Origin of the sequence: Poseidonocella sedimentorum, from assembly GCF_900116005.1 — a bacterium.
Taxonomy (GTDB): Bacteria; Pseudomonadota; Alphaproteobacteria; order Rhodobacterales; family Rhodobacteraceae; genus Poseidonocella; species Poseidonocella sedimentorum.
In genome coordinates this window covers 57,672-114,325 of the sequence record NZ_FOYI01000010.1, presented here as the reverse complement: position 1 = coordinate 114,325, position 56,654 = coordinate 57,672, and the positions used below count along the sequence as shown (strand labels likewise).

At 67.1% G+C, this 56,654-nt stretch carries 54 protein-coding genes (1 of these 54 only partly in view); 38 read left to right on the top strand and 16 right to left on the bottom strand.

Annotated elements, in window-relative coordinates; genetic code table 11:
- Positions 1-182 precede the first annotated feature (182 nt).
- The 13 genes from glpD (at position 183) to BM353_RS13355 (ending at position 13,787) form a co-directional block, all read left to right on the top strand.
- Positions 183-1,781, top strand: coding sequence for a glycerol-3-phosphate dehydrogenase (gene glpD / locus BM353_RS13415; RefSeq protein WP_092081737.1), 1,599 nt, complete (start codon positions 183-185; stop codon positions 1,779-1,781).
- 15 nt (positions 1,782-1,796) lie between these two features.
- Entirely contained in the window at positions 1,797-2,885 is a 1,089-nt protein-coding gene (locus tag BM353_RS13410; protein WP_092081735.1) for an ABC transporter ATP-binding protein, read from the top strand.
- Between the two features lie 12 nt (positions 2,886-2,897).
- Positions 2,898-3,974, top strand: a complete 1,077-nt coding sequence (locus BM353_RS13405; RefSeq protein ID WP_092081733.1) for an ABC transporter ATP-binding protein — start codon at positions 2,898-2,900, stop codon at positions 3,972-3,974.
- A complete protein-coding gene (locus BM353_RS13400) occupies positions 3,974-4,843 on the top strand; it encodes a carbohydrate ABC transporter permease (RefSeq protein ID WP_092081731.1) in 870 nt (289 codons plus the stop codon). The genes BM353_RS13405 and BM353_RS13400 overlap by 1 nt, the downstream gene beginning before the upstream one ends.
- Positions 4,844-4,847: 4 nt before the next feature.
- Entirely contained in the window at positions 4,848-5,699 is an 852-nt protein-coding gene (locus tag BM353_RS13395; RefSeq protein WP_092081729.1) for a carbohydrate ABC transporter permease, read from the top strand.
- A gap of 13 nt (positions 5,700-5,712) precedes the next feature.
- Positions 5,713-5,985 carry a DUF2160 domain-containing protein gene (locus BM353_RS13390; protein ID WP_092081727.1) on the top strand — a complete coding sequence of 91 codons (273 nt, stop codon included), beginning with the start codon at positions 5,713-5,715 and terminating at the stop codon, positions 5,983-5,985.
- Positions 5,986-6,070: 85 nt separating this feature from the next.
- Positions 6,071-7,792, top strand: coding sequence for an ABC transporter substrate-binding protein (locus tag BM353_RS13385; protein ID WP_092081725.1), 1,722 nt, complete (start codon positions 6,071-6,073; stop codon positions 7,790-7,792).
- 124 nt (positions 7,793-7,916) lie between these two features.
- Positions 7,917-8,099: a hypothetical protein gene (locus tag BM353_RS13380; RefSeq protein ID WP_092081723.1), complete on the top strand. Its 183-nt coding sequence runs from the start codon at positions 7,917-7,919 to the stop codon at positions 8,097-8,099.
- Between the two features lie 388 nt (positions 8,100-8,487).
- The gene (locus BM353_RS13375) at positions 8,488-9,561 is read left to right on the top strand and encodes an extracellular solute-binding protein (RefSeq protein ID WP_092081721.1); all 1,074 of its coding nucleotides are present in this window, start codon (positions 8,488-8,490) and stop codon (positions 9,559-9,561) included.
- Positions 9,562-9,638: 77 nt separating this feature from the next.
- Positions 9,639-10,748, top strand: coding sequence for an ABC transporter ATP-binding protein (locus tag BM353_RS13370; protein WP_092081719.1), 1,110 nt, complete (start codon positions 9,639-9,641; stop codon positions 10,746-10,748).
- Entirely contained in the window at positions 10,745-11,611 is an 867-nt protein-coding gene (locus BM353_RS13365) for an ABC transporter permease (protein ID WP_092081717.1), read from the top strand. The genes BM353_RS13370 and BM353_RS13365 overlap by 4 nt, the downstream gene beginning before the upstream one ends.
- 11 nt (positions 11,612-11,622) lie before the next feature.
- A complete protein-coding gene (locus BM353_RS13360; RefSeq protein WP_092081755.1) occupies positions 11,623-12,471 on the top strand; it encodes an ABC transporter permease in 849 nt (282 codons plus the stop codon).
- Positions 12,472-12,476: 5 nt separating this feature from the next.
- On the top strand, positions 12,477-13,787 hold the full coding sequence (locus BM353_RS13355) for an NAD(P)/FAD-dependent oxidoreductase (protein ID WP_092081715.1): 1,311 nt from the start codon (positions 12,477-12,479) through the stop codon (positions 13,785-13,787).
- A gap of 6 nt (positions 13,788-13,793) precedes the next feature.
- On the opposite strand, the gene BM353_RS13350 is transcribed toward BM353_RS13355, so the two are convergent.
- Positions 13,794-15,158 (bottom strand): FAD-dependent oxidoreductase, encoded by a 1,365-nt coding sequence (locus BM353_RS13350; RefSeq protein WP_092081713.1) that lies wholly within the window; start codon positions 15,156-15,158, stop codon positions 13,794-13,796.
- Positions 15,159-15,370: 212 nt separating this feature from the next.
- Here BM353_RS13350 and BM353_RS13345 point away from each other — a divergent pair, with 212 nt between their 5' ends.
- Both BM353_RS13345 and scpB read left to right on the top strand, forming a co-directional pair.
- Complete coding sequence (locus BM353_RS13345) at positions 15,371-16,267, top strand: DUF1403 family protein (protein ID WP_092081711.1); 897 nt, start codon at positions 15,371-15,373, stop codon at positions 16,265-16,267.
- A 3-nt stretch (positions 16,268-16,270) separates the two neighbouring features.
- Positions 16,271-16,888 carry an SMC-Scp complex subunit ScpB gene (gene scpB / locus BM353_RS13340; protein ID WP_092081709.1) on the top strand — a complete coding sequence of 206 codons (618 nt, stop codon included), beginning with the start codon at positions 16,271-16,273 and terminating at the stop codon, positions 16,886-16,888.
- On the opposite strand, the gene BM353_RS16675 is transcribed toward scpB, so the two are convergent.
- Positions 16,885-17,484, bottom strand: a complete 600-nt coding sequence (locus tag BM353_RS16675) for a response regulator (protein WP_177220556.1) — start codon at positions 17,482-17,484, stop codon at positions 16,885-16,887. The two genes, scpB and BM353_RS16675, sit on opposite strands and share 4 nt — an antisense overlap.
- Before the next feature lie 109 nt (positions 17,485-17,593).
- On the opposite strand from BM353_RS16675, the gene BM353_RS13330 reads away from it, so the two are divergent.
- The 6 genes from BM353_RS13330 to BM353_RS13305 all read left to right on the top strand — a co-directional run bounded on the left by BM353_RS13330 (position 17,594) and on the right by BM353_RS13305 (position 25,356).
- Positions 17,594-19,516 (top strand): sensor histidine kinase, encoded by a 1,923-nt coding sequence (locus tag BM353_RS13330; protein ID WP_218155485.1) that lies wholly within the window; start codon positions 17,594-17,596, stop codon positions 19,514-19,516.
- Between the two features lie 150 nt (positions 19,517-19,666).
- Positions 19,667-20,380 (top strand): hypothetical protein, encoded by a 714-nt coding sequence (locus BM353_RS13325; protein WP_143104165.1) that lies wholly within the window; start codon positions 19,667-19,669, stop codon positions 20,378-20,380.
- 117 nt (positions 20,381-20,497) lie between these two features.
- Entirely contained in the window at positions 20,498-21,460 is a 963-nt protein-coding gene (locus BM353_RS13320) for a hypothetical protein (protein ID WP_092081703.1), read from the top strand.
- Positions 21,461-21,470: 10 nt separating this feature from the next.
- Entirely contained in the window at positions 21,471-22,262 is a 792-nt protein-coding gene (locus BM353_RS13315; RefSeq protein ID WP_092081701.1) for a hypothetical protein, read from the top strand.
- On the top strand, positions 22,259-23,599 hold the full coding sequence (locus tag BM353_RS13310) for a hypothetical protein (protein WP_092081700.1): 1,341 nt from the start codon (positions 22,259-22,261) through the stop codon (positions 23,597-23,599). The genes BM353_RS13315 and BM353_RS13310 overlap by 4 nt, the downstream gene beginning before the upstream one ends.
- Positions 23,596-25,356: a DUF4403 family protein gene (locus BM353_RS13305; protein ID WP_092081698.1), complete on the top strand. Its 1,761-nt coding sequence runs from the start codon at positions 23,596-23,598 to the stop codon at positions 25,354-25,356. Before BM353_RS13310 ends, BM353_RS13305 begins: the two co-directional genes overlap by 4 nt.
- A 10-nt stretch (positions 25,357-25,366) precedes the next feature.
- Here the strand turns inward: BM353_RS13305 and kdsA are convergent, their stop codons facing one another.
- Together kdsA and BM353_RS13295 are read right to left on the bottom strand one after the other, a co-directional pair.
- Complete coding sequence (kdsA, locus tag BM353_RS13300) at positions 25,367-26,206, bottom strand: 3-deoxy-8-phosphooctulonate synthase (protein ID WP_092081696.1); 840 nt, start codon at positions 26,204-26,206, stop codon at positions 25,367-25,369.
- Positions 26,207-26,226: 20 nt separating this feature from the next.
- Positions 26,227-27,024 (bottom strand): 3-deoxy-manno-octulosonate cytidylyltransferase, encoded by a 798-nt coding sequence (locus tag BM353_RS13295; RefSeq protein WP_092081694.1) that lies wholly within the window; start codon positions 27,022-27,024, stop codon positions 26,227-26,229.
- On the opposite strand from BM353_RS13295, the gene BM353_RS17175 reads away from it, so the two are divergent.
- From BM353_RS17175 to BM353_RS13275, 5 genes are all read left to right on the top strand, one after another.
- Positions 27,023-27,148 (top strand): hypothetical protein, encoded by a 126-nt coding sequence (locus BM353_RS17175; protein ID WP_281248125.1) that lies wholly within the window; start codon positions 27,023-27,025, stop codon positions 27,146-27,148. The genes BM353_RS13295 and BM353_RS17175 overlap by 2 nt on opposite strands.
- A 105-nt stretch (positions 27,149-27,253) precedes the next feature.
- Positions 27,254-28,090 (top strand): glycosyltransferase family A protein, encoded by an 837-nt coding sequence (locus tag BM353_RS13290; protein ID WP_143104164.1) that lies wholly within the window; start codon positions 27,254-27,256, stop codon positions 28,088-28,090.
- A gap of 93 nt (positions 28,091-28,183) precedes the next feature.
- Positions 28,184-28,840 carry a sulfotransferase family 2 domain-containing protein gene (locus tag BM353_RS13285; protein ID WP_177220554.1) on the top strand — a complete coding sequence of 219 codons (657 nt, stop codon included), beginning with the start codon at positions 28,184-28,186 and terminating at the stop codon, positions 28,838-28,840.
- Between the two features lie 137 nt (positions 28,841-28,977).
- Positions 28,978-29,712 (top strand): sulfotransferase family protein, encoded by a 735-nt coding sequence (locus tag BM353_RS13280; protein WP_092081688.1) that lies wholly within the window; start codon positions 28,978-28,980, stop codon positions 29,710-29,712.
- A 40-nt stretch (positions 29,713-29,752) separates the two neighbouring features.
- Positions 29,753-30,469, top strand: a complete 717-nt coding sequence (locus BM353_RS13275) for a methyltransferase domain-containing protein (RefSeq protein ID WP_092081686.1) — start codon at positions 29,753-29,755, stop codon at positions 30,467-30,469.
- 24 nt (positions 30,470-30,493) lie between these two features.
- Here BM353_RS13275 and BM353_RS13270 read toward each other — a convergent pair whose 3' ends face one another.
- The 4 genes from BM353_RS13270 to BM353_RS16670 form a co-directional block, all read right to left on the bottom strand.
- Positions 30,494-32,560 (bottom strand): glycosyltransferase, encoded by a 2,067-nt coding sequence (locus BM353_RS13270; RefSeq protein WP_143104163.1) that lies wholly within the window; start codon positions 32,558-32,560, stop codon positions 30,494-30,496.
- 27 nt (positions 32,561-32,587) lie between these two features.
- A complete protein-coding gene (locus tag BM353_RS13265) occupies positions 32,588-33,745 on the bottom strand; it encodes a tetratricopeptide repeat protein (protein ID WP_092081682.1) in 1,158 nt (385 codons plus the stop codon).
- 132 nt (positions 33,746-33,877) lie between these two features.
- Complete coding sequence (locus BM353_RS13260) at positions 33,878-34,945, bottom strand: DUF6716 putative glycosyltransferase (RefSeq protein ID WP_092081680.1); 1,068 nt, start codon at positions 34,943-34,945, stop codon at positions 33,878-33,880.
- Positions 34,942-35,181: a hypothetical protein gene (locus BM353_RS16670; protein ID WP_143104162.1), complete on the bottom strand. Its 240-nt coding sequence runs from the start codon at positions 35,179-35,181 to the stop codon at positions 34,942-34,944. Before BM353_RS16670 ends, BM353_RS13260 begins: the two co-directional genes overlap by 4 nt.
- Before the next feature lie 115 nt (positions 35,182-35,296).
- Here BM353_RS16670 and BM353_RS13255 point away from each other — a divergent pair, with 115 nt between their 5' ends.
- The 3 genes from BM353_RS13255 to BM353_RS13245 are packed head-to-tail and all read left to right on the top strand — an operon-like array spanning position 35,297 to position 38,433.
- Positions 35,297-36,490: an acylneuraminate cytidylyltransferase gene (locus tag BM353_RS13255; RefSeq protein ID WP_092081678.1), complete on the top strand. Its 1,194-nt coding sequence runs from the start codon at positions 35,297-35,299 to the stop codon at positions 36,488-36,490.
- Positions 36,487-37,296: a hypothetical protein gene (locus BM353_RS13250; protein WP_092081676.1), complete on the top strand. Its 810-nt coding sequence runs from the start codon at positions 36,487-36,489 to the stop codon at positions 37,294-37,296. Before BM353_RS13255 ends, BM353_RS13250 begins: the two co-directional genes overlap by 4 nt.
- Before the next feature lie 27 nt (positions 37,297-37,323).
- The gene (locus tag BM353_RS13245; protein ID WP_092081674.1) at positions 37,324-38,433 is read left to right on the top strand and encodes an AGE family epimerase/isomerase; all 1,110 of its coding nucleotides are present in this window, start codon (positions 37,324-37,326) and stop codon (positions 38,431-38,433) included.
- Here BM353_RS13245 and BM353_RS13240 read toward each other — a convergent pair whose 3' ends face one another.
- Complete coding sequence (locus BM353_RS13240; RefSeq protein ID WP_245759652.1) at positions 38,434-39,210, bottom strand: glycosyltransferase family 2 protein; 777 nt, start codon at positions 39,208-39,210, stop codon at positions 38,434-38,436. It abuts the gene before it with no gap.
- A 152-nt stretch (positions 39,211-39,362) separates the two neighbouring features.
- On the opposite strand from BM353_RS13240, the gene BM353_RS13235 reads away from it, so the two are divergent.
- On the top strand, positions 39,363-40,232 hold the full coding sequence (locus BM353_RS13235; protein WP_245759651.1) for an N-acetylneuraminate synthase family protein: 870 nt from the start codon (positions 39,363-39,365) through the stop codon (positions 40,230-40,232).
- Positions 40,233-40,286: 54 nt separating this feature from the next.
- On the opposite strand, the gene BM353_RS13230 is transcribed toward BM353_RS13235, so the two are convergent.
- Complete coding sequence (locus BM353_RS13230; protein ID WP_092081670.1) at positions 40,287-41,108, bottom strand: ABC transporter permease; 822 nt, start codon at positions 41,106-41,108, stop codon at positions 40,287-40,289.
- Positions 41,109-41,178: 70 nt separating this feature from the next.
- Between BM353_RS13230 and BM353_RS13225 the strand changes: the two genes are divergently transcribed.
- Both BM353_RS13225 and BM353_RS13220 read left to right on the top strand, forming a co-directional pair.
- On the top strand, positions 41,179-42,549 hold the full coding sequence (locus tag BM353_RS13225) for a KpsE/RkpR family capsule polysaccharide export protein (protein ID WP_177220553.1): 1,371 nt from the start codon (positions 41,179-41,181) through the stop codon (positions 42,547-42,549).
- Between the two features lie 3 nt (positions 42,550-42,552).
- Positions 42,553-43,221 carry an ABC transporter ATP-binding protein gene (locus BM353_RS13220; RefSeq protein ID WP_092081668.1) on the top strand — a complete coding sequence of 223 codons (669 nt, stop codon included), beginning with the start codon at positions 42,553-42,555 and terminating at the stop codon, positions 43,219-43,221.
- 7 nt (positions 43,222-43,228) lie between these two features.
- Here the strand turns inward: BM353_RS13220 and BM353_RS13215 are convergent, their stop codons facing one another.
- From BM353_RS13215 to BM353_RS13200, 4 genes are read right to left on the bottom strand one after another with little or no spacing between them, the layout of a single operon-like run.
- Complete coding sequence (locus BM353_RS13215) at positions 43,229-44,080, bottom strand: isocitrate lyase/PEP mutase family protein (protein WP_092081666.1); 852 nt, start codon at positions 44,078-44,080, stop codon at positions 43,229-43,231.
- Complete coding sequence (gene tcuB, locus BM353_RS13210) at positions 44,073-45,185, bottom strand: tricarballylate utilization 4Fe-4S protein TcuB (protein WP_092081664.1); 1,113 nt, start codon at positions 45,183-45,185, stop codon at positions 44,073-44,075. Before tcuB ends, BM353_RS13215 begins: the two co-directional genes overlap by 8 nt.
- Positions 45,175-46,584, bottom strand: coding sequence for an FAD-dependent tricarballylate dehydrogenase TcuA (tcuA, locus tag BM353_RS13205; protein ID WP_092081662.1), 1,410 nt, complete (start codon positions 46,582-46,584; stop codon positions 45,175-45,177). Before tcuA ends, tcuB begins: the two co-directional genes overlap by 11 nt.
- Positions 46,581-47,282 carry a GntR family transcriptional regulator gene (locus BM353_RS13200; protein WP_092081660.1) on the bottom strand — a complete coding sequence of 234 codons (702 nt, stop codon included), beginning with the start codon at positions 47,280-47,282 and terminating at the stop codon, positions 46,581-46,583. The genes tcuA and BM353_RS13200 overlap by 4 nt, the downstream gene beginning before the upstream one ends.
- 28 nt (positions 47,283-47,310) lie before the next feature.
- On the opposite strand from BM353_RS13200, the gene BM353_RS13195 reads away from it, so the two are divergent.
- The 6 genes from BM353_RS13195 to BM353_RS13170 all read left to right on the top strand — a co-directional run bounded on the left by BM353_RS13195 (position 47,311) and on the right by BM353_RS13170 (position 55,565).
- Positions 47,311-48,381, top strand: a complete 1,071-nt coding sequence (locus tag BM353_RS13195) for an AbrB family transcriptional regulator (protein ID WP_092081658.1) — start codon at positions 47,311-47,313, stop codon at positions 48,379-48,381.
- 162 nt (positions 48,382-48,543) lie between these two features.
- Positions 48,544-49,629 (top strand): tricarboxylate transporter, encoded by a 1,086-nt coding sequence (locus tag BM353_RS13190; RefSeq protein WP_092081657.1) that lies wholly within the window; start codon positions 48,544-48,546, stop codon positions 49,627-49,629.
- A 74-nt stretch (positions 49,630-49,703) separates the two neighbouring features.
- Positions 49,704-51,710: a tripartite tricarboxylate transporter permease gene (locus BM353_RS13185; RefSeq protein ID WP_092081655.1), complete on the top strand. Its 2,007-nt coding sequence runs from the start codon at positions 49,704-49,706 to the stop codon at positions 51,708-51,710.
- 26 nt (positions 51,711-51,736) lie between these two features.
- Positions 51,737-52,834: a 4-oxalomesaconate tautomerase gene (locus tag BM353_RS13180; protein ID WP_092081653.1), complete on the top strand. Its 1,098-nt coding sequence runs from the start codon at positions 51,737-51,739 to the stop codon at positions 52,832-52,834.
- Positions 52,835-52,890: 56 nt separating this feature from the next.
- Positions 52,891-54,579 carry a thiamine pyrophosphate-binding protein gene (locus BM353_RS13175; RefSeq protein WP_092081651.1) on the top strand — a complete coding sequence of 563 codons (1,689 nt, stop codon included), beginning with the start codon at positions 52,891-52,893 and terminating at the stop codon, positions 54,577-54,579.
- On the top strand, positions 54,576-55,565 hold the full coding sequence (locus tag BM353_RS13170; protein ID WP_092081650.1) for a D-2-hydroxyacid dehydrogenase family protein: 990 nt from the start codon (positions 54,576-54,578) through the stop codon (positions 55,563-55,565). Before BM353_RS13175 ends, BM353_RS13170 begins: the two co-directional genes overlap by 4 nt.
- Here the strand turns inward: BM353_RS13170 and BM353_RS13165 are convergent.
- Both BM353_RS13165 and BM353_RS13160 read right to left on the bottom strand, forming a co-directional pair.
- Positions 55,531-56,475 carry a LysR family transcriptional regulator gene (locus BM353_RS13165; RefSeq protein ID WP_092081648.1) on the bottom strand — a complete coding sequence of 315 codons (945 nt, stop codon included), beginning with the start codon at positions 56,473-56,475 and terminating at the stop codon, positions 55,531-55,533. The two genes, BM353_RS13170 and BM353_RS13165, sit on opposite strands and share 35 nt — an antisense overlap.
- Before the next feature lie 90 nt (positions 56,476-56,565).
- Positions 56,566-56,654 carry the 3' portion of a SapC family protein gene (locus tag BM353_RS13160; protein ID WP_092081646.1) on the bottom strand. 691 nt of this gene lie beyond the right edge of the window, so the window shows 89 of its 780 coding nt (coding positions 692-780); its start codon lies beyond the right edge, outside the window; its stop codon occupies positions 56,566-56,568.

Here is a 56,654-nt window from a genome sequence, read left to right as displayed (position 1 = left end):
AAAAGCCACACGATTTCAATCGAAAAACCCCGGTAAACCTCCAATAACGAACATTTACGCCGCAGTGCAGCGGCGATTTTCCCAAGATAACACTCAATAACGAACAGAAACGAACACTTCCCGGTTGCCAAAGCATCAGCGCGGGGGCATACCTTTGACATGCGCGTAAGGAGGAGCCCCGCGTGACATCGTTTGACAGCAGCGACACGACCGATCTCTTCGTCATCGGTGGCGGGATCAACGGGTGCGGCATCGCGCGCGATGCGGTGGGGCGGGGCTATTCCGTCGCATTGGCCGAGATGGGCGATCTAGCGTCCGCGACCTCCTCGGCCTCCACCAAGCTCTTTCATGGCGGGTTGCGCTATCTCGAATATTTCGAGGTCCGGCTGGTGCGCGAGGCACTGATCGAGCGCGAGGTGCTCTTGCGCGCAATGCCCCACATCAGCTGGCCGATGCGCTTTGTCCTTCCGGTCCACAAGGAGATGCGCTTCGAGAGCGACACGCCGACCTCGCGCCTCCTGAGCTATGTCATGCCTTGGCTGAAGGGGCGGCGCCCGGACTGGCTCATCCGGCTGGGGCTGCTGATGTATGACACATTGGGCGGGCGCAAGATCCTGCCCGGAACGCAGGTCCTCGCACTCAAGGGCACGCCGGAAGGCGCTCCGCTGGAGCCGCGGTTCGAACATGCCTTCGAATATTCCGACTGCTGGATCGAAGACGCCAAACTCGTTTCGCTCAACGCGCGCGATGCGGCGCTGCGGGGCGCGCGGATTCATGTCCGGACCAAGGTCCTGCGGGCCGAGCGGGTGGGCGATCTGTGGGAAGTCGAGACCGAGAACACGCAGACCGGCGCCCGCGCCACGCACCGCGCGCGGATGCTGGTCAACGCGGCGGGGCCCTGGGTTGGCGACGTGATCCAGTCGCGGATTGGGGTCAACTCCCGCGAGGGGGTCCGGCTGGTGCGCGGCTCACACATCGTGGTGCCGCGGCTCTACGATCACGAGAAATGCTATTTCTTCCAGGGATCGGACGGGCGCATCATCTTTGCCATCCCATATGAGAGCGAATTCACCCTGATCGGCACGACCGACGCCGAGCATGAGGACCCTCAGACGCCGCCCGTCTGCACCGAGGAGGAGAAGCGCTATCTGATCGACTTCGCCAACCGGTATTTCGCGCAGGACATCGCGCCCGAGGATGTGGTCTGGACCTATTCCGGCGTGCGCCCGCTCTATGATGACGGCAGCAGCAGCGCCACCGCCGCGACGCGGGATTACACGCTCAAGCTCGATGCCACGACCGGCGCGCCGCTGCTCAATATCTTCGGCGGCAAGATCACGACCTATCGCCGGCTGGCCGAAAGCGCGCTGGAGAAGATCGGCGAGGCGCTCGGGGGGCGCGGCGCGGCCTGGACCGCGGGGGTGCCGCTTCCGGGCGGCGATTTCCCGGTGGACGGGGTCGCGGATCTGGTGGCCGATTTGCGCGCGCGGTACACCTTCCTGACGCCCGCCTGGGCGCTGCGGCTGGTGCGGGCTTATGGGACTGAAGCGCGTGAGATTCTGGGCGCGGCCCGAAGCGCCGAGGCGCTTGGCCAGAGTTTCGGCGCAACGTTGACGGAAGCGGAGCTGCGCTGGCTCATGGACAAGGAATTCGCCCGGACGGCCGAAGACGTGGTCTGGCGCCGGACCAAGCTCGGGCTGCGGATGACGGCGGAAGAGATCGCGGCGGTCGATGACTGGATGGCCGCCAATGCCGGCGCCCGGACCGATGCCGCGGAATGATGGGGGGAGACAGGGATGACGCTTGAACTCAGAGGCGTGTCGAAGCAGGTCGAGGGGCAGACCCATATTCACCCGACCGATCTGGTGCTCGAAAACGGCACGATGAACGTGCTCCTTGGGCCGACCTCGTCGGGCAAGACCTCGCTCATGCGGCTGATGGCGGGGCTCGATGTGCCCACGCGCGGCCAGGTGCTCTGGCAGGGCGAGGACGTGACCGGGCAGCGGGTGCAGGATCGCAAGGTCGCGATGGTCTACCAGCAGTTCATCAATTACCCCTCGATGAGCGTTTACGACAACATCGCCTCGCCGATGAAGCTCATGGGCGTGGACCGCGCCGAGCTTGACCGGCGGGTTCGTGAGACGGCCGATCTGATGCAGCTCACGCCGATGCTGGAGCGCAAGCCGTTGGAGCTTTCGGGCGGCCAGCAGCAGCGTTGCGCCCTCGCCCGGGCGCTGGTCAAGAACGCCGGGCTCGTGTTGCTCGATGAGCCGCTTGCCAACCTCGACTACAAGCTCCGCGAGGAGCTGCGGGCCGAGATCCCCAAGATCTTCGAAGCTTCCGGCGCGATCTTCGTTTATGCCACGACCGAACCCGAGGAGGCGCTCCTGCTTGGCGGGCAGACGGCCACGCTCTGGGAAGGCCGGGTGACGCAATTCGGCCAGACGCCGGATGTCTATCGCCGCCCTGTCGATGCGACCACCGCCCGCGTCTTCAGCGACCCGCCGATGAACTTCCTGCGGATTTCCAAGACCGGCGCGAAGATCATGTTCGGCGACGGGCAGAGCACCGGGGCGACGGGCGCGCTCGTCGATCTGCCCGATGGGCGCTACACCGCCGGGTTCCGGCCCAACCACCTTGAGATCGCGCAGCATTCGCCCGACGCGATGGCGTTCGACACCACGCTGACCGTCACCGAACTCACCGGCTCCGAGACCTTTGTCCACCTCGATCACCACGGCGAGCGGTGGGTCGGGCTTGTCCACGGGCTGCATGATCTGACGATCGGCGCGGGGCTGACCGTCTGGCTCGATCCGCGCCACGTCTACATTTTCGCCGAGAACGGCAGTCTGGTCGCCCCGGCGGCCTATGCGCTCGCGGCCTGAGGGGGAACAGAGATGGCCAAGATCACGCTCGACAATCTCGCGCACTCCTACCTCGCCAACCCGGCCTCGGAGGATGATTTCGCGCTCAAGGAGCTCAACCACGACTGGGACGACGGCGCGGCCTACGCGCTGCTCGGCGCCTCGGGGTGCGGCAAGTCCACGCTCCTCAACATCATCTCGGGGCTCTTGCGCCCGAGCCAGGGGCGGATCCTCTTCGACGGTCAGGACGTGACCGACGCGCCCACCGCCGAGCGCAACATCGCGCAGGTGTTCCAGTTCCCGGTGGTCTACGACACCATGACCGTGCACGACAATCTCGCCTTCCCGCTGCGCAATCGCGGCCGGGACGAGAGCTACGTCGCCGAGCGGGTGCAGGAAATCGCGCGGATGATCGGCATGGAGGAGATGCTCCACAAGAAGGCGCGCGGCCTCACCGCCGACGCCAAGCAGAAGATCAGCCTCGGGCGCGGGATGGTGCGCAAGGACGTCAACGCGCTGCTCTTCGACGAGCCGCTGACGGTCATTGACCCGCATATGAAATGGGAGCTGCGGACCCAGCTCAAGAAGCTGCACCACGATTTCGGCCACACGATGATCTACGTCACCCACGATCAGACCGAAGCGCTCACCTTCGCCGACAAGGTTGTGGTCATGTATGACGGGCGGGTGGTGCAGATCGGCACGCCCGAAGAGCTCTTCGAGCGGCCCGAGCATACGTTTGTCGGCTATTTCATCGGCTCGCCGGGGATGAACGTCATCCCGGCGCGTGTCGAGGGCGACCGGGCCTATGTCAACGGCGCGCAAATCCCGCTCACCCGCGGCTATCGCGGGCTCGGCGGCAAGGTCGAGATCGGGGTGCGCCCCGAATTCGCGCGGCTCTCCAAGGGCGAGGGCCTGCCGGTCAAGGTGCTCCGGGTCGAGGACGTGGGCCGCCACAAGATCATTCGGGCGGAGTTCTTCGGCAAGACCATCAACATCTTCGCCGGGGAGGACGACGCCGTCGGCGCGGATATGAACCGGGTCGTGTTCGACCCCGCCCATGTCAATGTCTATGCCGATGACTGGCGCGTCGAAGGGGAGGTCGCGTGATGGAAAAGACGATCAACCAAAAAGCCTGGTTCCTCGTGCTGCCGGTGCTTCTGCTGGTGGCGTTCTCGGCGGTGATCCCGCTGATGACGGTGGTCAACTACTCGGTGCAGGACACGTTCGGCAACAACCAGTTCTTCTGGGCCGGGCTCGAATGGTTCGAGGAAATGCTGGCCTCCGAGCGGATGTGGAATGCGCTCGGGCGTCAGCTGATGTTCTCGGCGATCATCCTCGCGATCGAGATTCCGCTGGGGATTTTCGTCGCGCTCAACATGCCCAAGGGCGGGTTCTGGGCCTCCTTCTGCCTCGTCGTCATGTCGCTGCCGCTGTTGATTCCGTGGAACGTGGTCGGCACGATCTGGCAGATTTTCGGCCGGGTCGACATCGGCCTTCTGGGCTACACGCTCGACGCGCTCGGGGTCGATTACAACTATACGCAGGACGTGTTCGCCGCCTGGATCACCATCGTGGTGATGGATGTCTGGCACTGGACCTCGCTCGTGGCGCTGCTGGCTTTCGCTGGGCTGAAGTCGATCCCCGACGCCTACTATCAGGCCGCCAAGATCGATCAGGCCTCGCGCTGGAAAGTGTTCCGCTTCATCGAGCTGCCCAAGATGGCGGGCGTGCTGATGATCGCCGTGCTCTTGCGCTTCATGGACAGTTTCATGATCTATACCGAGCCCTTCGTGGTGACCGGGGGCGGCCCCGGCAACGCCACCACGCTGCTCTCCATCGACCTCGTGAAGATGGCGCTCGGGCAGTTCGACCTCGGCCCGGCGGCGGCCTTCTCGATCATGTATTTCCTCGTGATCCTGCTCATCTCGTGGGTGTTCTACACGGTGATGACCAACCTCGACAAAGCGGAGGGCTGAGCCGATGACCGACGCAACCGTAACCCGCTCCGCCCCCCGTGCCCGACGCCTGCCGCGGGTGAAATCCAGCGCGCTGGTGATGGGCCTCTACCTGCTCTTCCTGATGCTGCCGATCTACTGGCTGCTGAACATGAGCCTGAAGACCAACACCGAGATCCTCAACGAATTCACCCTCTGGCCGCGCGATCTGACCCTCGCCAACTACGCCACGATCCTCACCGATCCGGCGTGGTACATGGGCTACGTGAACTCGCTGATCTACGTGCTGATGAACACGGTCATCAGCCTCGCCGTCGCGCTGCCCGCCGCCTATGCCTTCTCGCGCTATCGGTTCATGGGCGACAAGCATCTGTTCTTCTGGCTGCTGACCAATCGCATGGCGCCGCCGGCGGTCTTCGCGCTGCCCTTCTTCCAGCTGTATTCCTCGGTCGGCCTCTTCGACACGCATATCGCCGTGGCGCTGGCGCATTGCCTGTTCAACGTGCCGCTCGCGGTCTGGATCCTCGAAGGGTTCATGCGCGGCGTGCCCAAGGAAATCGACGAGACGGCCTATATCGACGGCTATTCCTTCCCGAAATTCTTCGTGAAGATCTTCATGCCGCTGATCGCTTCGGGCATCGGCGTCGCGGCCTTCTTCTGCTTCATGTTCTCATGGGTCGAGCTGCTGCTGAGCCGGACGCTCACCACCGTCGACGCCAAGCCCATCGCCGCGATCATGACCCGGACCCAAGGGGCCTCGGGCATCGACTGGGGCGTGCTGGCGGCGGCAGGCATCCTCACGATCGTGCCCGGCGCGCTCGTGATCTATTTCGTCCGCAACTACATCGCCAAGGGCTTTGCCCTGGGCCGCGTCTGAGGGAGGCGACATCATGGACTGGATGGCATGGACATGGCCGACCGCGATTTTCTTCATGGTCATCGCGGCGCTCCTGATCACCTTCACGCTGCTTGCGATCCGCTTCCCCGAGACGCCGCGCACCGGCATTCTGCGGATCGAGACCACCCGCGGCGACCGGCTCTTCATCACGCTTCTGGGAAGCGCCTTCATCAATCTCGCCTGGCTCGGTCTGGTCGGCGCACATCAACCCTACGCCCTGATTGTCTGTCTGGTTTACGCGGTGGCCGTGTTTCGCTGGGTGTAGCCCGCTCCGTGGCCGGAGCACCGAGGAGGTCCGGCCGCGTCTGATTTCGTCCTCGAATTCGGTTTCAATAAATGGGAGGAGACCAATGAACCTGAGTTTGAAATCAACCACTGCCCTTGCGCTTGCGCTCGCAGTGGCGTCCGGCCCGGCCTTTGCCGGCATGGACGAGGCCCGCGCCTTTCTGGACGCGGAAATCGGCGACATGTCGTCGCTCACACGCGCGGAGCAGGAAGCGGAGATGCAATTCTTCGTCGATGCCGCCGCGCCCTATCAGGATATGGAAATCAAGGTCGTCTCCGAGACGATCACGACCCATGAATACGAGGCCCAGGTGCTCGCACCGGCCTTCACCGCCATCACCGGCATCAAGGTCACCCATGACCTGATCGGCGAAGGCGACGTCGTCGAGAAGCTCCAGACCCAGATGCAGTCCGGCGAGAACATCTACGACGGCTACATCAACGACAGTGACCTGATCGGCACCCACTGGCGCTATCAGCAGGTCCGCAACCTGACCGACTGGATCGAGGGCGAAGGCGCAGGCGTCACCCTGCCGACGCTTGACCTCGACGATTTCATCGGGCTGAGTTTCACCACCGGCCCCGATGGCAAGGTCTACCAGCTGCCGACGCAGCAATTCGCGAACCTCTACTGGTTCCGCTATGACTGGTTCAACGACGAGAAGAACAAGGCCGATTTCCAGGAGAAATACGGCTACGAGCTCGGCGTTCCGGTCAACTGGTCGGCCTATGAGGACATCGCCGAATTCTTCACCGGTCGTGACCTGAGCCACATGGGCGTCGATGGCGAAGTCTTCGGCAACATGGACTACGGCAAGAAAGACCCCTCGCTCGGCTGGCGCTACACCGATGCGTGGATGTCCATGGCCGGAATGGGCGACGTTGGCGAGCCCAACGGCCTTCCGGTTGATGAGTGGGGCATTCGTGTGAACGAAAACTCCCAGCCGACCGGGTCCTGCGTGGCACGCGGCGGCGCGACCAACGCGCCCGCGGCGGTCTATGCCGTGACCAAGGCGATCGAGTGGCTGGAGAAATACACGCCCCCCGCAGCGGCGGGCATGACCTTCTCCGAAGCAGGTCCCATCCCGGCACAGGGCAACATCGCCCAGCAGATGTTCTGGTACACCGCCTTCACCGCCGACACGGTGAAACCCGGTCTGCCGGTCATGAACGAGGATGGCACGCCGAAATGGCGCATGGCGCCCTCGCCGCATGGCGTCTACTGGAAAGAGGGCCAGAAGGTCGGCTATCAGGACGCAGGTTCCTGGACGCTGATGAAATCGACCCCGGTGGATCGCGCGCAGGCGGCCTGGCTCTATGCCCAGTTCGTCACCTCCAAGACCGTGGATGTGAAGAAGTCCCACGTGGGCCTGACCTTCATCCGCGAGAGCACGGTGCAGCATGACAGCTTCACCGAACGGGCCGACAAGCTCGGCGGTCTGGTCGAGTTCTACCGCTCGCCGGCGCGGGTGCAGTGGTCGCCGACCGGGACCAACGTGCCGGATTACCCGAAACTGGCCCAGCTCTGGTGGCAGAACATCGGCGACGCGATGTCCGGCGCCAAGACCCCGCAGGAAGCGCTCGACGCGCTTTGCGCGGATCAGGAGCGGGTTCTGGAGCGTCTCGAACGCGCCGGGGTTCAGGGCGATATCGGTCCCAAGCTCAACGACGAGATGGACGCCGAGCACTGGTTCGCCCAACCGGGTGCGCCCTATGCCAAGCTCGACAACGAAGACGAAGAGCCGAAGACCGTCAGCTATGACGAGCTGATTGCCTCCTGGCAGTAAGCCCTTCGGCACAGGGTCGGGGCCTCAGGGCCCCGACCACCCCACGCGATCCCCGGCAACTGAAGCAGTCTCGCCCGCCAAGGGGGGCTCGTCGGTCTCGATCCATGCGGACTATCTGAACCAGATGGGTGTGCCCGAGGAAGATCTGCCGCGTCCGCTCTGGCTGGGTGATCCGGTCGTTGACCTCAAGCCGATCGTTTTCGCGCTCAACAACCCAGCCTGGTGCGATCCGGGCAAGGCAGGGCTCCTGTCGGACCTGTGCGCGCCGACCGGCTCCGGTGAGCCGACGACGGTCTCGCCCGACTGATCGCGGGGCAACCGAGCCGGGGCGTCGCGCCGCTCGCCAAAACCTGCGCCCCCGGCGAGACATCGCGGGGGCCCATTGCGTTTCGCTCCTCCGCCCGATCCGCACGCGCCGGGCCACTGAAATTCTCCTCATGCGGCGCAAAAGACTTGCTTTTCCGCACAGCGTCCCGATCAATGCGGGGCGGGGCCGATGGCCCTGCATCGGGCCTCGCGGCCGGGCGCGCAGGCGCCGCACGCGGGCCGTTGGATCAACGAGGCCGAACAGGGCCAGAACGGGGACCAACCCCGGGGGACAAGAAAATGATACATTCACCTGTTCAGGTCCCGCAATTCGGGCCGGGATGTCCCGGCACCGAGGACGCTTAACCACCATGGGGAGTTTGACAGAGATGAAATCACACGCATTGGCCGCCGCCGTTGCGCTGACCGCGACGGGCCTGGCCACCGCAGGCAGCGCCGAGACGCTGCGCCTGCTCACTTGGGGCTCCTATGCGCCCGACGCGCTGATCGAGAAATTCGAGGAGATGTATCCCGATATCGAGGTCGAGGTGACCTATTCCAACAACGAGGAAATGATCGCCAAGCTGCGCGCCACCGGCGGCGCGGGGTTCGATCTCGCCCAGCCGAGCCATGACCGCATCTATGCGCCCCAGATCGAGTATGAGATCTACAAGCCGCTCGACCTGACCAAGATCAACACCGGTGCGATGTCCAAGGTCCACCTCGACGCGGTGCTGGAAAACACCACGATCGACGGCGAGGTCTATGCCGTGCCGCACCAGTGGGGCACCTCGGGGCTGATGGCCAACACCAGCCTTGCGCCGGACGTCTCGGGCTGGGGCGATCTGTGCGACAGCCAGTACGCGGGCAAGACCTCGATGCGGCTGCGGCGCACGATCCTTCTCGGCACCGCCTTCGCCATGGGCGAGGATCCTTTCGCGGCCTATGCCGATCTCGACGCCTATCAGGACCTTCTGGACCGGGTCGCCGACGAGCTGATCGAGTGCAAGGCCAACATCAAGGCCTACTGGCAGGGCGGCGACGACCTCTCGGCGATGATGCTCTCGGGCGAGATTGTGGCCTCCGAGACCTGGGATTCGACAGCTTACAAGCTCTACAATGAGAACCCTGATATCGTCTTCATCCCGCCGGAAACCGGCGCGCTGACCTGGATCGACACTTTCGTGATCCCCGCCAAGGGCCAGGCCGACGATGCCGCCTACAAGTGGATCAACTTCGTGCTCGACCCCGAGAACATCAAGATCATGTCGGCCAGCACCGGCGCGATCGCGGCGGTTCCGGGCGGGACGGAGCTTCTGCCCGAAGACAAGAGAGCGGCCGTCAGCGCGGCGTTTTCGGATGAGGATATCGAGAACCTGAAGTTCTTCGCCAACATCCCCCCGGGTGTCGAAGACATGGAAGGCAAGACGCTTGAGAAAATCAAGGCGGCGACCGGCGGCTAAGCCCCGGACCCGACCGACCGGACCGGGGGCGGCCGCGCGCCGCCCCCGACACACGAGACCAAGAATTGCAGGCCCCCATGACTGATCAGACCACCGCCGCCTTCGACCTCGATTGCGAAGGCGTGACCAAGAATTTCGGCACGTTCCGCGCGGTGGACGGGGTCAGTTTCAGCATTCCCACCGGCACGTTTTTCTCCATCCTCGGCCCCTCGGGCTGTGGCAAGACCACCCTGATGCGCATGATCGCGGGTTTTGAGGAGCCAAGCGCGGGCGACATCCGGATCAAGGGCAAATCTGTGCTTTCCGTCCCGCCCAACAAGCGCAACGTCAAGATGGTGTTCCAGCATCTTGCGCTGTTCCCGATGATGGATGTGCATGACAACATCGCCTACGGGCTGCGCTGCGCCGGTGTGCCCAAGGCTGAGATCGGCGCGCGGGTGGCCGATGTGCTGGAGCGGGTCGCCCTGCCGGACCTTGCCCGGCGCCAGATCCACCAGCTTTCCGGCGGCCAGAAACAACGCATCGCCATCGCTCGCTGCATGGCGCTCAACCCCGATGTGCTGCTCCTCGACGAGCCGCTCGGCGCGCTTGACCTCAAGCTCCGCGAGGCGATGAAGATCGAGCTGAAGCTGCTGCAACACCAGTTCGACACCACGTTCGTCTACATCACCCACGACCAGTCCGAAGCGCTGGTCATGTCCGATTACGTCGCGGTGATGAACGCCGGGCGCTTCGAGCAGATCGGCCGCCCCGAAGAGCTCTACCACGCGCCCGCCACCGCCTTCGTCGCCGGCTTCGTCGGCGATTCCAACCGCTGGTCCGGGACCGCGCGGGGCACCGAGGGCGAGACCGTTCACATCGAGACCGAGACCGGCCTCGCGCTCGGCGGCTCGCCCCGAGGCACCGCGCCGATCGCCGCCGGAACTGCGGTCGAGGTTTTCGTCCGGCCCGAATTCATCACCGTGACCCGCGCCACCGAACCCGCCCCCGAGGCGGCCAACCACCACGACGGGACCATCGACAGCGTCCTCTTCAACGGCGCCAACAGCCGCGTCCTCGTCCGGCCCCCCGCGGGCGGGCTCATCGAGGCCGACGTGACGCTTACCGGCGGGACATCGGACTTGCGCGCGGGCGATGCGGTGCGCCTGTCGTGGGACGCCGCGCAAACCATGGTCTTCGCCGCATGAGCCGCGATGCCCGCCGCCTGTCGCTGATCCTGCTCTTCGCGCCCTTCGCGCTCTGGATCCTGCTGCTCATCGCCCTGCCGCATCTCGGCATCCTCGCGCTCTCGATGCGCGAGAAGGTGGCGCCGCGCGTCTATGAATTCGGCTTCGGCAACTACGCCGAATTCATCACCGAGCCGATCTACTGGAACACGCTCCTGCGCACCGGCTCCATGTCGCTGCTGGTGACTTTCCTCGCGCTGATCATCGGCTTTCCCATCGCCTATTACATCGCCAAGATCGCCGGCAAACGCGCCCGCGGCGCGCTGTTCCTGATGTGCCTCATCCCGCTGTGGGTCTCCGATCTGATCCGCGCCTTCGGCTGGATCCTGCTGCTGCGCGAAAGCGGCGTCATCTCGCGTTCGCTGCAATGGATGGGCCTCACCCAATCGGGCATCGAATTCCTCTACAACGACGCCGCCGTGATCGTCGGGCTCGTCTACACCGTCATCCTCTTCATGATCGTGCCGCTGGTCTCGACGCTCGACGGCATGGGCGATGACATGATCGAGGCGGGCTACAACCTCGGCGGCAATTCCCTGACCGTGCTGCGCCGGATCATCGTGCCCTATGCAATGCCGGGGATCGTCGCGGGCTGCATCGTGGTCTTCATGATGACGGCCGGCAGCTACCTGACCCCGATCCTGCTGGGCGGCAAGAATTCCAGCTGGTTCACCGAGCAGATCTACAACCAGTTCATCTCGCGCTTCAACTGGGAGGGCGGCGCGGCCTTCGGCGTGCTGCTGCTGCTGTTTACCTCGGGGGTGGTCTGGATCGGGCTGCGGCTTTCGGGCCAGTCGCTCGCCAACACGGTGGCGCGGTCCTGATGGCGCGCTCGATGACATCCCCCGCCCTGTTGCTCGGCTACCGGCTTTACGTCGGGGCCTTCTTCGTCTTCCTCGCCGCCCCGCTCTTCGCCGCCGGCATCTTCGCCTTCAACGACTCGCTGTTCCCCGCCCTCCCGTGGCAGGGGTTCACGCTGGACTGGTTCTTCAACGACACCGAGCCCAAGCTCGGCATGTTCCATGACCGGCGGCTCCTCAGCGGGCTCTACTATTCCTTCGTCATCGCGCTGCTCGTCAGCCTCCTGTCGGTCTTCGTTGGCACGACCAACGCCTTCCTCTTCGTCCGGCGGGAGTTCCCCTTCAAGAACGCGCTCTACATCGTGATGATCGTCCCGCTGGTCATCCCCGGTGTGATCCTCGGCATCTCGATCCTTGTCTTCGCCAGCAACATCGCCAACGCGGTCTGGGATGCCTGGGAGGTCGAAATTTCGCTGCTGCGGCCCGGGATCGTGCTGGTTGTCCTCGGCCAGTTCTCCTTCATCGCGACGATCACATCGCTGGTGATCACCGCCCGGCTGCGCAAGTTCGACACCTCGCTGGAGGAGGCCGCGCTCAACCTCGGGGCCTCGCGCGCGCGGGTGCTCTTCACCATCACCCTGCCGTTCCTGCGCCCGGCGATGATCGCGGCGGGGATCGTGGCCTTCCTTGTCTCTTTCGAGAACTTCAACACCACGCTCTTCCTCGTCGGCTCCGAAAGCCCGCTGACGATCACCATGTATGACCGCATGGCCAAGATCGGCTCGACGCCGGTGCTCAATGCCGTCTCCTTCTTCCTCATGGTGGGCTCGGGGCTTCTCGCGCTCCTCTCGGTCGTGGCCCAGCGGCCGGGCCAGCCGGACTGACGCAGGTGCGGGGCGGCGCCGTCTCGGAAGAGTTCACCGCGGAGTTCCGCCCCCACCCCTATTGGTGGGAGGCCGTCCCGCCAGAGGAGGGCGCGCCGCCGGAGCTTCCCTCCGAGGCCGATGTCGTTGTCATCGGCTCGGGCTACACCGGGCTGCATGCGGCGCTCGTGACCGCGCGGGCAGGGCTCTCGACCGTGGTGCTGGAGGCCGAGGCGCTCGGCCATGGCTGCTCGACACGCAACGGCGGCCAGATGTCCACCAGCGTGAAACCCGGCTACGCCACACTCGCCCGCCGCTACGGGGCGGAGCTCGCCGAAGCGATCCTGCGGGAGGGGGAGGCGTCGCGCGATTTCACCGCGGCCTTCATCACGCGCGAGGGGATCGAGGCCGATTTGCGCCCCGTGGGCCGGTTTCACGGCGCGCATCATCCCCGCGCGCTCGCCCGGCTCAAACGCGACATCGCCGCACCGAACCCCGCGTTCCAGAGCGGCGCCTACATGGTCGCGCCCGGGGACATGCCCGCCGAAATCGGCAGCGCGCGGTATATCGGCGGCGCGGTCTTTCCCGGCCACTGGAGCCTCGACCCCGCGCGCTACCACGCCGGGCTCCTGCGCCTGACCCGCGCCGCCGGGGCCCAGCTCATCCCCCACACCCGCGCGACCGAGCTTGAGCGCCACCGCACCGGTTTCGAAATCCGCACCGCGCGGGGCCGCATCCGGGCGGGGAAGGTGGTCCTCGCCACCAACGGCTACTCCGGCCCGCTGTCGCCCTGGCATCGCCGCCGCGTGATCCCCATCGGTTCCTACATGATCGCGACCGAGCCGCTCGCGCCCGCGCTCATGGACCGGCTCCTGCCGACCGACCGCGTGCTCTCGGACACGCGCCGCCTCGTGACCTACTACCGCCCCGCGCCGGACCGCAGCCGCATCCTCTTCGGCGGGCGCGTTTCGCTTGCCGAAAGCGATCCGCGCGTGACCGGCCCGCGCCTCATGGCCGATTTGCGCCGCATCTTCCCCGAACTTTCGGACACCCGGATCAGCCATTCCTGGTGCGGCACGGTGGGCTTCAGCTTCGATACGCTCATGCACGCGGGCGAGGATCGGGGGCTGCTCCATGCCATGGGCTATTGCGGCTCGGGGACGGGCATGGCCGGCTATCTGGGCATGAAACTGGGGCGCCGGGCCGCGGGGCTTGAGGGCAGCGAAACCGCCTTCGCGCGCATCCCCTGCCGCAGCCGGCCGCTCTACACCGGCGCGCCGTGGTTCCTCGCGCCCTCGGTCATGGTCTACCGCATCCGCGACCGGTTCGGCTGGTAGCCCGGCTCAGGTGTAGCGCACGCCCTGCCGCGCCAATTCCGCCTGCACCGCGCCGATATCGGCCTCGGAGACCTCGCGCCCGGCCTTGATCGCAAGCGCCGCGGCCACCCCGGCTCCCTGTCCCAGAACCGCGCAACAGGACATGTTCCGCGTCGCCGCATGGGCGATCCGGTCCCCGCCGCTGGAGCGCCCCGCGACCAGCAGGTTCTTGACTTTCTTCGGCAGGATCGAGCGATAGGGCAGCTGCATGTAGCGCCCCGTGGTCGGCAGGATAAGGATCCCGTAGCCATCGATGAACTCGGGATAAATCCCGATCGAATCCTCGAAACGGCCCTGCTCGCGGACATCGCGCTCGGTCATGTCATACGCCGCGTCGATCTTGCGCGTGTCGCGGATGCCGATGGTCATCCCGAGGTTGCGCAGCCGCGCGTTTTCACAGCCGGGCATGTATTGGCGCAGCGCCTCGATCGCGTGGCCGATCTGGCGCCGCCCCTCGATCTCGCCGCGGGTGAGCGATGCCGGATCCGTCCCGTCGATCTCCTCAAGCTGGATGAGATTCATGTAGGTCAGCTCGCCGGTGTCGTGCATCGCGCCCCAGGTGCCCGCGATGGTGGTCAGATGCGCGGGGATCACCCCGTCGCGGATCGCCTGATCGAAGGGCTTCTTGATGAAGGGCGAAAACATGTCGTCCTCCTTGCCGCTGGTCTCGATCTTCCACTCGCCGCCGCCGTCCCAGTCCTTGTAGCTCTGCGGATCGTTGCGGATCCCCTCCATGAACGCCCGCTTGTCGACGCCCGCGAGGTGAAACATCACCGAGGCCGCCATCATCTTCTCGACAGGGGTCTTGTGCGTCGGCGCCCCGGCGCGATGGGCCACATCCGCGTCGCCGGTGGCATCGATCACGACCTTGCCGAGGATCGCCTCGCGCCCGGCCTTGGAATCGGTGATCACGCCGCGGATCGTATCGCCATCCATCACCGGCGCCGAGAACTGGCGGTGTAGCATCGGGTAGACGCCGGCCTCCTCTACCAGCCGGTCGGCCACGATCTTGAACCCCTCGCTATCGAGCTCATAGCTCAGCGATTGGCTCTCAGGCACCGCCGCGCCCATCTCCTTGGCGCGGTCCTCGAACTCACGCCCCAGCCCGCCGGCCTCTATGGTCTGTTCATGGCGATACCAGGCGAATCCCTCGACGCCGACCGCGGTGATGTTGCCGCCCATGCAGCCGAACCGCTCCACCAGCGCGACATCCACGCCCGCCCGCGCCGCCGCGATCGCCGCCGCGAGCCCGGCCGGGCCGGAGCCCACCACCACGACATCGGTTTCGCGAATGACATCGATCTGTCTTGCCGGTTCGGTGATCCGCGTCATGGCTCTGCCCCTTCTTGCGTTCCGCTTCGCCGCAGCTAAAGCCAGCCGCGCGGCGAAAGAAAGTCCAATCGCGCCGCCCCGCGCCAAAAAAGTCATGCGCGCGCGGAGGGCTGCCATCCGCCGCTCGGGCGGGCGCCGTATTGCGCCCTTGCACGCGGCGGTTTTCCCGCAACCTTCTGGCCAAAAGCGCCGAGCGAAAGTAAGCTCAGTTTATGAATATCGACACCGCCCCGCAGGGGCAGACCCCGCTGACAGACCCGTTCCCGCCCGTGCCCCGATGGGCGCGGCTGGATCGGGCCGAAACCGTTGAAGATGCGGCGTTTTCAAGCGGTGCGGCGCTTGCGCATCTCGGTCCCGCGCTGGCGCATCCCGGGGTTCCGGCGGAGCTGCTCCGGGCGCGTTTCGCGCTGCGGGCAGCGGAGGCGGGCGTGGGGCTCGGCGGGCGGCCGGTGCGCGCGGCGGAGCTGCGCGATACGGTGGCGTTTCTTCATGCCGGAGACAGCCCCGGCCCGGCGGGGGAGATCTACCTGGCCTGGCGCAAGGCGGTGGCTCGGGGGCCCGGAGCGGTGGCGCTTCAGCGGGCCTTGCCGGGGTTCGATGTGCCTGAACTTTCGGCGTTGTGTGACCCGGGGGAGGGTTCTCCGATCCGCCACGCGGCCGCGGTTTTGCGGGCGGTTCTGGCGGCGCACCCGCGGCAGGAGTGGGCGGCGCTGCTTCTGGCCGACGCGGCGCTCGCGCGCGGGTTGGGCTGGCCGCAGCTCCTGCCGCTGCTGTCGCTCGGGCTGCGGCGAGCGGATCTGAGGCTGGACGAGGCGGCGCAAACCCTGGCCTGCCACCGCGCGATCATTCGGCAGGTCCCCGGCGTGCTCGGCGAGGCGGGAACGCTCTTGCGCCGCGCGGCGCGGCTTGAAACCGTGGCGCCCAAGCTCCGGGCGAAGGGGGCGGGCGAGGCCGTCGCGCTCATCCTGCGGGAGGAGGCGATCAGCCCGGCCGCGCTGACCATGCTGCGCTCCGACCGGGCCGCGCGGCGGTTTTGCGACCGGCTCGTCAGCCTCGACGCGCTCCGCGAACTCACCGGGCGGGACACGTTCCGCCTCTATGGGCTCTGAGCCATGGCGCGGGATCGCGACGACGAGCCGCTGGACCGGGAGCTGGCGGAGCTGCCCCCCGAGCTGCGCTGGCGCGAGTGGATGCGGCGGATCGAGGCGGTCCTGTTCGCGAGCGCCGCGCCGGTAGGGCGCGAGGATCTGGCCCGCGTGGTCGGCCCGCAAGCGCCGGTTGATCTTCTGATCGAGGACCTTGCCGCCGAGCTGGAGGGCCGCGCCTTCGAGCTGGCGCGGGTCGGGGCCGGGTGGGTGTTGCGCACGCGGACGGCCTACGCTTCGGCGATCCGGGCGGCTCAGGCGCGCCGGGATGCCCCGCCTGAATTGCGGATGGACGATGCGGCCGTCCTCGCCGCGATCGCCTATCATCAGCCGATCACCCGCGATGAGCTGGGCGAGATTTTCGGCCGGGACATCAGCCGCGAGCTCATCGGCCGGCTGCACGACCGGGGCTTCATCGGGACGGGCCCGCGCGCGCCGCGGCGGGGCGCGCCCTACACCTATGTGACGACGGAGGCCTTCCTGCTCGCCTTCGACCTCGTCTCGTTGCAGGATCTGCCGGACGTCGAAGCCCTGCGCGATGCGGGGTTTGCCGATCCCGGCATGATGGGGCAGGGCGGGGCCTAGATCTCGATCAGCCCGGCCTTGGCGGCGCGCAGCATGAGCGTCGCGGTGCTGTTGACATCGAGCTTGCGCATCAGGCTGGAGCGATGGCTCTCGACCGTCTTGGGCGAAAGCGCGAGGTCCTCTGCGATGCGCGGGTTGGACATGCCGCGCGCGATCCGCAACAGCACTTCGCGCTCGCGCGGGGTGAGCTGAATTGCGGCGGGCTCGGGCGGCGCATCGAAGGGCGGATCGAAGACGGCTCCACCCCGGGCCACGACCGCCAACGCATCGCAGACATGGGCCGGATCGGCCCCCTTGGTCAGCAGGCCCGAGGCGCCGGCGTCGATCAGCGGCGGGGCGATGGCGGCGTCGAGCTGGCCAGTGAGGATCACCACGCGGGTCTGCGGCGACCAGCGGCGGATCTCCAGCAGCACCTCAAGCCCGGTCGCGTCCGGCATCACGTAGTCGAGCACCGCAAGATCGGGCCGATGCTTGCGCGCCAGACGGATCGCATCGACCCCGCCGGAGGCCACCGCGACCACCTCGAACCGGGCATCCCGCGCAAGCTTTTGTTGCATGCCTTCGAGCGTGAAGGCATGGTCATCGGCGATTAACACCGTCGCGCGCGCGGCAGTCTGCGGATTTTCCCCCAAAGGTCCTTGCATGGCCCGATTGTGTCTACTCTTGCTGAGCGGTCTTCTCTGGGCGCATCTTTTGGGCCAACCCGTGGCGGCGCAAGAAAATTCGCGGGGTGCGGCGGAAAATCGGCTGGTTCTGACGGGGCAGACGCTCTCCTGGCGCGAGATTGCCCCGCATGTGCGCGCGCTGCGCGATCCGGGGCGGGGGCTCGATCTCGCGGGGGCCCGTGCCGCACCGGCATTCGCGCCGCTGGAGGGCGAGAGCGCCGATTTCGGCTATACCCGCGATGTGATCTGGCTGCGCCTCGGGCTGGTGAACGGGCGCGAAACGACAGAGTGGCGGCTGGCCTTCCGCGAGAATTTCCTGCAGCTCTTCGAAGTCTGGCTGGTGCAGGAGGGCGGCGCTGTCACCCAGCTTGAGGCGCTGGACGACCGCGCGCCGTTTCGCGCCCGCGCGGTGGCCTACCCTGAACTTGTCGCCGCCTTTTCGCTTGCCCCCGGCGCGGGCGGCGAGGTCTTCGTGCGCTACTGGTCGGGCGGCTCGTCGGAGCTGTCCTGGAGCCTGATGACCGAGGCGGCCTTCGCCGACTGGGCCGCGCGCAAGACGGCGAAGAACTTCATCTACTACGGCATGCTTTTGTTGCTCATGACCGGCGCGCTGGTGGCCTTCGTCTTTACCGGCCAGCGGGTGTTCGGGGCCTACAGCCTCTATGCGCTCTTCGGGTTGCTCTTCATCATGCACGCCGATGGCAACACGTTCCGCTATCTCTGGCCCGAGGGGCCGCGGTTCAACGGGTTCGCGTCGGTGTTGCTCGGCGCCGGGATGATCATTTCGGGCGCGAATTTCGCGCGGATCTTCCTGCAGACACGGCGCTATCATCCGCGGGTCGATGTGGTGCTCATGGGGCTTGTCGCGGGGGCGTTGGGGCTTGTGCTCTCGACGGTGGTGGTCGACGCGCAGCCGGTCAAGAAACTGCTGGTGATCCTGTCGTTCGCGGCCACGCTGGCGTTCACCGGCGCGGGGCTCGTCGCGGCGCGGACGCGGTTTCGCGAGGTGCGGTTCTACGTCATCGCCTGGACCGGCGCGGTGCTGTCGAGCGGGATCATGACCATGCGCCACTGGTTCGGGATCGAGATTTCCGAGGAGCTGCAATTCGACTCGATCCGCATCGTGCTGGTGGTGGATGCGGCGCTGATGGGGCTGGCGATCGTGGATCGGTTCAACCAGCTCAAGCAGACCCGGCAGGAGGCGCTCGAACGCTCGCTCCGGCAGGCGCGCAAGTCAATCGAGCTGAGCCGGCGGATGGAGGATCTCGAACGGCAGGTCTCGCTCGCCGAGCGGCTCTCGCAGGCGCAGCGCCGGAGCATGACCGAGACGGTCCACGACCTGCGCCAGCCGCTCAACGCGCTTCGGCTCAACATCCGCAACGCCGCCGAACGGACCGAGGATCCCGCCGTCGCCGCCGAGGCCGAACGCACCGTGGCCTATCTCGAAGAGCTGGTGGCGACCGAGCTGACCCGCGCGCTTGAGGCGGGGGACGAGGGCGCGCCGGAGACGCCGACGGACCGCGCGGCACCCGCCGCGGAATTGACCCCGGTGGGCGATGTGCTGGTGTCGGTGCAGGACATGTTCGCGTCCGACGCGACCGAGAAGGGCTTGCGGCTGTCGATGGTCCCGAGCGGGCTCGCGGCCCCCGTCCCGCCACTGGCGTTGATGCGGATGCTGAGCAACCTCGTGGCCAATGCGATCCGCGCGACCGAGGCGGGCGGCGTGCTCATCGGGGTGCGCCACGCGGGCGGGGCGCGGATCGAGGTGCATGACACCGGGCCGGGCCTTGATCCGGTGCGGTTCGCCGCGGCCCGGGCGGGCGCGGCCGCCAGCGCCGCGCCGCCCGGCGAGGGGACGGGGCTCGGCCTCGCCATCGTCGCCGACCTCGCCGCGCGCCACGGATTGCGCTTCACCCATTCCCCGCGCCCGGGCGGCGGGACATGCCTGCAACTCTGGCTCTGAGGGCCCGGCCGGCGGGCGCATGGCAAATGGGGTGATCACCTGATTGCCACGTCGCGCCGCGCCCGGTTAACCTTGGGTCAACGGTCGGGCAGGAGGTCCGGGCCGCATGACCGCGCCATATTCAGGCGCAGACGTCAGGATTGGATAGATATGCGTTTTATGCCCGGGTTTTTCCCCGCCACCCTTGCCGCCACCCTTGCCATCGCGGCGCCCGCCAGAGGCGCGGTGGTCAACGGGGATTTCAGCGCCGGGCTCACCGGCTTCACCGCCGAGGCCTGCGCCTTCGTCTGCACGCTGGACCCGGCCAACTGGATCTCGATCGCAGATGCGGGCGGCAACCCCTACCTGGAGATCTCGACCGGCAGCACGCTGGAAGGCATGACCTATGCCGGGGTGACGACACCGATCACCATCAGCGCCACGGCCCGGACCTTGAGCTTCGATGCGCGGCTCATCAGCGATCTGACTGACCCGGGCTCCTCGGGGACGAGCCCCTTCGTGGATTCACTCTCGGTCTTTCTCTTCGACAGCGCGCTGAATTACACGTGGATTTTCGACATTGAAAGCAGCGGGGCAACGGTGGATCCCTTCGCCAATCCCGCCCTCTCCGGCGCCTCGCTTGCCGCCCCCGCCGATCCTCTCTTCGACTGGCACGCGGAGGTCGACCTCGGCGGGTTCATGGGCCAGGCGGTCTCGCTCGGGATCGCCGCCTTTTCCGCAAACGACGGCCGTTCGTTGCGCGGCGGCTTCGACAATTTCACCCTGACCGGCGAGCCGGCCACCGTGCCCCTGCCGGCCGGCTTACCCCTGCTTCTGGGCGCGCTCGGGCTCACCGGCCTGCTGCGCGCGCGGCTCCGAAGATAGCCCTGCTTTTCCCGGCCCTCTCAATTTTCCAAGCCACCACTTCAAGAACGACCCCATAGAAAGGTCGCCCCGACCGGACGGCCCGAGACCCTGCACATCTTGACCAAGGAGAGACCCATGACAGAGATGACCATGGACAGAAGATCTGCGTCCGATGACGCGGAAAGCGAGATCCCGCAGATCGATCCCATCGGCACGCGCGACGAGATCGAAGCGGCGGAAGACGACGCGCTCGAAGCCAAGTTCGACGAATACGCCGCCGCCGCCCCGACGCTTGCCGCAGCCCATGACGCGGCGAAGGAGGCCTATGACGACGTCTACGCCGACTACATTCGGATCTTCACCAAGCTCGAAACCCTCAATGAGATCGCCCAGTCGGCGGCGGTGATCGCGCCGGGGTTCGAGCTTCTGGAGGAGTTCTCGTTCTTTCAGTTGCAGGGCGGCGCGGCGGAAGTGGTTGCCAATGTGGCGAAATATTCGATCTATGCCGGCGGGCTGACCGCGCTTTACGGCTTCGGCAAGGCGGCCGGTGCGGCGCGCGGGGCGAGCGCGCTGGCCAAGGGCGCGCTGGCGGTGGAGAAGGCGCAATTTGCGCCCGGCGGGCCGCTGGCCAAGAACCTCAAGTCGATCAAGGCGGCGCGGAATTTCAAGATGCTCGGCGCGGCGGGGGCGCTTGTCTCCGTGGCTTCCGCCGGGGTCGGGATCTGGGCCTCCATCGAAAACGCGCGGAAACGGCGGACCTATCTGGAAGACGCGATCGAGAGCTATCAGGGCTGGTACGCCTCGACCTGCGACAGCCACGACGCGATGGTCGCGGGCACCGGGCAGATGACCGGCGAGATCACCGAGCTGATGAAGCTGCTGGGCTTTGGCACGCCCGATGAACTTGCCGCCTATCTCGGCGGTGCGGTCCAGACTGCGGGCGAGGTTCAGGGCGCGCTCCAGTCGGCGACGCGGATGCTCTGCGCCAACCCGCCGCTGTCGGCCGCGGACGTCGCGCTCTACACGGGCCTGCCCGGGCCGGTGGTCTCGCGCCGCAAGGCTCTGATCGACGCCGATCCGTCGATCTGCAGCATCTGAGGGCGGGGCTATGGGCATTTTCAAATCCATCGGCCGCTTTGCCCGGGAGAAGATCGCCCGGCCCATCGATCGCGCCGTGATCAAACCCATCGACAAGGCGGTCCTGCAGCCGCTGCGGATGGTGACGGACAAGGATGTCGCGCTGAAGGACGACCGGCGCGCGTTGCAGCAGGCCTCGGACGGCTACGAGGGCGCGCGCGTCGCGCTGGTGGCCGAGCAGGTCGCCTATGAGACCGCGCGAATCGAGTACGAGCGGATCACCGAAATTTTCCGCGATCATCCCGGTGCGGCCCCGCCGAGGCGGCTCGACATCGCCGATCCGGACTGGGACGCCGCGCCCGAAACCGGCATCGGCAAGGTCGGGCAGGCGGCCGAGGACGGGGCGCGCTTCGTGCTGAAGACCCTGACGCTCAACCTCACGGAGGCGGCGTGGAACGTGCGCGACGTCCCCGCCGAGCGGAAATATCTGGAGCGGGAGACCCGGTGCGCGCAGGATGCGACGCGGCGGCTCCGGGCGGCGGGCGGAACGCTATCCCGCGCCCGCCAGGCTCTGGAGCGCGAGACCGCCGCCGCGCGCCAGCGGCTTGCGGCGCTCGGGGCCGAGGCCAGCGCCTCCGATCTGCGGGTCGCCCAAGCCTCCGACGCGGCGCGCCTGCGGATCGTGGCGCGGCTTCTGACCGAGGGCCATGACGCCGCCGCAATCGCGCGGATCACCGGCTTCACCCCCGCCCTCATCGCCCGCGCCGCGGCGCCGCAGGAGGCCCCGCCGCACAAGACCGGCAAGCTGGGAGAACCCGCATGACCTTCGATTTTTCCGAGACGATCTTTTTCGAGCCGGGCAAGACCCGCGAGCTCACCGCCGCCATCGACGCGCAGCGCGAGGAGTTGCTCACGCTGCGCGACAGGTTCGACGCCAGGGGCCGGGAGCTTTCGGCCATCATCGCCGATCTCAAACTGATGGAGGAAAAGACGCGCTTCTTTGCCGAGATGGTGGAAAAGACGACCGGCGTCTTTGCTCCGCCCCTGCCCGGCGATGGCGAAAAGGCGCTCGCGACGATCAACCGCTACGTACTCGGGCCCGCCGATCAGATGGGCATGCTGCTGGGGCTGATGGGCATGCCCTTCGTGCTCGACCTGACGTTTGCCGGCGGGCGCTATCTCAATATCGCCAAGGAGGGCGGCAAGGTCGCGCGGATGATGAAATCGACCAAGTATCTCAAGGTGATGAAGGTCGCCAAGGCCTCGCTCTACCTCGCGGCGGCGGTGGAGCTCACCGGCTACATCATCAAGCTCGCCTCGGCCAGGGAGATCAACGATCAGCTCCGCCCCGAGCTCGACAAGCTGCGCGACACCGTGGCCAAGGCCAGGCGCGACTACGCCATGCTGGTTGCCGCGACACAGGAGGCCGGTGCGCAGCGCGATGCGATGCTGGCGGAAGCGGGCGTCGCCACGCCGGAGGCCTATGTCGGTGCGATCAACCAGGGGCTCGCCGATCTCGGCCGGCGCAAAGCGCAGTTCGACACCGCGCGGCGGATGCTGCGCCATGACATGCCACCCGAGCTGATCCTGACCATGATCGAGGGACTCACGGCCGAAGCGCTGGAGCAGATCCGGCTGCGTCTTGCGGCGGAGGTGCGGCTGGCGGCGGGGGCGGGCACGGGCGATGTGGCGGCGAAGCTCGGGCTTGCGCCGGAACAGGCCGAGATGATCGCCCGGACAGTGGACGCGCGCGATGCGTTGATCCGGGGAGGCTCGGAGGAGGATATCATCGGCGCGACCGGCCTCGGCCCCGGCGCGCTCGACGATCTCGATGACGCGCTGGACGAGGCGCTCCCCGCGCTTTGGGCGCAGATCGAGGGCGCGGGGCCGCTGGAGCCCATCGCCGAGATGCTCATCCTGCGCGTCACCGCCTTGGAGGACCTGCGCCGCGAGCTGACGGCCAAGAGCATGATCGCGCGCGGCAGCGGCACGGGCGAGATCGGCGAGACCCTTGGCCTGCCCCGCGAGGTGGTCGTGGGCTGGGCCAGCGCGCTGCCGCTGGCGCGCGAGGAGGCGCATCAGAGCCGGGCGGAGGGCCTCTCCGATGCCGCCACGCTCGCCGCCGCCACCCGGCTTCCGCTCGCGCTGGTCGCGGCATGAGCCCGGCGCGGCGGATCGCGGTCCGGCTCGGGATCGGGGCGGCGCTCCTCGGCGGCGCGGCCTACGGGCTCGCCGGGGTGATGCTCTCGATCAACCCTGATCCGCCGCCCGGGGCCGCGCCCGAGGCCCGCGCCGTCGAGGTCGCCGAATCGCGCGTGTTCGTGCCGCTCGACCTGCCGCTCGCGCTCATTGAAAACACGGTGCTTGACGCGGTGGGCGCAGCCCCGGTGGCCGAGGGCAGCTCGGCCGGGATCGTCCGCAAGAGCGTTGCGGGGCTGCTCAGGCTTCCCGGGCTCGGCGCGCCGCTCGAAGAGGAATGCCGCCCGGTGCGCGTGGTCGAGACGATCACCGAAAAGCTGAACTGCGGCAGCATCCTCAAGGAGCCGAAACGGTTTTTCGAGATCATCGGGCAGTGCTCCTGGCGCACGCTCAACAAGGTCGTGTCCGTCTCGCGGCAGGTGGTTCACGAGACGCTGGAATGCACGCCGTTGGGCGATGTGGCGGCGGCGGTCACGCCGGTGCCCGAACTGCGCTACCGTGTCTTTCTGCGCGGGCTTTCGATGCGTATGGTCGGGCCGCGCGTGGCGGTGACGGCGCGGCTCGACGCCCATCTCGCGCTTGGGATTCAGGGCGATCTTTTGGGCAAGGCCCTGCCGCTGGATCGTCATGGTTGCACCCTGCCGGTGACCGTCCGGGCCGAGGCCGATGTCGCGCTGAGCGTGGCCGGGCGGGCGCTTCGGATCCTGCCAGAGCTGGGCGCGCTCGATCTTGCGCTCGACCGGGGCGGCTGCGCCATCCCGATGCTTGAGCATGTTGATTTGCGCGGGCTTGGGGATTTGCTCGATGCGTCGGTGGGCGCGGCGCTGCGCGACAAGATGCGCGCCGCGTTTCAGGGCGCGCTGGATGAGCAGAGCGCCGCGCCCATAGCCGCGGAGCAGGTAACCGCCGCGCTCGATCTGGCCGATACCCTCCTGCGTGCGCCGCAGCGGCTGCACCCCGACCACCCGGTCTGGCTGCGCCTGCGCCCGGTCGCGTTTCAGGCCTCGCCAGAGGTCGGGCAGGGGGCGGCGGGGCCGCATATGCTGCGCGTCTCTGGCGGGCTGCGGGCGGCGCCCGAGTTGCACTACGGCGGGCCGGGGCCCGACAGCGCGGCGCAGGCGCCGATCCCGGTGCGCATGGTCGCGGCGCCGAAAATCGGGTTTCGGGTCACACCGGTGGCCCACGTGCCGCTGGACGCGCTGGAGCGGGAGGGCACAAGGCTCGTCCGCGCCTATCTCGCCGAGGCGGCCCCGTCCTTGCGCATCCGCGAGCTTGGCCTGCGCGCCTACCAGAGCCACGACCGCATCGTGCTCGGGCTGGAGGCCGCGGGCGTGAGCTGGCTCAACCTGCGGGCGCGCGCCTATCTCACCGCGCGCCCGAGCCTTGATCCGCAGACTGGCGAGATCGCGCTTCGCGACATCAAGTTCGATGCGGGCAGCAGCTCCGAGCTGCTCAACCGCGCCGCCTGGTTCACTGAAGGGCCGCTGGAGCACCTTTTGGAAACCCGGCTGCGCGTTGCGCCCGACGCGCAGTTCCGCCAGATCCTCGACAGCTTCCGCGACTACAGGTTTGAGACCGAGTTCGGCACGCTGCGCCTTTCGCTCACGGAGCTCGCCACGGAGGCGTTCTGGATCGACGACAACACCCTGAAACTGGCGGTGCGCAGCAGCGGGGACGCGATGCTGAGCACGGGGATAACGCGGCTCGCGGTCGAATGACGGCGCGCGTTCAGAGCCCGATCGGCGGTTGCGATTTGGTCAGATCGTCGAGCGCGCGGAGTTGTCCGATGAGGGTGCCCATCTTTTCGACCGGGATCATGTTCGGCCCGTCGGAGGGGGCATTGTCCGGGTCCTGGTGGGTTTCGATGAAAAGCGCCGAAACCCCGACCGCCACCGCCGCGCGCGCCAGCACCGGCGCGAACTCGCGCTGGCCGCCGCTGGTCGTCCCCTGACCGCCGGGCTGCTGGACAGAGTGGGTCGCGTCGAAGACCACCGGGTAGCCCGTCCGCGCCATGATCGGCAGGCCGCGAAAGTCGCTCACCAAGGTGTTGTAGCCAAAGGACGTCCCCCGATCACAAAGCAGGATCGACTCGTTGCCGGTCGAGGCCACCTTGGCGGCGACATTCTCCATATCCCACGGCGCGAGGAACTGGCCCTTCTTGATGTTGATCGCGCAACCGGTCCGCCCGGCGGCGAGCAGCAGATCCGTCTGGCGGCAGAGGAAGGCGGGGATCTGGATCACGTCGACCACCTCGCCCGCCGGGCCGCATTGCGCCGCGTCATGCACATCCGTCAGGATCGGCACGCCAAACTCGTCGCGGATCTTGGACAGGATCGTGAGCCCCTCGTCCATCCCCAGCCCGCGCTCGGTGGTGATCGAGGAACGGTTGGCCTTGTCGTAGCTTGCCTTGAAGATGAAGCGCGTGCCGGTGGGTGCGCAGGCCTCGGCGATGGTCTCGGCCATCATCCGCGCGTGGTCGAGCGATTCAAGCTGGCAGGGGCCGGTGATGAGGCTGAACGGGGCGGTGCCGCCGATCTCGATATCGCGGATGGTGACGGTCTTGGTCATGGGCTGTCTCGGGGCCTCTCTCAGGTCTGCTGCGCGCGCAGGGCGGCTTCGATCCGGCCCACGTCGTGAGGGTTGTTGAGCTCCCAGAAGACGCGGCCCCGGGCCGAGACCTCGACGCATCGGACCGGGATGCCGGCGTGCAGGAAGCGGAGTTGTTCGAGCCCTTCAAGCTCTTCGAGCTGGCACGGCCCGGCGGCGACATAGGCGCGCAGGGCCTCGGGCCGGTAGGCATAGACGCCGACGTGGTGAAACACAGGGACCGGGTCGGGCAGCTTGCCCGGATCGATGAAGGGAATGACTTCCTTGGAGAAATAGAGCGCGCGGCCCGCGGCATCGGCGACGACAGTGGTGCCGCCGACGCGCCCGTTGCGGCGATCCTCGATGAAGGCGGAATAGGCCGTCCGGTCGCAGCGCAGGATCGGCGTCGCCATCGCAAGCCCGGGCTCTGCCGCCATTGCCGCCACAAGTTCCTCGACGAACCACGGCGGGGTGAGCGGGGCGTCGCCCTGAAAATTCACCACAAGATCGGGAGCCGGGCCGGGCAGGCGGGCCAGCGCATCGGCGCAGCGCACCGTGCCGTTCTCGCACGCGGGATCGGTCATGATGACCTCGCCGCCGAAGGCCTCGGTCGCCTCGGCGATGCGCGTATCGTCGGTCGCGACATACACCGCGTCGATACCCTTTACCGCGCGGGCCGCCTCCCAGCTCATGCGGATGAGCGATTTCGCGCGCCCGTCGGGCTGTCTGAGCATCGCGAGTGGCTTGCCGGGATAGCGGCTGGAGGCGTAGCGGGCGGGGATGAGAATGACGGTGCGCATGGGTCAGATCATGCGCGCGGCGCAGCAGTTTGCACAGGGGGGTCGTGTGGCTTTGCGCGGTGCGTTGCAGGTTGTGTCGAACATGGCCGCCCTCCGCCGGGTCGGTCTTGCCCGGCTGCTGTGATCTGGTCGTGGTGATGGTGCAAATCCGCCGGGGGCGCAAGGTCAAGGCGGTGGCGCGGGCGGCGGTCGATTGACCTTGCCCGGCACCCCGGCCCATGATCGCGCCATGAACAGCGCCACATATCGCACCGAGCCGAAGGATCCCGCCGGGCCGGATCTGACGGTCGCGGTGTCGACCCTTGCCGCGGATGCGGGGCAACTGCGCCTGCCGCTGCCGCACCCGAGGCTGCGCTATCTCGTGCTGGTGCAGGGCGGGGCTTTTGGGGCGGACAACTTCGGGGCCGGCCGGTCCGATCTTGAGGTGGTCGCGCTCGACAGTTTCGGGCTCTCGCGGAGCCGCAATGCCGCGATGCTGCGCGCGCAGACGCCGTTCCTCGTCTTCAGCGATGCCGATATCGTGCTGGATGTGGCGGGGCTACTCGCGCTCGCCGATGCGTTGCGCGCGGCGCCCGAGCTCGATTTCGTCGCCGGGTGGCGCGAGGACCGGCTGGCCGCCGCGCGCCCGTCGCGCCGCCGGCCCCACGCCCTGAGCCGGCGCACCGCCGGGCGCGTCTGCGCCCCGGAGCTGATGCTGCGGCTTGAGGCCGTCCGGCGGCAGGGGCTCGGCTTCGATCCCGAGTTCGGCCTCGGTGCGCGCCATCCGCTGGGCGAGGAATACGTGTTCATCGCCGATGCGCTGGCCGCCGGGCTGAGGGGGCGCTCTCTGCCGGTGGTCGCGGGCCGCCATCCCGGCGAGAGCACGGGCCACCGCGCGCCGAGCCCGGCGCTCTGGGGCGCGCGTCAGGCTGTCCTGCGCCGGGTGTTCGGCCCTCTGGCGCCTCTGATCCGTCCGCTTTATGCATGGCGGATGCGCCGGCAGATGCGCCCGGGGGTGGGCGCGCTCCTGCTGGACATGGGCCGGTTTGCCCTCGGGGGCAGGCCGGGCTTGCGCAAAGAAGACTAGGGGGCCCGCATGGGGGAACGGTGGAAGTGGTTATTGGGGCGCTCTGAAAACGAGGCGCCGGCCCCGGCCGCATCTTTGGTCGATCGTCATGTGATGCTGCTCCCGGCACAGGGGCTCGCCTATCTTCGCGTCCCCAAGGCGGCGAATTCATCGATCCGCACGCGGCTGGCGGCAAGCTACAACCTGCCCATGCCCGAAGGGATCGTCCCCAACAAGGACAGGTTCTGGGCGGAACAGGATCCGTCCCTCGTGCGCAGCATGACGCTGGCAGAATTCCAGGCCCTGCCCGAGCGGCCGCGGATCTGGGCATTTTCCTTTGTGCGCCATCCGGCGATGCGGCTTTATTCGTGCTGGAACAACAAGCTGGTGGAAAACGGCGGGTCGCTCTCGCGCGCTTTCGTGGCGATGGGTGTCGAGCGGGGCATGGACTTTCATGCCTTCGCCGAATGCGTCGCGGCGCATGAAGACGCCGATTGCGACCTTCACGTCCGTTCGCAGGTGTCGGTCCTCGTTCACGACGGGATCGTGGTGCCCGATTTTGTCGGCAAGGTGGAGACGACGCAGCGCGATTGGGCGCATGTGCGTTATGAATCGCGGATGCGGTTCGGGGCCGATATCGGCGCCCTGCCGTCAAAGAACATGCGCCTGGAGGTCGGGCTCAAGCCCGCCGATGTGATGAGCGCCGCGACCCATAAGGTGATCCGCGAACGCTATGCCGAGGATTACGCGCGGTTCTATCCCCGGTCGTGATACCGGTCTGGCCTCCGCGGGCGCGGTGGCGCCCCGGTCCCTGCTGCGGACGCTCTGCGCCCAAACCGGCTTGAGCGCTTGCATTGGCAGGGAATTGACGTAACAAACCGGGCGATACCTTACGCCGGAGACCTGGAATGGGCACCAGCCAGATCGACTTCTTCATCGTCGGGGCGATGAAATCAGGGACAACGAGCCTGCGCGCGGCGCTTGGTCGGCGTTCGGATATCGACATGGCCAAGAGCGAGCTGCACTTTTTCGACCATGACGGCAATTTCGCCGAAGGGTTCGACGCCTATTTCGAGAACTTCGACATGGACGGCGACTACCGTCTGCGCGGCGAAAAGAGCCCATCCTACAGCCTCGTGGCCACCGCCGCCGAGCGCATTCACGCCTACAACCCCGATGCGCGCATCGTCTGGAGCCTGCGCGATCCGGTGGAGCGGGCGGTCTCGAATTTCTTCCACGCCAAGAAGCGCAAGCCCGATGCCCTCTCGATGACCGCAGCGCTCGACCGCGCAGAGGAGCTTGAGGCCAAGAACCATACGATGGCCTATCTCTTCCGCTCGCAATATGAAAAGCACCTGGCGTTTTACGATGCCGTGTTTCCGCCCGAGCAGATGCACATCTCCATTTTCGAGGAGATGCTGGAAGACCCGGACGGCGAGATCCACCGGCTGGAACAGTTCCTCGGCTATGACGACCACCTGACGCGCAAGAAGATGCCGCATCGCAACAAGGGCGTCGAAGAGGTCATGAACACCTATGAGGTAACGGACGCCGAGCGCGCGCGCCTCAAGCCGCTTCTGGCGCCTACGGTCGCGGCGATCGAAGCCCGGCTCGGCCGCCGCATTCCGGCGTGGCACACCTGATGCCGCGCCCTTCCCAGACGTCGAAAGAAGGACCTTTTTCATGAGTATCAATCAGATCATCACAGACGTCTGGAACGAGATGGATGACGAGACCCGCCGGCAGGAATTGTCGCACTGGCGCGGTGTCGGGAAATACGCGGATGACAAGAAATGGCTGAGCATCGGCAATCGCAGCGTCAAACGGCTCGGCGCGCTGCGCCGGTTTGCCAAGCAACGCGGGCCCCTGTCGGATCAGCGCCCGGTCATGCTCGAATGGGGGCAAGGCGGCGGCGCCAACGCGTTTGCGTTCAAGGAGGTTGCCGAGGCCTATTACGGTGTCGACATCGCGGAAAAGAACCTTGGCGAGGCCACGCGCGTTCTGACCGAAGCGGGCAAGCCGGACCTGTTCCGCCCGGTCCTGCTCACCGGGGAGCCCTCGGAGATCGTCGGTCAGATCGAGCCTGTGGACATCATCCTCAGCACTGCGGTGTTCCAGCATTTCCCGACAAAGGGCTATGGCTATGAGGTGCTCAAGGCGATGCGGGCGGTGTGCAAGGACGGTGCGCTCGGGCTGATCCAGATCCGCTATGACAACGGTGACTCCGACTTCCGCGCCAATGTGTCGGTCGAGCAGTACAAGGACCGTTTCATCAAGGCGACCTCCTACCAGCTCGATGAATTCTGGTCGCTGTGTGAAGACGCCGGCTTCACGCCGCAGTACCTCACCGAAATCGCGCCGAAGTCGCATTACGCCACCTTCGCGCTCATCGCAGGCTAGTCCGCGCGCGGCGCGCGCCGGTCCCTAAAGGTCTTCGAGTTTGCCTTTCGGGAGCGGCAGCGCGCCGTCGATGGTGCAATCGAGGAACCCGCCGCCGAGGCGCTGGAGCTCCTGTTCGACCCGCAGATAGGCAAAGAACCCGGGGCCGTGCTCCGTCCATGTGGCGGTCAGGCTTTTCTGTGTTGTCTCCAGCGAGGCATGGAGCGACTTGTCGTAGAAATAGTTGCTCTCGCGCTCGGCGGTCTGGTTGTAGTTGCTGTCGCAGCCGACAAGGCCAATGCGCCGGTAGCCCATCTTGAGGGCGATCGGCGTTGCGACGCTCAGCACACCGGTCCGGCCATCATGGGTGAAGCCGTCGGTGTCCATGTTGGTCGCGCCGGTGACGTCGATGAAATCCTTCTGGGGCTTTTCGAACAACACGTAGCGGATGTCGAATTCCTGATCGATGCCGTGCATTTCGAAGTATTCGCGGAAGTAGAAGCTGGTCCAGAGCACGGGTTTGTGGGCCTTGGAGCGCAGCACCCCGAGATAGGACTCCGGCAATTTCGGATCCTGGGTTTGCCAGCCGCCGAAGAGCATGTGCGATCCCAGAACCAGGTGATCGGGTTTGAGCTCGTCGAACATCTCGTGATGGATGAACCAGTTGAACGCGAAGGTCTCGAACCCGGCGAGCAGGCCGAGGTCGGTCTGGTTGAGCGAGGGGCCGTTGCCGATGAAGAAACACGCAGGCTCTCCGTCGATCTGGCGCCCGGGGGATTTGGGCGTGAAATAGGCCGGCGCGGCCGCGAGCGTCTGGTGATACTGCCGCTGGCGCAGGCGGCCGAGCACGTCGTGGCACAGGTTGCGCCAGACGGTCGGGCGCACCGCGTGGCCCGACTCCTCAGGGATCAGGTCGGCCTCGGTGTAGAGCGCGTCGAACCACGGCTTGTAGCCGGCGAAATGCACCATTCGGACGAAGGCAGTGCTGCCCCCGCGCAATCCATCGAGATACTTGATGTTGCAGTTGAAATTGATCGGCAGGATGTCGCGGTCACGCTCGCAGATGAACCGGTTCCACGCCTTTTGATCGGCAAAGCGGTCGAGCAGGGGGCAGACCGGCTCGTTGTTGCGCTTCACCAGATCCTTGAGCGCGTCCTGATGCTCGGGGGTCATGTAGCGCGCGGGCACCGAGATGATGCCCGAGTTGATCACCGGGTGGCCGGTGACCTGCGAGACCGCCGACCAGCGCCGCGCGCCGTAATCCTGACAGGCATAGATCCGATCGGGTTCGACCGGCAGCGGGCCTTCGTCCGATCCCAGCGGGATGTCGCGCCCGGTCCAGAGCATGCTGATGTCGTCGATGATCGCGGTATCGCTGTCGATGGCGATGACCCGCTCGTAACCTTCCAGCGTGAGTGACATGACGCTCATGTAGCCAAGGATGCCGATGCGTTTGCGGTTGCTCGAATCGAGCTCCATCGTGGAGAACCACGACATGTCCGGCACGGTGAAGCGGATCTTGGGATACATCGCCTGCAGGCGCCGCTGTGAAAATTCGGTGATCGTGCCGTCATGGAAGACAATCACGTCGGAGTTCAGTTCCGGGTAGACGTCCAGCAGCGACGCCAGAAGGACCTGCAGCCCGGGCAGGAAGCGGTTGTTGGCGACCGTGGCGAACGCGACGCTCGCGGGCGGGCAGTGCCGTTTGGGAAACACCTGCGAGAACATCGGGGGATAGATCCCCTGGGCGACTTCCCGCACCGCCAGCCGCGCTTCGCTCAGGGGGGTGCCCTCGGCGCGGACGGTGTCGAGCTCCTTGAGGGTCGCGCTCAGGCTCTTGAGATAGTTCACATGCCGCGGGGTCGTGCTGCCGTCGACCCGTTTGAGCGCCTCGCGCGCCTGGATCTGGGCTTCCTTGCGCTGGCGGCGGGCGTCCTCGCGCTGCTTGCGGGCGGTGTCGCGCTGCTCCCGCGCCGCTTCGCGCTGCTCGCGCGCGAGCTCGGCCTTCTGGCGCTGTACCTTGAGCTCCTCGCGCAGAGAGTTGATCGCGGCGTCCCCAAAGTAGCGGAGAAAAAGGTTACGGGCGAAATGTTTGGGGGGACGCAATGGCATGGTCTTGGTCTTTTCGTAAGGGTCAGGTCAAGTCGAGGCCGCGGTGAAGCGCGTTCGGTCTATCCCCAATCGGCTGGCGATCGTAAAGGCCCGTTCCAGACGGGGCCGTATTTCAACCGCCTGGCGCAACATGTCCAGCGCTTCGTCGGTTTCGCCCGAGGTCCAGAGCAATTCGCCCAGACGGCACAGGGCGCCGTAGTGCTTCTTGCGCAGGCTCAGGCTGCGGCGATAGGCGCTGATGGCGGCGTCGGTCTGGCCGGCACGGTCGAGAATATCGGCAAAGGCATCCGATATCGTGACGGATTTCGGGGCCAGCCGGACGGCTTCCTTCGCGGCGGCGACGGCTGCGTCATGCTCACCGAGTTTCGAGCGGATGCGCCCTTCGATCTGGTAGCCATCGGCCCAGCTTCCAAGCGCCTTGAGCGCGTTGAGCTGCGTCAGCACGTCCCAGGGCGCGTCGAGGTAGTAGCCTTCGACGACGCGGGTGATCAGCGCGCTCTGCACCGTATCGAAACAGCGCGTATCGAGCGAGACGCCCCGCATTTCGAGCCGCGCGCGCGCGGGCACCGTCCCGGTTTCGGCAAAGCTCTGCACCAGCGAGAGCATGATTTTTTTGGTCAGGAGGAACTGCGAGACGAGGTGGTCCTGATCCGCGACGGGCAACAGGTTCGCGCCCTGCCAGGGCACGCGCAGCACGTTGTAGATATCGACGAAATCCGCCGCGCCGAAGAAGACCGTGGCATTGCTCGGCCGCCAGCTCCCCAGCATCATCGCCAGATCGCGGTTCGCGTCCGAGACAGGCTCTCGCGGGGTGTGGGGCAGGCGGCGGTCCAGCAGCGTCTGCGGAGACATCGCAAGGCAGGCGGAGGCATCCATCTCCCGCGCCATGCGGATCGCGGCGTAGCCCCCCATTGACGCGCCGAAGGTCAGACTTTGCGATGCGCCGAGATCCGCCACGGCCTTTTGCACCAACTGCGAGACCCCGGTCCAATCGGTCACCGTCTCGGAGATGCCACGGTCGTACCACTGGTCATAGGGGTCGCGGATATAGATCCGGTGCAGGCTGTCCGAATATTTTTCGAACATGTTGTAAAAACTGAAGCCGTTGGCGTTCAAGGAGCTGAAGGCAATCGCCACCCGGTCGGAGGGCTTGTCCGCCGGTTTTACCAGAAACGTTTCGTCCATGCATGCACCACCTGATCTGTGCTTTTGTTATGGCGCTGCTCGCACCGCGACGGTCCTGATTTCCCCCCTTTGGTCATAAACAATCCCTAGGGTGATGCAACTGCGGCGTGTCCGGTTCCGCCGGCGATGCCGTCAAGGGCGCGCGGCGAGCTGCGCCAAAACCCGTTCCCCGAGGTCGGGGGGGCAAAAGAAATCGCGCGCCCAGTCCGGGTCGGGCGGCTGCACCGACAGCGACAGCACGTCGGCAAGGGGCGCGATCAGCCCGCTCGCCCCGAACAGCCGGCGCATCGGGGCGACGAGCGGGTCGCGGTAGCAATCCACCGTATCGAGATGGATCATGCAGGGCCGGCCGTTGCTGACCAGATCGGCGGCGGCGGTCGAGGTGCAGGTGATCCCGATCCCGGTGCGCGCGAGCGCCTCGTCCATCGCGCACACGATGGTCCGCAGGTTTGGTGGCGGATCGGGGAGGCGGGCCATCAGGCTCGGATAGTCATAGCGCTCGCGGTGCAGGTGGCGCTGATTTTCGTCCGGCAGATGGCGCAGCTTGATCCAGACGCTGCGCTCCGGATGGCGCCGCGCCAACGCGGCGAGAACCTTCACGATATGCAGCCTGCCGCGCCGTGTCGACGGCGACAGCGCCTGGGCAAAGAACCAGATGTCTCCGCCCGGATCGCCCCGCTGCGTGCTCAGCGCCGCGCCGGGATGCAGGAAGGCCGGATGGCCGAAGCCGAGCACGCCGGGCCGGGTCTTGAGGTTGGAGGTTTCCATGACGGTCTCGAAGTCTTCCGCCGCGCCGCGCGGGACGAGAAAAACGCTATCGGCAAATCGGCGGCGCAGGTAGGCGCGCTTGGGGAAGAACTCCAGCCCGCCCTCGAAAGCCACCACTCTCGGGCGCCCGGCCCGCGCGCGCAGCGACGGATCCTGCAACGCGTCGCTCAGAGGGCGGTAGAGCCGGTTCGTCACCACGCCCGCGATATCATCGCGCAGAAAAAGCCCGGCGAGATCCTCCTCCACCGCGCGCCGATCCGGGCCCTGCGGCAAGATCGCCTTGAACTGGCGCATTGAGAGCGCGTCTTCGGGAAGATAGTGCCAGAGCGCCACCGGCGGCGCGTTCGGGACATCGCGCAAGAGCGCGCGCATGCGTTGGGCGAAAAACAGGGTGCTGTCGTCGCTGAAGGGTATGACAACGGGCGCGCTCATCGCCCGCTCTGGCCCGAATTGCCCGCGGCGCGCCGGCGCGTCTCGGCGTTGAAGGCGCGCAAGACGTCCCTTTGCGCGGCGTTGTGGCGGCGGTTCGCGCGGCGCAGGTGATCGATCTGCAGCCATTCGAGCTTGAGAATGTGCATCACCGCGCGAGCCGGCGCACCAATCACGGGACGATTTCGCGAACGATACAAGGCCTTGACGGCGGCAGTCTGTTTGAGGCGAGACAACATCGCGGAAATCGACTTCGGAACAACTGCGGGGATCGGGGTTGTTTACACGCAAGGTTCTGCTTTGTAAACGAAACGGGATGCACCTTCGCACCGGTTGGGCCGGGACCTGATTGCAATGACCTCTACCTTGTCCCCGGCCGGTTCAACGGCCTGTGTCATCCTTGCGCGCGGGGGCTCCAAGGGGGTGCCCGGCAAGAATCTGCGGAAGGTGGGCGGGCTGTCGCTGGTGGCGCGCGCGGTGCGGGCCGGGGTGGCGGCCAGGGGCGTGGCCGCGACCTACGTCTCGACCGACAGCCCCGGAATCGCGGCCGAGGCGCGGGCTTTTGGTGCGCGGGTGATCGCCCGGCCGGAGGAGCTGTCCGGCGACAGCGCGACCTCCGAATCAGGCTGGCTGCATGCCCTGAGCGAGCTGCGCGCCGATCTGCCGGACGTCGGGCGGCTCGTGTTCCTGCAATGCACCTCGCCCTTCACAACGGGCGACGATATCGACCGGGCGCTGGCGCAGATGGCCGAACAGGACGCGAGCTGCGCGCTTTCGGTGACGCCCAACCACACGTTCCTGTGGCATCGGGATGACGCGGGGTTCGGACGCGGGACCAACCATGACGAGACGCGCCAGCGGCAGCGCCGGCAGGATCTGCCGCCCGCCTATGGCGAGAACGGCGCGTTCTACTGCGTGGATGTGGCGGCCTTCGAGAAGACCGGCCAGCGGTTTTGCGGCCCTGTCGCCCTGTGCCCGGTGGACCATCCGCCGCTGGAGATAGACAGCGTGCAGGATCTCGAGCTTTGCGCGCTCATCGCCAATAGCAGCCACGCCAGCGACCCTGGGCCTGAGCGGCTCGAAAAGGTCCGCGCGCTGGTGATGGATTTTGACGGGGTCCACACCGACAACCTCGTTCACACCGATCAGGATGGCCGGGAAAGCGTGACCACCTCGCGCGGGGACGGGATGGGGCTCTCGATGCTGCGCGATCGGGGCGATGTGGCGCTGATGATCCTCTCCAAGGAGCGCAACCCCGTGGTCCTGCGCCGGGCCGAAAAGCTGCGCATCGAGGTGCAACATGCGGTTGACGACAAGGTCGCCGCCTTGGAAGACTGGCTCGCGGAACGACAGCTAGGGTGGGCGAATTTGGCATATATCGGCAACGATCTGAATGATCTTGCGGCGCTGGAGCGGGCGGGCCTGTCGGTGTGCCCGTCGGATAGCCACCCCGAAATTCTCGCCATGGCCGATTGGGTGCTGCCACAGCCGGGCGGGCGCGGCGCCTTGCGGCATCTGTGCGATGCCTTGCTGCGGATCCGCGAGTGACCGGGAGTTCCTGCCCTGCCCTCTTTGACGCCGATCGCGTGGTGGTGGTGGCGGGGAATGGCCCGTCGCTGGCGCGGCTCACCCCGGGCCGGGTTCTGGCCAGCGACGCGGTGGTGCGGACCAACAATTTCTTCTTCGAGCCGGAATGCTATCTCGGGCTGCGGGTCGATCTTGCGGTGATGTCGGGCGATCCGCGCGTGGCGCCCTTCATGTTCGAGACCCTCTGGCGCCACGGGCGCGACTACGACATCGGCGCCTGGACCGGCCGGAACCCGCGGGTCGTCGCGGCGGGCCGGCGCCGGTTTGCGCGACAGTTCCGCCCCTTCGCCTATCGCGATGCCCATGTGGAGCGGATGGTGGAGCAGATCTGCGCGCGCTATGGCCGCAAGCCGACCACCGGCACGCTGGCGGTCATCGCGGCGCATGGCGCGGGGGCGCGGCGGATCGTCATGGCGGGGTTTGACCTCCATTCCGGCGCGCGCCGTTACATCTATGCCCCGGGCCGGAACTACCGCGCGCTGATGGCCGCGAGCCTGTCGCAGCCCGGGCCGGAGCCGCATCTGCACGATCCTTCGCTGGACATCGAGATCCTCACCGCCCTCGCCGCGCGCGATGATCTGAGCCTCGGCGTTGCCTGCGAAAGCTCCGTCCTGCGCGCGCATCTTCCCGCCGCTCCGGTGCGCTCCGGCCCCGCGTTTCAACGCCAACTGCGTCAGGCCCCCGCCGATTGGGTCGGCCGTGTCGGCGCCTATCCGATTTCCATGTTGCGTCTTTTTCGACGGCTGCGGAGCGTGACCCGCGCCTGAAACACATTTGCCTTTAGGAGACACTCGATGCCCCTCAGCCCCGACCATCTGTCGACCTGGATCACCGGCAAGGCGCTGCCGCTCTGGACCGGGGTGGGCATCGACGCAGCGACCGGGACCTGTTGGACCGCGCTTGATCACGCCGGCGCGCCTTGTGTCGACATGGCCCGCCGTATGCGTGTTCAGACGCGGCAGGCCTATTGCTTCGCCCAGTCGGATCTGCCCGCCCACCGCGCGCTCGCGCTCCAGCTTTTCCGGTTTTCGGTGGATCACGGGTTTGACCCCGAGACCGGCAATCTGGTGGCCACGACGCACCCGGATCTGTCGGTCCTTTCGGCGCCGCATGATCTTTACGACATGGCCTTCACGCTGCTCGCGGCCTCGGCGCTCATCGAGGCGGGAGCGGAGATTTCTGCCGATCTGGCGCGACTCGAGGCGGAGCTGGCCCGGCTCGACGCGCCGCGCGGCTGGTACGAAGACGCAGCGCAGGCCGCCGCGCCCGCAGGCGCCCGGCGCCGCCAGAATCCGCACATGCACATGTTCGAGGCGACAACGGCGCTTTGGCGCGCGACCGGGGAGGCGCGATTCGCCGCGATGGCCGATAAATCGCTTGGCCTTTTCAGAGATGTCTTCCTGCAACCAGACGGGCGGGTGTTCGAATATTTCGACCTCGACTGGCGCCCGGTGGATCTGACCGAACAGGCCGTCGAGCCGGGGCATATGGTTGAATGGGTCTATCTTCTGGATCAGTGGGAGAAGGTGTCGGGCACATCCTGCGGGGTCGATCTGCGCAAGGTCTTCGAGGCCGCGCGGGGCAGTGCGGATGCGGCGGGCACGGCGCTGCCCGACACCGCGATGCCGCTTTCGGAGGCCCGCCGCTGCTGGCCGCAGACCGAGTTTCTCAAGGCGGCGGTGAGCTTGCGGGCGCGGGGCGCGCTGGCGGCGGAAGACGCGGAGCTGCCGGAGGCCATTCTCGCCGCGCTTTGGGCCGATTATGTCGACGTGGAGGTGCCGGGCGGCTGGTACGATAGCCGGCGCGTCAGCGACCGGGCGCTGCTGTCGGATCGGATGCCAGCGTCGACATTCTACCATCTTTTCATGGCGTTTCAGCACTACATCGCCGAGCGATCCGGCTGATCAGCCCCGGGCCAGTCGCCGCAGCAGGTGGCGCCCGAGACACAGGCTCGCCGCGCCGCGCCCCAGCCCCTCACGGCGGTAAACCTGCCATGTTGCCGCCGCCGCTCTGAGCCGGCGCGACGACAGCGATCCGGGCGTTGCGTGATGGACGGCGAGCGGTGTGGTCAGGCCATGCGCGCGGGGCAATTCGCGCAGAATCTCCAGCCAGAGCGCATAGTCCTGCCGCAAGGGCAGATCCGGCATCAGCCGCGTGCCAAGGCGCTCGCGGTCATAGACCGCGGTGAGGCAGCCGATGATGTTCCCGCGCAGCAGCGCCGCATGATCCACGCTCTCCGGCACGGCCACCTCGCGCCGCTTTTCGCCGCGCGCGCGCCAGAACCCGGTATAGCTCAGCCCCGCGCCGACCCGTTCCATGAACGCGATCTGCGTCTCCAGCTTCTCGGGCAGCCAGCAGTCATCGGCGTCGAGAAAGGCGATGTACCGTCCGGCAGCCTGCGAGATCGCGCGGTTGCGGGCCTGCGCGGCGCCACTGCGCCGGGGCTGCGCCAGCAGGCGGATGCGCGGGTCGTCGCGCGCCAGCCGGGTGGCGATTGCGGCGGTGTCATCGGTCGAGGCGTCATCGACGATGAACAGCTCCCAGTCGGTACGCGTTTGATTGCGCACCGAAAGCACCGCTCTTTCCAGCCACGGCGCCGCGCACCACGCCGGCATGATCACGGAAACCAGCGCGCTTTCCCCTTGGCGATCTTCCGCGGAGAACGGAGCGGCCTTTGTCACGGTTTGACTTCCCCCTGATCTACGGTCTAGGACGGCATGGAACGCGGTCACCGGGCCACCTGCCGATTATCTCTTAAGAGGTTCATTTGATGATTACGAAGTCCACCCCCGTGCAAGTCATCGCAGAAATAGGGTGCAACCACAAAGGTGACATGGAGATCGCGAAAGAGCTCATCCGTGTTGCCGCGCATGTCTGCAAGGCCGATGTCGCGAAGTTCCAGAAGCGCCACAACAAGGAGCTTCTGACGCCGGAAGAATACAACACGCCCCACCCGGTCCCGGCCAATTCATATGGCGACACCTATGGCGCGCACCGCGAGTTTCTCGAATTCGACGTGGACCAGCACAAGGACCTGATCGCCTGCTGCGAGGAAAACGGCATCGCCTATTCCACGTCGGTCTGGGATCTGACCTCGGCCCGGGAAATGGCTTCGTTGAACCCGCCGCTGCTCAAGATCCCGTCGGCCACCAACCAGCACTACGACCTGCAGGGCTACCTGTGCGAGAATTATGGCGGTGAGATCCACGTCTCGACCGGCATGTCCACCGGGCAGGAGATCGTCGATCTGGTCAATTTCTATGCCGAGCGCGGGCGGGCGAAAGACCTCGTGGTCTATTCCTGCACCTCGGGCTACCCGGTCGCCTTCGAGGATATCTGCCTGTTCGAAATCCGCACCCTGATGGAAAAGTTCGGCGCCACGGTGAAGGGTATCGGCTTTTCGGGCCACCATCTGGGGATCGCCGCCGATGTCGCCGCGATGGCCGTGGGCCGCGCGATGGAGGCCGATGGCAAGGGCCGCTTCACCCATATCGAGCGCCACTTCACCCTGGACCGGACCTGGAAGGGCACGGATCACGCCGCCTCGCTTGAGCCGGACGGGCTGCGCCGCCTGTGCCGCGATCTGCGGCATGTGGACGCCGCGCTGGCGCACAAGGGGCAGGACATTCTCCCGGTCGAGCAGGTCCAGCGCGACAAGCTCAAATGGGTCGAGTCCCGCCACGGCGCCCAGATCGCCAGCTAAGCGCCGCCGATCCCGCGACCTCGGCGCCCGCGCGCGCCGAGGCCGGACGGCCCCTCAGAGATAGATCGCATCCTTGCCGAACCGGCGCAGGATCAGGGCCCCGAAGAACATCGGAATGAGCCCGAAGACGAAGACATAGCTCAGCGATATGTACTCGGGATGGTACGAGGCGAAATATCCGGACCGCGACAGGCCCGTGATATGGATCATCGGGTTGTACCAGAAGATGTCTCTGGCGATTTGCGGCAGGTCTTCGAAAGTATAGAACACCCCCGAGAGCAGCAGCAGCGGCCGGCTCGATACGTTCCAGACCCGCGCGTAGAGCTGAAAGGCATAGGTCAGGTAGGCGTGTAACATGCCCACGCCGAAGGCGAGCCAGAGGCTGCAGGCATAGGCCAGAAGGATCGGACCGGGGTCGATGATTTCTCGGATATCCTCGAACTGGAAGATGCCCCACAGCACGATCGCGTTGACCATGATCTGCGTGAGCAAGGCCAGGATCCCGCGCGCGAAGACGGAGTCGAACACCGTCACCCGGGGATAGGCCATCAGACCGCGGTTGAAATTGATCGCGCCGGCGATCGAGCTTTGAATGATCAGGAAAAACCGAAGCGGCAGGACGGCGGAGGCATAGAACAGGATGAAGCTCGTGCCCAAGGACGGGGCGCGCAGCAGCAGTGAGAATGCGACCGAGAGGATCGCGATCACCGCAATCGGCTCCAGCACCGCCCAGAGATACCCCCCCGGCGTCCGGCCGTAGGATGTGGTCATTTCCCGCAGGATCAGCGCGAAGATCGTCCGCATCGAGCGAAACCGCAGGGTCCGGCGGCCGGTGGCGGGCCGCAGCGCGGGCGAGGGCGGGATGGACTGTACCATTTCGGAGGGCTGAGACCTATGCTATGTCCATGACATAAAGCACGAAAACCAGCGCGTTTGGAACACACTCTTGGCAGAAGATCGCCCCAGGTCCCCTGAAGAGACTGGCGGAGCCGCCTCGCGGCAAGATCCCGCAGATGGCGGCAAGGGGCCTGTCGCTGCACCGTCCGATGACGCCGAAGCGGCCAAGGCCAAGCGCGTTGCCGCCCGGGCCGCCAAGGCCGAAGCCAAGGCCCGGCGCGCCGCCGAACAGGCCGCCGAAAGAGTCTCTGAAGCCGGTGGGATGGCGCCCCGGGTCCAGCCCACCGTCGCGCCCGTCCGCGCGCGCCGCCGGCACTGGGGACTGCTCGTGAGCTTTGTCCTTCTGGTGCTCTGCCCGACCTACGCGACCTATTGGTACTTGTCCGAGCGCACGGCGGATCAGTTCGCCTCCGACATCGGCTTCACGGTGCGGCGGGAGGAGACGCCATCGGCGGTCGATATCCTCGGCGGGTTCTCCAACCTGTCCACTGCCGCGTCGTCCGACAGCGATATTCTCTACAAGTTCATCCTGTCGCGGGAGTTGCTTGAGATCGTCGATGCCGAGCTGGATCTGCGCCGGGTCTACTCGCGGCATCACGAGACCGACCCGATCTTCAGCCTGGCGCCGGAGGCCAGCGTCGAGCAGCTTCTGGCGTTCTGGCAACGGATGGTCCGGGTCTCCTACACCTCCGGCACGGGGCTGATCGAGGTCAAGACGCTCGCCTTCACCCCCGAGGACGCCAAGCTGATCGCGGAGCTGATCTTTCGCGAAAGTTCGCGCATGATCAACGATTTGTCCGCCATCGCCCGCGAGGACGCGATGCGCTATGCGCGCGAGGAGCTGGCGCAGGCCGAGATCGAGCTCAAGGCCGCGCGGCAGGCGATCACCACCTTCCGCTCGCGCAACCAGATCGTCGATGTCCAGGCGGATATCCAGCTTCAGATGGGGCTTCTCGCCAGTCTCCAGCAGCAGCTCGGCGAGGAGCTGATCAACTTCGATTTGCTGAGCAACTCGGCCCGCGACGGCGATCCGAGGCTGTCGCAGGCGCGGCTCAGGATCGATGTCATCCGCCGCCGCATCGCCGAGGAACGCGAGAAGTTCGGCACCGGCACCGCCGGGGGCGTGGACGCGACGGTCGCCACGCGCGACTATGCGACGGTGGTGGCCGAGTTCGAGGCGCTGACGGTCGAGCGCGAGTTTGCCGAGACCCGCTACACCGGCGCGCTGACCAACTTCGAGACCTCCCGCGCCAGCGCGCAGCGCCAGTCGCGCTATCTCGCCGCCTTCGTGCAGCCGACCCTCGCCCAGACGCCCGAATTCCCGCGGCGGACGATGATCTTCGGCCTCGCGTGTTTGTTCCTCGTGGCGGGCTGGGCGATCCTGTGCCTGATCTATTATTCCTTGCGTGATCGTCGCTGAGCCATGATCGCGCTGCGCAATCTGACCAAGAGTTTCTGGACACCGAGCGGGCGCAAATACATCCTGCGGGATGTGAACCTGGTGGTTCCGGCCGGCAAGGCGGTGGCCCTGATGGGGCGCAACGGGGCGGGCAAGACCACGCTCCTGCAGATCATCTCCGGCAACATGTCGCCCGACAGCGGCGAGGTCGTGAGCGAAGGGACGATCTCCTACCCGGTGGGGTTCGGGGGGTCGTTTCACAGGGATCTCACCGGCGCCCAGAACACGCGTTTCGTGGCGCGCATCTATGGGGTCGATACCGAAGAGCTGCTGCGCTTTGTCACCGGGTTCGCCGGTCTCGGCAAGCACCTGCACATGCCGGTGCGGAGCTATTCCTCGGGGATGAAATCGCGCCTGGCCTTTGGCGTGTCGATGGGCATCCATTTCGACACCTACCTCGTGGATGAGGTGACCTCGGTCGGCGATTCCGCGTTTCGCCGCAAGAGCGCCGAAGTCTTCATGGACCGGATGCGCCATTCAAGCGCGGTGGTGGTGACCCATTCGCTCAAGGAGGTTCGTCGGCTCTGTCAGGCCGGCTGCGTGATCGAAGACGGGCAGCTTGAGTATTTCGACAATGTCGAGGACGCGATCGCGCTGCATGTCTCGAACATGGAAGACAAGGGCAAGGGCTGAGCGGCGGCTAGCGTTCGAGAAACCGCGCCATGCGGCGGGCCCATTCCTCCCTGTCAGAGAGCGTTTCGATCATCGCCTCCGGTTTGTCCCGGTTTTGCGCGCCCGGGCTCGCGGCGAGGCTGTCCCACGCGGCATCGAGCGCGGCGGGCAATGTGCTGTGCGGGGTGAGGCAGATGCGCGCGCCGAGGGCGGCAAGGTCGGTCTGGGGCGTGAGCCAGCGTGGCTGGGGGATGATCAGCGGCAAGCCGGCAGCCTCACCCGCCTGCGCGAGGGTCTCGGGATCGGGGGAGGCGGAGATGAAGAGCGCATCGGCCCCTGCCGCGCCGAAGGCCCTCGCGCGGGCGATCAGCGCCTCGGTCGATTGCAGCCTCGCGTTGGTGCGCGCCACGATGACGAATCCCGGGTCGGACCGGGCGTCGAGCGCGGCGCGGAGCTTGGCCTCGGCCTCCGCCAGCGGGATGAGGCGCGGGCCCGTTGCGCCAAAGGGCGCGGGCAGGTCGGTGTCCTCCAGCGTCATCCCGGCAACGCCGGCAACCTCCAGCTCCTCCACGCAGCGGCGCGCGTTGAGCGCATTGCCGAAACCGTGGTCGGCATCGACGAGGAGGGGCAGGGGGCCGCCCCGCGTGATGCGGCGGCAGAGCCCGGCGAATTCGTCGAGGCTCAGAAGCTGGTGATCCGGCGCGCCGAGCACCGCCAGCGCCGCGACCGACCCGCCCAGCATCGCCAGTGGAAACCCGAGTGCGCCCGCGGCGCGCATGCTCAGCGCATCGAACACGGAGGCGGGGCGGGCGCAACTCTCGCCCGCGAGGATGGCGCGCAGGGTGGCACGGGCCTTGGTGGGGCTCAGGGGATCAGCCACCTGCCCGCTCCCGCTTGTCCTGCGCCTCGCGCAGAAGCGCCGTCATGCGGTAGAACCCGTGCGCCATTTTCGAATAGGGCGTCAGCAGGAAGAAGGTCAGGACCGAGCCGAGGTGCAACGCCAGCAGCGGGCCGGTCAGCCCGGTGCCGCGCACCGCGTAGAGCAGGAGGCCCGAGAGGCCGACGAAGCCGAGAAGCCAGATGAAGGCCCGCTCGCCCGAACTGCGCCCCGGCGTGCCGAGCGCGGGATCGGCCTTGGCCTTGAGTGCAAGCATCCCGGCGCAGCCTACGACGAGAAGGATGCCGCCCGGCACCCCGAGAAGCTTGGGCAGCGAGAAGACCCCGTAGGGCGCTTCCATGCCGAAGAGGTAGTGCAGCACCGTGCCCGAGGAGGTGGAGGCGAAGCAGAGCAGGAAGCCGTAGAGCACGGCCTGATGCACATGGCGGCGGGCGTCGGAAAAGCGCTCGGCTTTTTCGAAGTTGCAGCCCTGGCCCTGACCGCCATTGAGGTTGCGCATGCGCCCCGCGGCGAGCAGCGCCTCGCGCCAGTCGGGCAGGGCCAACCGACCGCCGCCCACTTCACGCCAGTAGCGGCGCAGCGAGACCCCGAGCGCGGCCAGCGGCAGCAGGAAGGCGGGCGCAAAGATCGCCACCATCGCGCCGTGGCCGAGGTAGGCATAAAACCCCTCGCCCTCGCCGGGCAGCGCGGCGATGACGGCAAAGAGCAGGGCAAATCCGGCGATCAGCGCCGCTGCGAGCGCATCCCCGCGGGACTGAAACAACCGCGCCAGCCCACCGGGCCAGGCCAGCCGCTCCCAGCTCTCGGCCCGCGCCGAGGCGAGCGCGCGCGGCAGGTTGAGCTCGAACTCATGCGGCGCGGTGTACTGGCAGGCGTAGTAGCAGCCCCGGCAATTGTGGCACAGATTGGCGAACTGGGTGATGTCCCCATCCGCGAAGACCTTGTCGCGGGTGATCGCCGGGAAGACGGCGCAGAACCCCTCGCAGTAGCGGCAGGCGTTGCAGATCTCCACCTGGCGGCGGGCTTCCTCCACCGGGTCCGTGGCGATCACGCCGGGATCGGTTTGCAGGCTGACGTCAAGCGACATGGGCGGCGGCCTCCTGACCCGCGATACGGCCGAAAACGGTGCCGATGGTCATCCCGAACCCGGCAAGGTAGCCCTGCCCGAGGATCGAGCCGGCCATCATCTCCCCGGCGCTCCAGATATTGTCATATGGCCCCTCGGGGCCGGTGGCGCGGGCCGTTTGGTCGACCTTCAACCCGAGATAGGTGAAGGTCACGCCGGGGCGCAGCGCATAGGCGTAGAACGGCGGCTCGGCGATGGGCCGGGCCCAGTTGGTCTTGGGCGGATCGAGGCCCTCGGTCGCCAGCCCGTCGAGCTGTTGCGGGTGAAACTCGCCGGCGCGGCAGGCGGCGTTGAACGTGGCGACCGTTTGCTCCACCGCCTCCACCGGCAGCCCGAGTTTTTCGGCCAGCGCGGGGATCGTGTCGGCCGTCACTGGCGGGTAGACCGAGGGCATGAAGAGGTCGATCGAGCGCGCGTCGATGATCGAATAGCCGACCTGATCGGGTTGGGCCGCGACCAGCCGGCCCCAGATCGCGTAGCGCTTGGGCCAGACGTCCTCGCCCTCGTCGTAAAACCGCTGGCCGTCCTTGTTCACCACGATGGAGAAGGGCACGCAGTCGAGCCGGGTGACGATCCCGCCATCGTATTTCGGCGCCCGCCCGTCGATGGCGACCGCGTGGCACTGTGTCGGATCGCCCACGGTTTCGGCCCCGTGGTCGAGCATGTCTTTCAGGACGACCCCGCGGTTGTACGGCGTGCCGCGGATGAGGAAGTTCTTCGCCGCCGGGCCCCAGGCCCGCGCGAGCCAGTCCAGATCGGACTGAAACCCGCCCGCCGCCAGCACTAAAGCGCGACCCTGGACCGTCAGCCGCTCACCCTGATAGTCGACCTCCACATGGGTCGCCCGCGCGCCCTCGATGCCCACATGGCGCACCGTGGCCTCATAGGCGACCGTCACGCCGAGATCGCCGGCGGTCAGGTAGTAGGCGTTCACGAGCGCCTTGCCGCCGCCGAGGAAGAAGGCGTTGGTGCGGTCGAGCGAGAGCGTGCCCGAGAGCGATTTTTGGAACCGCACCCCATGCGCTTGCATCCACGGCAGACAGGTCTCGGAGGTCCGGATCGCGTGGCGGGCGAGCGCCTCGTCGGTCTCGCCCTTGGTCACGCGCAGCAGGTCGGCCCAGAATTCCTCCTCGTCATAGGTCTCGACGAGGGGCCCAAGCGCCCCGTGGTGCATGCAGCGGAAATTGCGGGTGTGGCGCGAATTGCCGCCGCGATAGTCGCGCGGCGCGCCTTCGAGGATCAGCACCCGCGCGCCTGTCTCGGCGGCCTCGATCGCGGCGCAGAGCGCGGCATTGCCGCCGCCCACCACGACCACGTCCCAGACCTCGCCGGTCAGGGTTGCGGCATCGGCTTCGCTCATGGGGCGGCCTCCTCTGGCGTGGCGTGGCGCAGCATCCGAAGCCGCGCGAGCTGGGCGTTTTCCATGTGGCGCCGCATGGCAAGCTCCGCGCCCGCCCCGTCGCGGGCCTCAAGCGCCTCGATGACGGCGCCGTGTTCGGCGAAGGCCTCGCGCATGCGTTCGGGGAATTCCATCGCCGAAGGCCCGAGGATCAGCAACGTCTTTTCCACCGACACCGCCGCGCGGAGCAGGAAGCGATTGCGCGCGGCCTCCAGCAGGCGGGTGTGAAACTGACGGTTGAGCAGGACCTGCCCGGCGCTGTCGCCCGGGCTCCGGATCATCTCTTGATGGATCGACTTCAGCTCTTCGATTTCCATCGGTGAGGCCGCCCGCGCCGCAAGACGCGCGGCCGTGCCTTCCAGCACGGTGCGCATCTCGTAAAGCTCCATGATCTCAGAATAATCCAGAACCCGGACAATCGCGCCGGTGCGCGGCTGGTGATCGACGAGCCCCTCGGCCTCCAGCCGCCGGATCGCCTCGCGCACGGGCGTGCGGCTGGTCTGCAACCGCGCGGCGATGTCCGTCTCCAAGAGGCGTGCGCCGGGCGCAAGCGCGCCGGACCGGATTTCGTCGCAGAGCCGGGCATAGACGCTCTGGCCCTGCAGGCCCGCGCTTGGGGCGGGGTCTCCGGGAGGCGTGGGATTTTCGCTTTTCCTCATGCGTCCCGTCGTATACACGTGGATACAAATGCGTCAAGTCTTCGATTCTCCGATCCTCACCGCCTGGCTCTTGCGCGCGGGCACCTTGCTCCTCGCCGCTGTGGGCGCCGGGGTCTTTGCCCTGCTCGACCTGCCGCTTCCGTTTCTCTTCGGGCCGATGTTCGCCTGTCTCGCCGCCGCTCTGCTTGGCGCGCCCTTGCGCGGGGCGCCCCCGATTTCCAGCGCGGCGCGGACGATCCTCGGGGTTGCCGTGGGCGCCTCGATCACCGTCGAAGTGCTGCACCAGGTGCCGCAGATGGCGGGATCGGTGGCCTTCGTGCCGCTCTACATCGGCGCCATCGGGCTCATCGGCGTGCCCTATTTCCACAAGGTCTGCGGCTTCGATCTGCCGACGGCCTACTACGCGGCGATGCCCGGCGGGTTGCAGGACATGGTGCTCTTCGGTCAGGAAGCCGGGGCAGACGTGCGCGCGCTCTCGCTGATCCACGCGACGCGCGTGCTGGTGATCGTGACCATTGTGCCGGCCGTTCTGATCTATGTGTTCGAGAGCCCGCTTTCCGAACCCATCGGCGCCCCGGCGTCTGACCTGCCCCTGACCGAGCTTGCCCTGATGGCCGTCGCGGCGATCGGCGGCTGGCGCCTTGCGGCGCGCGTCGGGCTCTTTGGCGCGGCGATCCTCGGGCCGATGATCGTCACGGCGGCGCTCTCGCTCAGCGGGCTGATCGAGCACCGCCCCCCGCGCGAAGCGATCCTCGCGGCGCAGTTCTTCATCGGCATCGGGATCGGCGTGGGCTACGTCGGCGTCACGCTGCAGGAGCTGCGCAAGGTCGTGTTTTCCGGGATGGTCTTTGTCCTCATCCTCGCCGTGCTCGCCTTCATCGTGACCGAGATCGTGGTCCAGCTCGGGCTCGCCGCGCCGCTCGAAGGGTTCCTGTCCTTCGCGCCGGGCGGGCAGGCGGAGATGACCGTGCTGGCGATCATCGCGGGGGCCGATCTGGGCTTCGTGGTGGTGCACCACCTGCTCCGGCTGACGCTGGTGATCCTCGGCGCGCCCCTTGCCGCGGCGCTGCTTGGCCTGCGCGCCAAGCCCCCGCGCTGACCCTCAAGTTGAGTGAAGGAAATGAATGCAAGATATTCATAATATGCATTTGATTTATCCGCTCCTCCCCGCCATTCTTCCGCGACGGCAAAGGCGCATGGGAGCGCCCGAAGCCTGACGGATGCGGCTCCGCCGCAGTACGGACCAAAGGGAGGATATACCGTGCAACTCAAGTCCATCGCTGCCGCTGCTGCGGCAGGGGTCTTTGCCAGTGTTTCGGCGCAAGCTGTAGGCGCTCAGGATTTCGCCGGCGAGACCATCGAATATGTGATCCCCTTCTCGGAATCGGGCGGATCGGCGAAATGGGCCAACTTCTATGCGCCGCTCCTGAGCGAGGCACTGCCCGGATCGCCGACCATGGTCGTGCGCTATCGCCCCGGCGCGGGCTCGACCGAAGGCGCCAACTGGTTCCAGGGCCAGCAGGACGAAGGCGACGGCATGCTGATCTTCGGCGACAGCGGCTCGACCAAGTTCCCCTATCTGCTCGGCGATCCGCGCGTGCGCTATGAATATGCCGACTGGCAGCCGGTCGTGGCCTCGGCCACCGGCGGCGTGGTCTACCTGCCGCCCGATCTGGCGGAGCGTTACGACGGCGACATGGATGACCTCAAGGAGGAGTTCTACCTCTACGGCAGCCAGGGCGCGACGACGCTCGACCTCGTGCCGCTTCTGGCCTTCAAGATGCTCGGCCTTCAGGTCGATCCGGTCTTTGGCGTCAAGGGGCGCGGCGACGGGCGGCTGATGTTCGAGCGCGGCGAAGCCAACATCGACTACCAGACCTCCTCGGCCTATCTCGCCAATGTGACGCCGCTGGTGGAACAGGGGCTCGCGGTGCCGATCTTCTCCTGGGGCTCGTTGAATGAGGATGGCGTGATCGTGCGCGATCCGACCTTCCCGGATCTGCCGAGCTTCAAGGAAGTCTGCGAGGCGACCGAGGGCTGCGAGACCGAGGGCACCGCGTGGGACGCGTGGAAAGCCTTCTTCGTGGCCGGCTTTGCCAACCAGAAGACGATCTTCCTGCCGCAATCGGCGTCAGCCGAAGTCTATGATGCCTATGTCGCCGCCGCCAAGGAAGTGGTGAGCGCGCCCGATTTCGCCGAACGCGCGGAAGTGCAGCTTGGCGTCTACCCGCAGCTCGTTGGCGCACCGGCGGTCGAGGCCACCAAGCAGGCTACGGCGATCTCTCCGGAGGCCAAGAAATTCGTGCTCGACTGGCTGGCCGAAGACTACGGCATCACCATCGAGTGACCCTGCCGACCTGACCACCCGCCCGGCGCCCCACCGCGCCGGGCGATCCACGGCCCCAAGACCCGGAGACCGCCATGGTTGAGCTAATCCTGCCCGAGCTTGCATCCGCCTTCTCGATGATCTTCCAGCCGATGCAGCTGCTCTATCTTCTGGGGGGCGTGCTTCTCGGCCTCTCGATCGGGGTGCTTCCCGGGCTCGGCGGCATCGCCGGTCTCGCGCTGCTCCTGCCTTTCATGTACGGCATGGAGCCGGTCTCGGGCCTCGCGCTCATGGTCGGGCTGGTGGCGGTGATCCCCACCTCCGACACGTTTTCCTCCGTCCTGCTCGGCATCCCCGGCTCCTCGGCGAGCCAGGCGACCGTGCTTGACGGCTTCCCCCTCTCCAAACAGGGCCACGCCGCGCGCGCGCTCTCGGCCGCCTTCGTCTCGTCGCTTTTCGGCGGGCTCTTCGGCGCGATCATCCTCACCGGGTTCATCCTCGCGGCCCGGCCCCTGATCCTCGCCTTCGGCCTGCCCGAAATGCTGATGATCACCGTGCTCGGCATGTCGATGGTCGCCATCCTCGCGGGGCGGGTGCCGCTCAAGGGCGTGGTGGCGGCCGGGCTCGGCATCATGGTCGGGACGATCGGCGCGGCGCCGGCCGGCGGCTCGCTGCGCATGTCGACCTACGATCTGCCCTACCTCGTGGACGGGTTCCAGCTCGTGATCGTGGGCCTCGGGATCTATGCGATCCCCGAAATCGTCTCGCTCCTGCGCCGTGACGCGGCCATCGCCGAGGGCGGCACGCTGGGCGACGGCTGGCTTCGGGGCCTGCGCGACTGGTGGGAGAACAAGTGGCTGAGCCTGCGCTGCGCGGTGATCGGCGTCATCGTCGGCGTGATCCCGGGGCTCGGTGGCTCTGTGGTCGACTGGCTCGCCTATGGCTCGGCGGTCCAGACCGCCAAGGACCGTTCGAAATTCGGCCAGGGCGACATCCGCGGCGTCATCGCGCCCGAAAGCTCCAACAACGCCAAGGAGGGCGGCGGCCTCGTCCCCACCCTGATCTTCGGCATTCCCGGCTCCGGCAGCATGGCGATCTTCCTCGGCGGGCTTGCGCTGCTGAACATGACGCCGGGCCCCCAGATGGTCCGCAACGACCTCGACGTGACCTACACCATCGTCTGGTCGCTGGCGCTCGCCAACGTCTTCGGCGCGGGGCTGTGCATGTTCCTGTCGCCGCTCATCGCGCGGATGACGACGATCCGGTTCACCATCCTCGCGCCCTATCTCTTCATGATCATCGCCTTCGCGGCCTTTCAGTCGCGCCAGTCCTCGCTCGATCTCGCGGCGCTGCTGGGCATCGGCCTGATCGGCATACTGCTGCGCCGGTTCGACTTTTCCCGCCCGGCCTTCCTGATCGGTTTCGTGCTGTCGGGCCAGACCGAGGTCTTCGTCAACCAGGCGTTCCAGATCGCCGGCGCGCGGTTCCGCCGCTCGGCCGAAGCGGGCTGGGACTACCTCGCCTCACCGATCTCCATCGGGCTTCTGATCCTCACGCTGGTCTCGATCGTCGTCGGCATCCGGGCCTCCAAGAACATCCGCGAGAACATCTCCGCCCCGACGGCGGGCAAGACCGCGCCGCTGGTCTTCCTGCTCATCCTGACGGGCTACGTCGCCATCGCGACGTGGGACGCGTGGATGGTCGAGCGGCTGCAGGATCGTGTCTTCCCGCTCACGATGGGCCTTGTGACGCTGCTCGGCGCGGCCGGCCTGCTGCTGCGCATGACGCTGGCCCCGGAGACGGACGACGCCTTTATCGATCTCGAGGCGGGCGAAGAGGGCAAGGCGCCCCACGGGCTCTGGTCGACGCTGAGCTGGTTCCTCGGCCTGCTGCTGCTGACCTTCGCCTTCGGCCTCTTCATCGCGCTGACGCTGTTCCTGCTGTTCTTCTTCCGGTTGCGGGGCCGTTTCGGCTGGGGGACCTCGCTATTTGCCACGGCGCTCGGGCTCGGCTTCATCTGCGGTCTTGCCGCGATCCTCGGGCGCGACCTGCCGCCGGGCTACCTGCAGACGCTGGCCGAACTGCCCTGGCCGCTGACGTAAATCGCTGACAGAAGGCCCCGATCGCCATGACCCAGACCGCAATTCCCTATCTCTTCCTGCGCGGCGGCACATCGCGCGGGCCCTATTTCAACCGGGCGGACCTGCCGCAGGATCGCGAGACACTGTCGCAGGTGCTGATGACGGTCTGCGGCGCGGGGCATCCGCTCAACATCGACGGGATCGGCGGCGGCAACGCCGTCACCACAAAGGTCGCGATGCTCTCGCCCTCCGAGCGGGAGGATTGCGACGTCGACTATTTCTTTGCCCAGGTCGCGGTGGAGAAACGCGAGGTCGACTATCGGCCGACCTGCGGCAATATCCTCGTGGGCGTCGGCCCGGCGGCGATCGAAATGGGACTCGTCAAAGCGCAGGAGGGCGAGACCACGCTGCGCATCCACGCGGTCAACACCGGCGCCGTCGTCGAGGCACAGGTCCAGACGCCGGGCGGGCGGGTGAGCTACGAGGGCGAGACCGAAATCGCGGGCGTTCCGGGCACGGCCGCGCCGATCAAGCTCGCCTTCATGGAAACCGTCGGCTCCGTCACCGGTGCGCTCCTGCCGACCGGCAGCCTGCGCGACGAGATCGACGGGATCGAGGTCACCTGCATGGATGTGGCCATGCCGGTGATGTTCGCCCGCGCCGCCGATTTCGGGATCACCGGCCATGAAACCCAGGCCGAGCTCGACGCCAATCCCGCGCTTTTCGAGCGGATGGAAGCGATCCGCCTCAAGGCCGGGGAGCTCATGGGGCTCGGCGACGTGGCGCAATCGGTGACGCCCAAGATCACGCTCCTGTCGCCGCCGCAGCACGGCGGGAGCATCACCGCGCGCTATTTCATGCCCTGGACGTGCCATCCGTCGATGGCCGTCACCGGCGCCCAATGCATCGCCGCCTGCGCGATCCAGCCCGGCACGGTGGCCGAGGGGCTGGCGCAGGGGCTCGGCGAGGCCGCGCCCGTGACCGTCGGCATCGAACATCCCGTCGGGACCTTCGAGGTGCTGGTCGATTTTGCGCCCGCCCCGGCCGGGATCGAGATCCGCTCCGCCGGGCTGGTGCGGACCGCACGCCTCATCGCCCGGGGCGAGGTCATGGTGCCGCGCGGCGTCTGGCCCGGAACCGCCTGACTGCCCCTGCAACCGCCACTCCGAACATCCCCCGAGGACCGCCTGAGGACCGCCGCATGACCGCCACTCCGCATGTCTTTGAAACGCTCGCCGAAGGGTTCGCCGCCGAAGGGGTCGAGACCTGTTTCGCGCTGCTGGGGGATGCCAACATGGCCTGGGCCGCGGCTCTGGCCGCGCGCGGGGTGCGCATGGTCTACCTGCGCCACGAGCATTGCACCGTCGCCGCCGCGACCGCCTGGGCACGCAAGACCGGGCGCGTCGGCATTGCCAGCGTGACCTGCGGGCCGGGGCTCACCCAGGTGCTGACGGCGCTGCCCGCGGCGGTGCGCGCGCGCATCCCGTTGGTCATCTTCGCCGGCGAATCCCCCCTCGGCGCCGCGTGGTACAATCAGGCCATCGACCAGGCCCCGTTCATCACCGCGACCGGCGCCCGCTACTGCCCGCTCCACCACATTCCGCGCATGGCCGACGGGGTCCGCGATGCCTTTGTCGAGGCGATCGAAGAGCGCGTGCCCGTTGTCCTCGGCGTTCCCTTCGACCTCCAGTCCGCGCGCCCCGAAACACCGCTGACCTTGCCGCCGCCTGCGGCCGAAATCCTGCCCCGTCTCGCGCCAATGCCGCCGCACCCCGAGGCGCTCACCGATGCCGCCGCGCGGATCTCGCAGGCCGGGAAGGTCGTGGTCATGGCCGGGCTTGGCGCGGCGGAGAGCGGTGCGGGCCCGGCCTGCGCGGCCCTCGCCGACCGGATCGGCGCGCTTTTGTGCACCACGTTGCCCGCGCGCGGGCTCTTTCACGGCGAGGCGTTCTCGATGGGCGTGGCGGGGGGCTTTTCCACCGCCGTGGCCCGCGCGGCCTTCGCCGAAGCCGATCTTGTGGTCGCGCTCGGGTGCCGGCTCACGCAGCACAATCTCGACAAGGGCAAACTCTTCCCCAAGGCTGACATCCTCCAGATCGACACCGCCCCGCGCGCCCGGAGCCAGGGCATGACCCCGGCGCAACACCACCTGCGCGGCGACGCGCGCCTGACGGCCGAAGCGCTGGCCGAAACGCTCCCGGCCCGGCCCGGCTGGCGCAGCCCCGCGCTCGCCCGCGCCATCGCCGAGACCCCGGCGGACACCGCCACTTTCGCCACCAATGACGGGCTGCTGGACCCGCGCGATGTGGTCACCGCGCTCGATGCGCTGTTGCCGCAGGGCTGGCAAATGGTGAATTCCTCCGGCCATTGCTCCTACTTCTTCGCTCAGATGGACCGCCCCTACGACAGGTTCCTGACCATCCGTGAGTTCGGCGCGATCGGCAACGGGCTCTCCTATGCCATGGGCGTCGCCGCCGCGCGGCCAGAGGATACGGTTGTGCTCTTCGACGGGGATGGCTCGCTGCTGATGCACGCGCAGGAGCTGGAGTCGATCCGCCGCGAGGGCATGAACATCCTCATCTGCGCGCTCAACGATTCCGCCTATGGCTCGGAGATCCACAAGCTGCGCGACGAGGGGCTTTCCGAAGAGGGCGCCGTCTTTGGCGAGACCGACCTTGCCGCCATCGCCCGCGGTTTTGGCCTCGGGGGGCACCGGGTGACGGACCTTTCCGCGCTGCCTGAGCTTATCGCGGAATTCACTGAGAGCGGCGGCGCCGCGCTCTGGGATTTCCCGATTTCCGACAAGGTCGCCTCGCCCGTGATCCGTCGCGCCCATCCCGGCGGGCACGTGGGCACCGAACACCCTGTTTCGCTGGAGCTCGACGCATGAAGGTCCATATCCTCGACGACTGGTACGACACGCTCCGCGCGCTTCCCGGCTTCGCCGCGCTGGAGGGCCATGAGGTCACGGTCTGGACCGACCGGCTGACCGATGAAACCGAGCTGGCCGACCGGCTCTCGGAGGCCGATGCGGTGGTGCTCTACCGTGACCGGACGGCGATCACGCCCTCCCTCGCCGCGCGCCTGACGGGGCCGAAACTCATCGCGATGCGCGGCCAGCATAGCCATGTGGACGCCGAGGCGCTCGCCCGCGCGGGCATCCTGTTTTGCGCGCACAAGGCCAAGGACGGCCCCTCGACCTCGACCGCCGAGCTGGCCTTCGGGCTGATCATCGCCGCGCTGCGATACCTGCCGGAGCAGATCGCCTCGGCCCGCGCCGGGCAGTGGCAGGGCGGGGCGCCGCTGGGGCGTAATGTGGGGGGCCGCGTGCTCGGGCTTTATGGCTACGGGCGCATCGCCGGGGCCGTCGCCGGGTTTGCCCGCGCCTTCGGGATGACGGTGCAGGTCTGGGCGAGCGACGAGGGCCGCGCCCGCGCGAAGGCCGAAGGGGCGCATGTACCCGAGAGCCGCGAGGCGTTTTTCGCAAGTTCTGACGTGATATCGCTGCACAAGCGCCTGACGCCGGAGACGCGCGGCGAGATATCGCAGGCGGACCTGATGGCCATGTCGCCCGAGAGCGTGTTGGTCAACACCTCCCGCGCGGGGCTGATCGCGCCGGGGGCGCTGCACGCGGCGCTGGAGGCCGGGCGCATCGGCCGCGCCGCGCTGGATGTCTTCGACGGCGAGCCGATCACCGATCCCGCCGATCCGCTCCTGTCGCATCCGCGCGTCATCCCGACGCCGCATGTGGGGTTCGTGACCGCCGAGGAGCTCGACCGCCAGTTCCGCGACATCTACGCGCTGATCAACGCCTATGCGGGCGGCGCACCGCAGCACATGGTCAACCCCGAGGTCTGGTCGCCGGAGCAGCGCTGAGCGCGGCCTGGGTCTCGAACCCGTCTTCCTGCATCGCCGTCTCGATCCGCGCCAGCAGTTCCGCCGCCCCGCTGCTCAGGGGTTGCCCGCGCCGCGAGACGACGCCGATACTGCGCTGCAGCCGGAGCCCCGCGATCGGGATTTCCACCAGCGACGCCGGGGCCATCGAAATGGCCGAGCGGGGCAGGATCGTGAGCGCCATGCCCTCGGTCACCAGCCGCATCGCCACCGTCGCGCTCTCTACCTCGTACTGCCAGCGCAGCCGGTCGCGCATCTCGCCGAAGGCGGTGTCGAGCAGCTGGCGGTTCTTGGATTGCGAGGAAATGCGCACCATCGCGCGCGACTCCAGATGCTCCAGCGTGACCTCAGCCTGCGCGGCGAGCGGATCGTCGTGGCGCAAGAAGAGCCGGTAATCCTCCTCCGCGAGCGGGCGCAGCCGCAGATCGGACAGCTCCGCCGACAGGATCGAGAGCCCGAATTCCGCCCGGCCGCTGCGCACCGCGTCGACGATCCGGCTGACCGGGATATCGAGCAGATCGAAGCTGAGCTCCGGGCGCTCTGCGTGCAAGGCCTTGAGCACCTTGGGCAAGAAGGCGTTGGCCAGCGTCGGCAGACAGGCGAAGGTGAAGCGGCGGCTGTTGTCGCGCGCGCCCATGCGCGCAGCCTCGTAAGTCTCGAACAGCGCCTTGAGCAGCCGGCGTGCATCCGGCAGAAGCGCGTGGCCCGAGGGCGAGAGCGACACCTCGCGGCTCGACCGGATCAGCAGCGCTGCGCCCAGATCGTCCTCGATCTTGCGCAACCTGTGGCTCAGGGCCGCCTGGCTGAGATTGAGCGCCTCTGCCGCGCGCTGAAAGGAGCCGTGTTCGGCGATGGCAACGAAGGCTTCGAGACCGAGATAGTCAACGCGCATGGGGCAATCCGTCTGTGGAGACCATGCCCGGAATTACAGGCGCGCGCGCGGATTTGAAACCGCCCATGCGCGCACCCGCAGAAAGGCGGATCAGTTGACCGGTTCGGCCACCTCTTCCAGCGCGCTTTCGGCGGTTTCCGCGGTGGTGCCGCGCGCCAGGACCTTCTCGCGCAGCCCTT

Coding starts and splice junctions, on each gene's coding strand:
- BM353_RS13410 (WP_092081735.1), top strand. CDS start 1,797: ATGACGCTTGAACTCAGAGGCGTGTCGAAGCAGGTCGAGGGGCAGACC.
- BM353_RS13405 (WP_092081733.1), top strand. CDS start 2,898: ATGGCCAAGATCACGCTCGACAATCTCGCGCACTCCTACCTCGCCAAC.
- BM353_RS13400 (WP_092081731.1), top strand. CDS start 3,974: ATGGAAAAGACGATCAACCAAAAAGCCTGGTTCCTCGTGCTGCCGGTG.
- BM353_RS13395 (WP_092081729.1), top strand. CDS start 4,848: ATGACCGACGCAACCGTAACCCGCTCCGCCCCCCGTGCCCGACGCCTG.
- BM353_RS13390 (WP_092081727.1), top strand. CDS start 5,713: ATGGACTGGATGGCATGGACATGGCCGACCGCGATTTTCTTCATGGTC.
- BM353_RS13385 (WP_092081725.1), top strand. CDS start 6,071: ATGAACCTGAGTTTGAAATCAACCACTGCCCTTGCGCTTGCGCTCGCA.
- BM353_RS13380 (WP_092081723.1), top strand. CDS start 7,917: ATGGGTGTGCCCGAGGAAGATCTGCCGCGTCCGCTCTGGCTGGGTGAT.
- BM353_RS13375 (WP_092081721.1), top strand. CDS start 8,488: ATGAAATCACACGCATTGGCCGCCGCCGTTGCGCTGACCGCGACGGGC.
- BM353_RS13370 (WP_092081719.1), top strand. CDS start 9,639: ATGACTGATCAGACCACCGCCGCCTTCGACCTCGATTGCGAAGGCGTG.
- BM353_RS13365 (WP_092081717.1), top strand. CDS start 10,745: ATGAGCCGCGATGCCCGCCGCCTGTCGCTGATCCTGCTCTTCGCGCCC.
- BM353_RS13360 (WP_092081755.1), top strand. CDS start 11,623: ATGACATCCCCCGCCCTGTTGCTCGGCTACCGGCTTTACGTCGGGGCC.
- BM353_RS13350 (WP_092081713.1), bottom strand. CDS start 15,158: ATGACGCGGATCACCGAACCGGCAAGACAGATCGATGTCATTCGCGAA.
- BM353_RS13345 (WP_092081711.1), top strand. CDS start 15,371: ATGAATATCGACACCGCCCCGCAGGGGCAGACCCCGCTGACAGACCCG.
- scpB (WP_092081709.1), top strand. CDS start 16,271: ATGGCGCGGGATCGCGACGACGAGCCGCTGGACCGGGAGCTGGCGGAG.
- BM353_RS13325 (WP_143104165.1), top strand. CDS start 19,667: ATGCGTTTTATGCCCGGGTTTTTCCCCGCCACCCTTGCCGCCACCCTT.
- BM353_RS13320 (WP_092081703.1), top strand. CDS start 20,498: ATGACAGAGATGACCATGGACAGAAGATCTGCGTCCGATGACGCGGAA.
- BM353_RS13315 (WP_092081701.1), top strand. CDS start 21,471: ATGGGCATTTTCAAATCCATCGGCCGCTTTGCCCGGGAGAAGATCGCC.
- BM353_RS13310 (WP_092081700.1), top strand. CDS start 22,259: ATGACCTTCGATTTTTCCGAGACGATCTTTTTCGAGCCGGGCAAGACC.
- BM353_RS13305 (WP_092081698.1), top strand. CDS start 23,596: ATGAGCCCGGCGCGGCGGATCGCGGTCCGGCTCGGGATCGGGGCGGCG.
- kdsA (WP_092081696.1), bottom strand. CDS start 26,206: ATGACCAAGACCGTCACCATCCGCGATATCGAGATCGGCGGCACCGCC.
- BM353_RS17175 (WP_281248125.1), top strand. CDS start 27,023: ATGGGTCAGATCATGCGCGCGGCGCAGCAGTTTGCACAGGGGGGTCGT.
- BM353_RS13295 (WP_092081694.1), bottom strand. CDS start 27,024: ATGCGCACCGTCATTCTCATCCCCGCCCGCTACGCCTCCAGCCGCTAT.
- BM353_RS13290 (WP_143104164.1), top strand. CDS start 27,254: ATGAACAGCGCCACATATCGCACCGAGCCGAAGGATCCCGCCGGGCCG.
- BM353_RS13285 (WP_177220554.1), top strand. CDS start 28,184: ATGCTGCTCCCGGCACAGGGGCTCGCCTATCTTCGCGTCCCCAAGGCG.
- BM353_RS13280 (WP_092081688.1), top strand. CDS start 28,978: ATGGGCACCAGCCAGATCGACTTCTTCATCGTCGGGGCGATGAAATCA.
- BM353_RS13275 (WP_092081686.1), top strand. CDS start 29,753: ATGAGTATCAATCAGATCATCACAGACGTCTGGAACGAGATGGATGAC.
- BM353_RS13270 (WP_143104163.1), bottom strand. CDS start 32,560: ATGCCATTGCGTCCCCCCAAACATTTCGCCCGTAACCTTTTTCTCCGC.
- BM353_RS13265 (WP_092081682.1), bottom strand. CDS start 33,745: ATGGACGAAACGTTTCTGGTAAAACCGGCGGACAAGCCCTCCGACCGG.
- BM353_RS13260 (WP_092081680.1), bottom strand. CDS start 34,945: ATGAGCGCGCCCGTTGTCATACCCTTCAGCGACGACAGCACCCTGTTT.
- BM353_RS16670 (WP_143104162.1), bottom strand. CDS start 35,181: ATGTTGTCTCGCCTCAAACAGACTGCCGCCGTCAAGGCCTTGTATCGT.
- BM353_RS13255 (WP_092081678.1), top strand. CDS start 35,297: ATGACCTCTACCTTGTCCCCGGCCGGTTCAACGGCCTGTGTCATCCTT.
- BM353_RS13245 (WP_092081674.1), top strand. CDS start 37,324: ATGCCCCTCAGCCCCGACCATCTGTCGACCTGGATCACCGGCAAGGCG.
- BM353_RS13235 (WP_245759651.1), top strand. CDS start 39,363: ATGGAGATCGCGAAAGAGCTCATCCGTGTTGCCGCGCATGTCTGCAAG.
- BM353_RS13230 (WP_092081670.1), bottom strand. CDS start 41,108: ATGGTACAGTCCATCCCGCCCTCGCCCGCGCTGCGGCCCGCCACCGGC.
- BM353_RS13220 (WP_092081668.1), top strand. CDS start 42,553: ATGATCGCGCTGCGCAATCTGACCAAGAGTTTCTGGACACCGAGCGGG.
- tcuB (WP_092081664.1), bottom strand. CDS start 45,185: ATGTCGCTTGACGTCAGCCTGCAAACCGATCCCGGCGTGATCGCCACG.
- tcuA (WP_092081662.1), bottom strand. CDS start 46,584: ATGAGCGAAGCCGATGCCGCAACCCTGACCGGCGAGGTCTGGGACGTG.
- BM353_RS13200 (WP_092081660.1), bottom strand. CDS start 47,282: ATGAGGAAAAGCGAAAATCCCACGCCTCCCGGAGACCCCGCCCCAAGC.
- BM353_RS13195 (WP_092081658.1), top strand. CDS start 47,311: ATGCGTCAAGTCTTCGATTCTCCGATCCTCACCGCCTGGCTCTTGCGC.
- BM353_RS13185 (WP_092081655.1), top strand. CDS start 49,704: ATGGTTGAGCTAATCCTGCCCGAGCTTGCATCCGCCTTCTCGATGATC.
- BM353_RS13180 (WP_092081653.1), top strand. CDS start 51,737: ATGACCCAGACCGCAATTCCCTATCTCTTCCTGCGCGGCGGCACATCG.
- BM353_RS13175 (WP_092081651.1), top strand. CDS start 52,891: ATGACCGCCACTCCGCATGTCTTTGAAACGCTCGCCGAAGGGTTCGCC.
- BM353_RS13170 (WP_092081650.1), top strand. CDS start 54,576: ATGAAGGTCCATATCCTCGACGACTGGTACGACACGCTCCGCGCGCTT.
- BM353_RS13165 (WP_092081648.1), bottom strand. CDS start 56,475: ATGCGCGTTGACTATCTCGGTCTCGAAGCCTTCGTTGCCATCGCCGAA.